Here is a 55,727-nt window from a genome sequence, read left to right as displayed (position 1 = left end):
ACAGCGGCCGCGTGATCCATTTCACCACCTGGAAACAGAGCAGCAGGGCGAGCGTAATCATAATCAGGCTCGGCACGGCCAGGCTGGCGACGGCCTCATGGATCTCTTTTTCCACGTGCTTGTGCTGGTCATGATTATGCAGCGCCGCGTCCACCAGCAGCTGGATCTGCTCTTTGCTTTCGTGCCACAGCCACGCCACGCTAATCACCTGGCAGAACAGCAAAATCAGGCCAACCGCCATCAGCAGGCGAAAGCGCATCGTGTTGCCTTGACGTTGAAAGAAAAATTTACTCATTCGTATCGGCCTTGATCAGGGCATAGCCAAAGCCGCGCACGGTGCGGATCGCCGACCGGCCGATTTTTTCGCGCAGGTTGTGGATATGCACCTCCAGCGTGTTGGTGGACGGCTCGGTTTCCCAGTTGTAGATATCGTTGTAGAGGATTTCGCGATGCACCGGCTGCCCGGCCTTAAGCATCAGCCGCGACAGAATAGCGTACTCTTTCGGCGTCAGCTCCAGCAGCCTGTCGGCAAGATGGATCTGGCGATGCGTCATATCCAGCGCCAGCTGGCCGAAAGTCAGCCTGCTGTCACCCTGGTTAACATGGCGGCGGATCAGCGCCCGGATGCGCGCCAGCAGCTCTTCCAGCGCAAAAGGCTTGATCAGATAATCGTCCGCGCCCGCGTCCAGCCCGGTGATGCGGTCGCCGACCGTATCGCGCGCGGTGAGGATCAGCACAGGATACTTTTTCTTCTGGCGACGCAGACGTAGCAAAAGGCGCAGGCCGTCCTCGTCCGGCAATCCCAAATCGAGGATCAGCAGGCTATAGAGGCCGCTGGCAAGCGCGGCCTGTGCGTCGTGGCTGGTGCTTACGCCGTCGCAAACGTAGCCTTCGCCTTCCAGCGCCATAAGCAAACCCTGTAGCAGCAGGGCATCGTCTTCCACCACCAGAATTTTCACCGATTTGTGCTCCGACAGGCCGTCAGGATATCGTCGCCAGGCACATACTCACGCGTCACCGTGCCGGTCAGCCCCAGCACCGTAGAGAACAGATTATCCTGCGACCACGTATTCTTCGTCAGTTTGTTCATACAGTCCATAGCCACCGCGTGGCGCTGCTGATAGTCGGGCGACAGCCAAATCAGCATCGGCACATGCTTCTGCTCTTCCGGCGCTATCGCGTAGGGCATACCATGCAGATAGACCCCGTTTTCGCCCAACGATTCCCCGTGATCGGAAAGATAGACCAGGCTGGTGGTAAAACGATCCTGATGTGATTTTAATACGTTAATGGCTTTATCGACGATGTAATCCACATAGAGCAGGGTATTGTCGTAGGTGTTGACCAGTTGCTCCCTGGAACAGTCCTGGATCTGGTTGGTGTCGCAGGTCGGCACAAAACGGCGGAACTGCGCCGGATAGCGATGATAATAGGTTGGGCCGTGGCTGCCGATAGTATGCAGCACGATAATGCCGTTGCCCTTCAGCTGGTTGATATAGTCATCCAGGCCGTGAAACAGCACGTCATCGTAGCATTCGCCGTCGATGCACTCGCCAGGCAGATCCAGGCGCGTCATATCCTGATGCGGCACCCTGTCACAGGCGCCTTTACAGCCGCCGTCGTTCTCATTCCACAGCACGCTCAGGCCCGCGCGCTGCACGATATCCAGCAGGCCTTCCCGATGGCTGGCAAGCACATCATCATAGTGCGCGCGCGGCATCCCGGAAAACATGCAGGGCACCGACACTGCCGTAGAGGTGCCGCAGGATAGGGTCTGCGGGAAATAGATAACGTTATCTTTCGCCAGCAGGGGGTTGGTCTGGTGCGGATAGCCGGAAAGCGAAAAATCCGCCGCGCGCGAGGTTTCGCCCAGCACAATAATGGTCAGGCTTTTTTTCGTGCTGTTGAGCATTTGCGGGCTTTGATGCGCATCTTCTCCCAGCCTGACCAGCGGCAGGTGCGTCAGTTGGTTGTGCTTATACCAGGAAAGCGTTGCGGCAATACTGTTGGAAGGGCTAAGCGACTTCACCAGCTCTTTATGATTGCGAAACAGCGAGGCGTAATCTTTATAGAAGAGCAGGGCGATCAGCAGGATTAAAACGGCGGAGGCGGCCAGGCTGAGCACGCGCGGCACCACGCTGGTTAACAGGCCCGACGGCGTTTTGAAGCGTATCCAGAACGCCAGCACGACGGCCAGCACGCCGGAAAGCAGCAGGCTGATAACAAACTGCGGCGTCATCAGGGCAAAGGATTCCGACGCGGTGGTATCCAGCATATTGACGATCATCGAGCGGTCGAGAACGATATTGTAGTTCCAGATAAAATACTGTGCCGCAGCGGAAACCAGGATAAACAGGGCGATAAGCAGCCTGTCCAGCCACAGAAACGAAGCCAGCGTCAGCACGATATTAATGACGCTGAACGCTACCAGCGGCATAGAAAGGAAAACCAGCGTACAGCGCAACGTGGTAAGCGGCATGGCCGCCAGCACCTGATGGTAGAAGGCAAGATTCAGAAACAAAGCAATGTAGGCGGAAAAGAGGATCAGGAAAAGGTGTCGACTTAGCGACACTCTTTTTAGCTGCATCAGTGACATACCAGCAATCCGGAGCAAGAAAAGAGAGGCTCAGCCTGCCAGTGAAAGGTTAGGAAAACCTTAAGGCCCTTAAGAAACCACGATAAGGACTGGCAAAGATGGCAAGCGTCCTCCTGATGGTCTGGAAAAGCCAGGCGCACGGAATATAAGGAGGGGGCAGGAAGCGGGAAGGGCTGAGAATGTGCCTGATGTTTCCGTCAGCGATCAGAATTCGCCGACAGGTAATGTTTACGAAGAGGTATTCCGCCAGAAAAAGGCTTTCGCCTGATAAAAGAAAAGGCCGCATAAGCGGCCTTCAACTCGATCACGATAAGCGATTACTCAGTGACTTTCTTTTTCAGATCGCTGGCGCCTTCTTTGGTCTTATTCCAGCCTTTTTCAGTGCCTTCTTTGGTTGCATCCCAACCTTTTTCGGTACCTTCTTTGGTCTTATGCCAGGTTTTCTGCGTGCCTTCGCTGATTTTGCTGGTGGTGTCGTGGCTTTTGCCTTCCGCCGCGTGTTCAGACTTCAGCTTCAGCTCTTTGCCTTCATTCTGGGTCTGGTGCAGTTTCTCTTTTGCCGTGTTGGCGCCTTCGTTAGCGGCGGCTACGGTATCGTCCGTTGCGTGTGTGGCGGCAAAAACAGGAGAAGCCAGCAGAAGGGCAGAAAGTGCAATAATCGTTTTTTTCATGATTTCCTCACCAAACATTGATCCGTTGTGTAGTTAAGCATGGCACGGCAAATGACGCCCCGCCTTAGGAATAACCTGTATTTGAGCATAGCTGAAGCGGGCGATTTTGCTGCTTTACCGGTGAAATGGCGGTTAAAAAGCGCTTACGCAGGGATAAACAGAAGGATTGCAGCAGCGAGAAAGCGGGGCTGTGCAGCATGCCGAAGAAAATGTTCACGGGAAGAGAGACGTTTTGCGTCGTGTTTTTCGGTTTTCAATCAGGGTCAGTGACGGAGGGTGTAGGGAAAATGCACGAGCGCAGGCGACTATCGCAGCCTGAATAAGAGCGACTTTCCGTCCGGCATGGCCGAACGGAAAAAAACCGGTAATCGTATCGATCAGGCGGCACATACCTGCGGCATGGCGATATCGGCGCTGATGCGGGTTCCCTCGGCATCAAACACCATGCAGTGATGGGGGTAAAACCCAAGCTGTGGATGTTGATAAGGGCGGAAATGCACGTCGCCGATGTGGTCGATCAAAAGCAGCAAAATTTAAAGCAGCTTGCCGAACAGCTGGAGTAGGTAACCGGCGAATGGATCCTGCCAGAATGCGCTGCTGAAAGTAGGCCTGGTGTAATTCGGGCCTTAGCGTAGCTGGCTGATGGATAAGCGCAAAGCCCTTTTCGCGTGCTTTTTTAATGGCGGGGCGAATTAGCGAAACCGCCGGATTTTAATGTCGCTGGATTTAACAGGTCACTCAAGGCTGTCGTCATGGTAGAGAATGCAATCATACCCGGCGCATATCAAAGCAGGGCGTTCATGTCGGGGAAAGGCGCAATATCAGTGAGGCCGGCGGCAAGGCATTGCCGCTTTTCTCCGTCTGGATAGCCTCCTGAGTATTTGCTACTTCCGCTTTGCTGGTGCAAGCCGGGCAGGGTGAATGGTTATATTGCTGTCTCTACGCGAGAGAGGCAGACCTAATCAGATGTAACTTTTATAATGTCGCCATTAAGGTCTAAGCGATAATTATCGCCATCATACACAGTGAACATTAAACCCATATTTCTACTTTTATCTACAGAAAAGATAGCGTCCTTTTCGATGCAGTTTATTTTTGTTTTTATATCATTAAAACAGAGCCTGTCATATTTTCCTTCTTCCTTATACCCTTTCCCAAACAACCAGAAGGTGACATAAAAATAGCCATTTGAATCAGGTTTTGGAATGGCATATTTATCTTTTAACATATTCTGGTTTTTTAACCACCATTTAATTTTCCCTTTATCAGTCGGTGGAAAACTAGTGACCAGCACATCACTGAAACCACTACTTCTGTGATGAATAGCGACAATCTCTACTGGACGCAGAGACAACCAAAACCAGTAGACAAGCAGCACCAAGCCAGCCAGAAAGAGCGAAGCTATAGTTCTCCTATTTTTCACTCTCATTTGTGAGCTCCCTTAATTTCTATTGTGGCTTCCATATTGGTCATAAATGGCTTAAAGCCAAACTGGTTGTATCGCTGGAGCACGAACCAGATACGGAAAAAATGGAACTGGCTGAATTTTTTCTTCAGTATATCGTCGCTGTCGAGGCCAAAATGATCCTGAACTTTGTAATGCACCACTGCGCGAAAGTGATCGTTATAAATATGCAGTGATTTTATGGTGATACGCGTTGCCCAGGTATCATGAACAGTGATACCCATGCCATTAAAATCATCCTGGAAACGGTCAAATTTAGGGAGTTTCCCGCCGAGGATTATTTCTTTTAATTTATCCTTTTCTTTTTCTGGGTAATGTTTTTTATGCCAATCGATATTTTTTTTAATAACTTCATGCAGTCTTAGGCGAGTGCTATTTTTTGATTTGTCATTAAGAATATGCTCCTTTAAAGCTGTGTCCAGTGACATATCATGGAAAGGCGTACCGTTGCCGTTTTGCATATGGGTGATCATCTTTTCGATCAGGTGGCTGTACGGCCCATAAATGGAAAAATTACGGGATAACGAGCGGAACTCATCAAACAGCATCATGGCGCACTGCTGCCGACTAATTTTCTCCCCGGCTCCGCGCCGATTGCAACAGAACATGGATTGAGGCCGATCCATTGAGGAACGCCGGGTCAGCATGTAAGGATCAACACGGTCAGAGATATAGTCCAGCCGTTAATGGGATTTCAGTTTTGCTTCAGTCAGATCGCCACAGCGCATATCCTCAGCGCCATAGTCATCCATCCGGTTTTGAGTTTTGAATATAGTGCAGGGAAACTGTAGAGCCGCCATCATGATACATTCCTTGTGTCATTGTCCGGTGTAGTATTCACAAGGGATAATACGCGGTGACCGGCAGTGATGTAAATGCCGTGCAATCACTCACCGTAATTTTTACAGAAAAGCGTTAACCACGCACGCTGGCCTGGATAAGAGCGGGTAAAGCGTAAATTCCTGCCCGTGCTGCATAAGGCCCGGTATCTGTTAAAAAGGTCGCTATATATCTGGGCAGATCGGGACGCAATATTACAGGTGTAGCAGGTGGCCAGGTGTTGCCGCTTTTCTTTCCGTCGAAATAGCCCTTTGGTCTTTTGCTATACCCACATGGCAAGTGCAATTTAGAAAGAACGGAAATTTTATTGCTGCCTTAACGGCAGATGACTGAATTTATTAGTATTTTCTTTTATCTATCTCACCATTTTCCTTTACGTAATATTTTCCGCTATCCATTCGAAAATACAAGCCTGTATTTTTACTGTATACCACCATCATTAGCGAGTTTTTATCAATGCAGTTTTTTACTGCTTTCATATCGTCAAAGCAGAGTCTGTCATAACCATCAGTTTCTTTATATCCATCACCAAAATCCCAAAAAATGATGGTAAAAAAACCATCCTCGGCAGGCTTGGGGGTGTTGTAAATATCCTTTATTTTTTTCTTGTTTGTCAGCCAATAATTAATTTTCCCTCGTTCGGTTAATGGAAAATTCTTTACCAGGATATCGCTATAGTTATGCCTTTGGTGAATGGCTATGATCTCCACGGGACGTAATGACAACCAAAGTAAGTAACCCAGCAGAGTACAGCCAATCAGTAATGATGCACAAAGCAATTTTTTATTTTTGGATTTCATTGCGTTCGCCTGTAATCTCTACAGTTGCTCCGATATCGGTTATGTATGGCTTGAAGCCAAACTGACAGTATCGCTGCAGCACGAACCAGATACGGAAGAAATGAAACTGGTTGAATCTTGTTTGCAGAATATCATCGCTGTCCAGACCAAAGTGATCCTGGATCTGATAATGCACCACTGCCCGGTAACGGTCATTATCAATTTTTAATGACTTTATTGTAATACATGTTGCCCAAGTATCGTGAACAGTGATACCCATACCATTATAATTATCCTGGAATCTGTCGAATTTAGGAAGCTTTCCGCTAAGTACGGCATCCCTCAGTTTGCCTGATCCTTCTCGTGGGTAACATTTATTTTCCCAATTAATATTTATGCTTAAGGCTTCTTGCAATAATAAGTACGTACTGTTTTTTGTTCTGTCATTGCGAATATGCTCCTTTAAAGCCGTGTCCATTGACATATCATGGAAGGGCGTACCGTTGCCGTTCTGCATATGGGTGATCATCTTTTCGATCAGGTGGCTGTACGGCCCATAAATGGAAAACTTACGGGATAACGAGCGGAACTCATCAAACAGCATCATGGCGCACTGCTGCCGGCTAATTTTCTCTCCGGCTCCGCGCCGATTGCAACAGAACATGGATTGAGGCCGATCCATTGAGGAACGCCGGGTCAGCATGTAAGGATCAACACGGTCAGAGATATAGTCCAGCCGGTAATGGGATTTCAGTTGTGCTTCAGTCAGATCGCCACAGCGCATATCTTCAGCGCTATAGTCATCCATCCGGTTTTGAGTTTTGAATAGAGTACAGGGAAACTGTAGAGCCGCCATCATGATACATTCCTTGTGTCATTGTCCGGTGTAGTGTTCACAAGGGATAATACGCGGTGACCGGCAGTGATGTAAATCTTCAATTATTACTGCCTGTAATCTTTTACAGCTCTTGTGCTGAGAACGAACCGCTCAGGTCTGATTTATCAAAACGCCATTTGGCAATTTTCTAATTTTCGGGATTTTCTGCCCTTTATGTTTTTAAATGGTTTTTGTGAATTTAACTTAGAGTAGTATAGCAATGCCGTTTCATCTACGGATTTTCAACCGGTCGATAGTTAGTATCCAGGCATAGACCATTACACGGGTTGTCTTTCGCTATAGCAGGTTAAAGCTATCAAAGTTAGTGACGCGATGCCGTAATATGAAAGAGTAATTGTTAAACTAATTCCTTGAAGAATTTAAGAAAAAACATTAGGGAAAAGTATTCATCCTGTTCACTTTTTAATTTTTGTGATTTATTATCAGTGAATTAAATGATGATTAATTAGGCGGGGATTCTTAGCCACTCTTCATCCGAAGGTGAACACCATTCGCCGCTAGAGGTAAAATCGGCCTGGCCAGCGGGCAATGCGCACTGTCTTGACCTGCTGCTTCAGCTGGTGCGGGAAGTCGACTGGATGATTTTCCGGAAAGTGCTTTCCTCGCTGAAAATCAGTTGAGTACAGACGCAGAAAATAATTACATCAATGAAATTTATATTGAAATAGTGATTTCCGGCGACAATTTCTATCCGGCCCTGAACAGGAGAAGCACAATGCATAAGGTCTCGAATCTACTGGTTTTTATCGGCCTTGTTAGCTTTGCAATAGCTTTGGCCGTGAATCTCTATGGCAGCTATGCCGTCAGTCATGTCAACAGCGCGCCGCTGTTCTCTACTAATTGGTGGGCGCGCTGGTTCCCGATTTATGCCTCGGGCATTGCGCTACTTTTTATTGGTCTGGTGTTGCGTCTGACCGGTCGCGCGCGTTAAGCAATAATGAGCGCATTATAGCCAGACGTCTTTCTGGATGCCGCCCGCCAGCAGGCGTCTGGCACACGAATTGAGGCGGACTGGCGACAGGCGAGAGGAGGCCAGTTTAGCATGGCGCATCACCAGCGTTGCTGCCTGCTGCCTGCTGCGTGCTGCGTGCATGGCAACGTAGTGCATTTTCCCCTTGTTCTGGCGTAGCCGGGTTTACCTGGCGGTTAATGATATCTGCCAGCCGGATACGGGCGACGTGGCCGGATTGATGAATGTATTATCAGCAGTGATGGACTTTGCGTTTGCCGCAGATTCAGCGGAAGGCGAGGCGGCCTTGCTGAAACTGAACGACGTGCAGATTAGCTGGCTAGCTGTTACCGATAGCTATCGTTTGGTTCATCAGCAGCAAATTACTGATTTTGATCACGCCGGCAAGCTGGTTCAGGCTATCTCCGGGCTATTGTTAAACTGGATGCGCTTTCGTTTTCACTTTTCGTCGCCCGCTACCTGAGGCTGTTGAAAGCGCTTAAGACGTGGACTACGGTAGAAAGAATGGCTGAACGGGTTTAAGTGGGGGATTACAGAGGTTATCGCTGATGTATAGCGGTTAATGCGGAAAGGTTTGGGCACACCGCCGCTGAAGGATACAAAAAAGCCCGCAGGGCTTATGCCATACGGGCTCTCAGATCTTTGCCGGATGATTCTGGGCTGGCGGAATCTGAATTTTCACCTCAACTTACTGTATTAGGATGATTTTTATGAATTCAACTTTGATTCATATACCTAAGCGTATACCAATGCCGTTTTGTCTGTACTTTTCGACAGCTGATAAATTAAGACTGCATAAAACTAAATGCTCAGGTTATCTTTAAAAAAAAAAGATTTTATGAAAAAGTGTTCACCCTGTTCACCTTTGGCTTTTATTGCTAATAATCATAATCTTATGTGGTGATCACTTAGATGGGTACTCTTCACTACTCTTCACTCGAGGTGAACACCATTCATCTTCAGACGTAAAAGTATGATGGCAATGTTTGGATTTTCGTCCGCTGCGGAAGATGGCCGGTTTCACTGCTTGGCTGAAAGGAGCCTATCGCTAGGTTGCAAGTCCGCTTTGAGCGAGGAGCGGACATTTTACTTCTGACGACTCAGTAAAAACATTTAATCATACATTCGTCAACACTCTCACCACCGTAACAACCGCTAAGGATCAGTCTGGAAATACATCAAAAGTGGTATTAAACGAACAGTATTGAGTGCCAATCAGTTTTCAGACGCAGAGCTCATTCTTAACGTACATTTTGAGTGGATTATCGTAGGCTATCAGCCTCTGTATCCTGCAGTTTAAGAGCGTTGGCGGCAAGGCTGGGCTTAGTTAAGAAGAGATTTAATGAGTGCCTCTGTTCATCTAGCGGCGAAGTTTGCATCAAAGCACACGAGCAACAATGCTTGCTGTCAGTACACATTGTTAGCTATCATCTCTGTTAGCTCTTTAGTGTATGGACGGTTTTTGCGTCTAGTCGGGCGTTTAGCCAGACTCTAACTTATTGAGCACTTTTATGATTGCGATAAACACTTCATCGCATCATAAAGTGTTATGATGCGATGAAGTGTTTATCGCGGCTTCTAGTAAAGGGCTTTCAGGGTGACAGGGCATAATAGCGTTCTGCCACCCTGAATTATAAATGATAGATGAAGATAGAGATTCCATATCAGGACATCGGTATTAGCAGAATTAAGCTGGCATTTACTGCGCGGCGAAGTCCGTTAAAATATAAAGTCTATAAAATTCCCAAGCGTAGCTCTGGAGTCAGAGTAATTGCCCAGCCAACCCCGGAAGTCAAAGATCTACAACGCAAACTCGTTGCGTTTCTGCGCACTCGACTCACTGTCCATTCCTGCGCCACCGCTTATGAACCGGGTAAGGGCACCAGAGAAAACGCACAGCAGCATGTAAACAATCCTTATCTGTTGAAGATGGATTTTTCCAATTTCTTCAACAGCATTACGCCAGATACCTTTAAAAATGCACTGTTACATGATTCAGTGGAAATTGACGAGTCCACTTTAATTCTATTGATTAGTATATTTTTTTGGTGCCCGAGTAAGAAGCTTTCTGGGAAGATGGTATTAAGTGTCGGTGCACCATCATCACCGTTTATTTCTAACTATGTGATGAAGAAATTTGACCAGTCGCTGTCGGAAATATGCCATCAGGCAGGTGTAACCTATACCCGTTATGCGGATGATATGACCTTTTCAACTCAGCATGAGAATGTGCTGTTTACTCTGAAAGAGCAAATTTCCACGCTAATTGTGAAGTCCGGTTATGAAAATATCGCTATAAATGAAAGCAAAACTGTATTTTCATCGAAGGCGCATAATCGTCATGTCACTGGCGTGACACTGACGAATGACAATAAACTGTCAGTTGGACGGAAAAATAAACGTTACGCCTCATCACTGATCTTCAGATTTAAAATGGGAGCACTCAGCGCTGATGAAGCCTTGATGTTGAAAGGCTTGCTTGCGCATTATTTCTATATTGAGCCGGAATTTAAGTTGTCAATGCAAAAAAAATACGGCGCAGAGGTTATTAGCGGCATCGTAAAATATCAGGAGTGAATGAATGAATCGGACAATGAAGAAAATAAAAATGGGTGCTGATCATGATAATTCAATCAAAGACCAGTATAAAATGTTTAAGTCTTACAAAGAGGGGATGTTTGTTGAAGTCGACCCAGCTGAATCTGCACGCTATCGCCAGATGTGCCTTAATAACCTGAAAGATGCGCAGTTTTGTTTAAAAAAATTAAAACTGGTAAACTATAAAGGATTTAACGAACTATCTATTAATCTGGATAACGATATTATTCTGATCGCCGCCAATAATGGATATGGTAAAACGGGGATTCTGGAAGCGATTTATCTTTCTCTCTCATGGTTTTATCGATTGGTTTATGGCTCAAATCAGGGGTGGAAGTTCGGTGATAAATACATCAGTCGCCTAGTAAATAATGCCGCGATGCTAGTTAACCTAGATATCTCTGTAGGGAATAACAAAAAATTCTCCGACTATCAGATCGGTATTGCCCGCTCCCTTGATGCTTCTTCGGTTAAAAGTGATTACACAGAATTTAAAGAGTTGGCTGAAATGTATCTGGAGTTTAAGGACAATGGCATTGTAGCTCCGATGTTTGCTTACTACTCGGTAGAGCGGGGTAAGAACTACCCCGACGGTGGATTCACGTCTGCGGTTGAAAGCGGTTCCGGCAAGTTGCTGGATAAACTTTATCCGGACTCTTCACTGGCGCTTTCTTCTAATATCTTTGCCAGCTTTATTAAATGGGCAGCCGAAATAAAAATAAAAAAAAGCGTCTCTAATGAAGATGATCAGAGTGAAAAAATTAAAGGTATCAAGGATTTTATATACCATATCAGTCATTCTGATCTTGCCGATGAAATAAAAAAAACACTGATTGACCAGAAAGAGAAAGAAATTGAAATCATCTTTGGCAGCCAGTCGAAGGTAAAGTCAACCAATCTTGACCGGATGGAAAAGATTGTGGATATGATTTTCGCACTGGGATGCGATTTTATCGATGATATTTCCTCTTTTCAGTTAAAATACGATGAAAAGCTTGAAGCATTGGATCTTGTATGTGTAAAACGAGACTGTGAAATCAGTGCGTCCTATCTCTCCCATGGTGAGAAGAGCACGCTTTCACTGTTATTCGATATTGCCCTGAAACTAATCTATACCTGTGGCACTGAAGACCCATTCAACGGTCAGGGAATCGTCTTTATTGATGAGATTGAGTTACATTTGCACCCCTCATGGCAGCAATCCTTGCTCACTAAATTGAAAAAAACCTTCCCGAATGTGAAAATTATTGCTACCACCCATAGCCCTAATATTCTGAATACCGTTGAAGAGAAAGCAATCAGGAAAATTAGAGTTAAGGATAATCGGTTTTATATTGAGATTCCGGCCTTTTCATATGGTGCTGAGTCTTCTCAGGTTCAAAATGATATCCAGGATGTTGCAGCACGGCCCGATGTCGAGCCAGTACAAAATCTTGCACGTTTCCGCAAGTTGATGAAAAACGATCAGTACGACACGCCAGAAGCACAGGCGCTGCTGAAGAAAATTCTTGATTGGGGCGATGCTCACGACCCGGATGTTACCAAACTAAAAATTGATCTGGAACTCAGAATTAAGCGTAACGCCAAAAAAAATTAGTAAGGAGCAGTAATGAGAGGCTTCAGGAAAGAGCGGCTGAGCAATGACATTATGGACGCTTATCTGGCGGTGCCAGGAAATGCGAATAATGGTTGGAAGGGTGAATTCTATACCACCTTAGCTTCTGCCGACCGGGACAGTTTGAAAAATGACATAATTGCCGATCAGGCTGGTCTCTGTGCCTATTGTGAAAAAGCGCTCAGAGATGAAGGTGACAACAAACCGCTAGGGTTTAAAGTTGAACATTTTATCCCTGAAAACAGCAAAGCCATTAAAAGCATGATAGCGGCAGGGCAGCCTGGACCCACCATTAACTACTCGCTATTGTGGACGAATCTGTTGGGGTGCTGCTTTGGTGGGCAACACGCGCGCTCAGCAAGCTATAATAAGTCCCTGTCAGATGAATCTAATCTGAGCTGCGATGTGCTAAAAGCCAATCATAACTGGTCAGCACTAATCCTCGATCCTTCGCAGGACCTTCCTGAGAATGGAACATGGTTTGAATTCGATGAAGAAGGAGTGATGGATGTCTCCGCTGACTGCCCGACCCAGTATGTGGATAAAGCCCGGAAATCAATAGAACTGTTGAATTTAAACTGTGTCAGATTAACTCGTTTGCGGCTGGCAGCGCTGGAGTTTCTTGGAGCTGTCAGTAATGAAGAGGATATCGCCGCATTACTCAGCAAGGATGCCGCAGGTGTTTACGGTGAATTTATCTCGCTGAGAAAATGGTATCTGGCTTAAGCTATTGCGCTCTCTTAGGGCAACGCCGTCTGCGCCGTTCTGCTGCATTTCTGCCGCTGCTGACGATCAATTACCGATTTGAACTCATCCGTTTGATTAATACATCATGATGATAACAATGTCTGCTACTAGCACAAACCGGCCGCAGCCGGTTTGGTTTTTTCGTATAGCTTATGCATCGCAGCGCGGAAGCCAGTCTGCCTCGCAGTCTTCGCTCAGCTCCAGGCTGGTCTGGATGCCGTTCTTTGTCTTACGCTGCAACAGTTCTATCTCGTACTCCTTCAGCGTCTGCGGCACCGCCTGGCCGAACGCCGTCAGGCTCATGGGATGCTGATGGTCCCTGGCCTCCATAAAGGACAGATAGGCATGGTACAGATAGCGACGCGGATTCATGGGGCGAATATTGGCATTGCCGATAAACAGCCCGGTTGGCGTGCTCAGCGGCGTCAGGTAGCCGCAGAAGTCGACCAGCGGGTCGGCGCTGCGCTTGATTTCAAGCGCTTCCTCAGGCGACTGCTGCGCCTGCAACAGCTCGCGGGCATCATCAGGTCGGGTAAAGCGCTGCATCAGGTGGCGCACGATAACCCCCAGCTCACCGGCAATCTTCTCCAGCAGCTGCGGGTCAAGTTCGTTTGGCGGTATCACGTCCGGGAACGGCAGGATGACCCGGCGGCGCGACACGCCGCCGCTGCGGTCGCTGAAGCGCATCGGATTGTTGTTCACCGCCAGTATCACCGCCGGGATGTGGGTTAAATAAGCGTCGCGGTACTTCGGGTCAATCGCCACAGCATCGCCGCCAGTGATCGCCTTGATACCCGCGCCATCGCCGCTCCATTTTTCCTGATCCGGCAGGATAATCAGAGAGAAGCCCACCATGCTGGCGCGCTCACGGGAGGATTCCAGCGTGTCGATGGTCGCCGCCGTAGTATTGTCCTCTCTGGCCAGCAATTGCGGCCATCTCGTTTGTATTGTTGCGCGACAAATTACAGGCACAAAAAAGCCCGCAAAGCTTTCGCTTTGCGGGCTTTCAGGACTTCATCGAATGGTTCTGGTAGCCATCGACCAAGAATTTGGTGGAGCTGGCGGGAGTTGAACCCGCGTCCGAAATTACTACACCGTCGGCACTACATGCTTAGTCCAGTCTTTACATTCGCCGGTTAGCTGCGAACGGACACGCTACTAACAAACTAGCCTGATTGGATTTAACGCTTCAACCCCAGGCAGGGCATCCACGCGATCTCTTTTGGGTTTGACCTCTCTTGATCCCCGTCCTAAGAGCGGAGGCTAGGGAGAGAGGGCTCTTAGCAGGTTATTAAGCTGCTAGGGCGTAGTTTTCGTCGTTTGCGACTATTTTTTTGCGGCTTTTAACGAGGCAAACCGCCCCTCGGCATGCTCCTAGGGCTTCGCAAATCCCGTCGAATCCAGAATCAGCCCCAAGTACTGTTTAGCAGTATAACAGAAAAACCTCACGCAATGCCAGTACCTTAGCGATTTGCGTGCTTCATTATACGTGCTTTGTCTGTCTTCCACTCACGCTCTTTGATGTCGTCACGCTTGTCGTGCTCTTTCTTACCTCTCGCCACGCCGATTTTCAGCTTGGCCCAGGCGTTTTTCCAGTACAGCGACAGCGGCACGATGGTGTAACCGTCGCGATTAGCTTTGCCAAACAGCGTATCCAGCTCTCGCTCCTTCAACAGAAGTTTACGGGTGCGCGTAGGATCGCAAACCACGTGAGAGGATGCGCCGGTCAGCGCCTGAAAAGTTGCGCCGAACAGGAACGCCTCACCATCGCGCAGCATAATGTAGCTTTCGCTGATGTTGGCCTTACCTGCACGGAGAGATTTGACCTCCCATCCCTGGAGCGACAGACCCGCTTCGAACTCTTCCTCAATGAAGTATTCGTGGCGCGCCCGCTTGTTCATGGCAATGGTGGCAGAACCGGGTTTATGTGCTTTTTTCTTTGTCATAGTGCAACTTAGTGTACATGAAGCGGTGAATGATGGCATCCCCTGTAACAACAAGCGCGGGGAAAAGCGCTATTTTAGCAGAACGCTGGCGGCTGAGAATTTTTGTTTACAGGCCGTCGATGTTATTATTGTAAAGTTTAAGATTAACAGGAAACGTTATGTCCCAGATTAGTCGTTCTGCGCTGGTGCCCTACAGTGCTGAGCAAATGTTCCGGTTGGTAAACGATGTGGATGCCTATCCGGAGTTTCTACCAGGGTGTACCGGCAGTCGCGTGCTGGATTCCAGTGAGCAGCAGATGACGGCGTCGGTAGATGTTTCCAAAGCCGGGATCAGCAAAACCTTCGTCACGCGCAACACGCTGAACAACAACAAGAGCATCCAGATGCAGCTGGTTGACGGGCCTTTCCGCAAATTGACCGGCGGCTGGCAGTTTACCGAACTGAGCGAAGATGCCTGTAAAGTTGAACTGAATCTGGAGTTTGAATTCACCAACATGCTGGTCGAGATGGCGTTTGGCCGCATCTTTAAAGAGCTGGCCAGCAGCATGGTGCAGGCTTTCACCAAGCGCGCAAAAGAGGTTTACAGTGCCTGATATCGCGGTAGAAGTGGTCTATGCGCTTCCTGAAAAACAGTATCTTTATACGGTTAACGTGGAAGAGGGCGCCACTGTCGAACAGGCGATTAAAGCTTCCGGACTGCTGGAGCTGCGCAACGATATCGATCTTGCCAGCAACAAAGTGGGCATTTTCAGCCGTCCGGTTAAGCTGAGCGATGAAGTGCACAGCGGCGACAGGATTGAAATCTATCGTCCGCTGCTGGCCGATCCCAAAGAGCTGCGCCGCCAGCGCGCAGAGCGAGCCGCAAAAAAATAAGGCGCTCTTCAGCGCCTTATCTGTTTTTCTTCCCGTCGCCTTCCCAATCTACACGACCGCAGTCGGGCCGACAGGTTGGTCAGCCTCTGCCTTAGCGCTTATTGGACGACAGCTGAGGCTTGTTATCGATATTGGTCAATACGCCGTTGCTGTCAAAGGTCAGCGTCAGCGTCTGCTGGGTCACAGGTTGATGGCCCGGCTCCTGACGGAAAACGTAATACCAGACGTTGCTGCCGAAAGGATCGTGCATCATCGGCGTGCCCAGGGTGTAAGCCACCTGCTGTTGGGTCATGCCGGTATGGATTTTAGAGACGTCATTCGCAACCAGGTAGTTGCCCTGGTTGATGTCCGGCCGGTAAACCACTCGCTCCAGAGTGGAACATCCGGCGGTCGTCATCAGCAGAACCACCGCCGCAGCAGTCAGCGTTTTACAGCGCATAAGTATCTTTATTCCTTTTCGGGCCAACACCTTGGGCATCAGGCTATTTTATATTCTGTATCGGTTTATCGCTTCGATCACAGCGTCAGAAGCCGATGATAATAAACCTTTCCGCAGTTGGAAACCTCTACGAAGCAAGGTTATGACCGCCGGATGCCAAAAAAGTGCCGTTTCAGGCCGCCAAAAGCTCTTTTGCGTTAGCCAATGTGTTGCGCGTTACCTCGCTGCCGCCCAGCAAACGCGCCAGCTCCTGCAGACGCGCGCGCTTGTCCAGCGGCTGCATATGCGTTTCGGTCATCTCGCCGTCCGTTTCCTTGCTGACAAAGAAATGGTGATTACCACAGCCCGCTACCTGCGGAAGGTGGGTTACGCACATGACCTGGGTGGATTCACCCAGCTGGCGCAGCATTTTACCGACGACCGCAGCGGTTGGGCCGCTGATACCCACATCCACCTCATCGAAAATCAAGGCTGGGGTATCCATCTTACGCGCGGTAATCACCTGAATCGCCAGCGCGATACGCGACAGCTCGCCGCCGGAGGCGACTTTGGACAGCGGCTGCAGCGGCTGCCCTGGGTTCGTGGTCACGCGGAACTCGATACGATCTGCGCCTTCTGCGGTCAGATGATCCGGGTTGAACTGGACTTCAATAGCCAGGCGGCCGTGCGGCATTGACAGCGCGTGCATACTTTCGCCAATCAGCTGGCTCAGCTCCTGCGCATAGTGCACACGGCGCTCATGCAGACGCTCGGCGCATTCCACGGCGGTTTTGTGATGCTTTGCCACGGCCAGCGCCAGCTCTTCCTGATTGCTTTCCTGCTGATCGAGCTGGGCCTGCTCTTCCAGCAGCTGCTGATGATAGCCGGCCAGCTCGTCCGCAGAGATGCGATGCTTGCGCGACAGCGAGATATAGCGCGACAGACGCTGCTCCAGCTCGTAAAGACGGTTAGGGTCGAGATCTAAACGTTCGCAGTAATGACGCAGTTCGTCACTGGCCTCGCTGATCTGAATGGCCGCCTCGTCCAGCATGACGCAAACGCCGTTGAGTTTATCATCCATCGCCACCAGTTCGCTCAACAGCTGCTGCGCGGTATAAAGCTGGTTCTGCAACGTAGTATGTTCACCGTCGGCCAGCAGCATTAACGCCTGCTGGCTGGTGGACAGCAGCTGACCGCTGTTCGCCAGGCGCTTGTACTCTTCGTCGATGGCTTCATATTCGCCTGCAACCGGCGCAAACTCGTTCAGCTCTTTGAGCTGATACTGCAACAGCTCGCGACGGGCTTCACGTTCCTGCGACAGCTGCTGATGCTGCGCCAGCACGCGACAGCTCTGGTTCCACTGGCGATAGCTCTGCGCCACTTCCTGCATCAGGCCGTTCTCGCCCGCGTAGCCATCCAGCAGCGTTTTCTGATGTTCTGGCTTCAGCAGCAGCTGATGGGCGTGTTGACCGTGGATCTGAATCAGCAGCTGGCCCAGATCGCGCAGCTGGGAAAGCGGAACGGAGGTGCCGTTGATAAAGCCGCGAGAGCGGCCGTCGCTGCTGATTACGCGGCGCAGCAGGCATTCGCTGCCTTCGTCCAGCTGGTTCTCCACCAGCCAGGCGAGGGCAGAAGGGGTATCTTTCAGGGAGAAGCGGGCACAGAGGTCGGCGCGATTTGCGCCCTGACGCACCATATCGGCTTCAGCGCGACCGCCCAGGCAGAGGCCGAGCGCATCGATAGCAATAGATTTACCCGCGCCGGTTTCGCCGGTGATTGCGGTCATGCCACGCTGAAAATCGATTTCAAGTTCACGAACAATCGCAAAATTACTGATGGTCAGTTGTGCCAGCATAGAAAGCGTTCCTGTATGAAAACACAGATATGGTTTTTCATACAGTATATACTGGTTCTATAACCAGTAAAGTAGCTGGCAACGGATTTTAAAACAATTTTTTCGACCAGCCAAGTTTTGAGCTTAACGTATTGAAATAGTTGTAATTTTGCGGATGAATAAGATTCAGGTGATCGTCATTACGGCGGATCAGTACGTCTTCGCCTTCCTGGATAGGCAGCGCGATCTGACTGTCGCAGCTGACTTCCAGGTCGCTGCGCATATGGGAAAAGCGCAGCCGAATCGTACTGTTGCTGTTGATTACCAGCGGCCTGGCCGAAAGCGTATGCGGGAACATAGGCACAATAGCAATCGCATCCAGCGAGGGCGTCAGGATAGGGCCGCCAGCGGAAAGCGAATAGGCGGTCGACCCGGTCGGCGTAGAGATAATCAGGCCGTCGGAACGCTGCGAAAAAGCGAAGGTCTCATCGATATACACTTCAAACTCAATCATATGCGCGACCTTGCCGGGGTGCAGCACCACTTCGTTAATTGCCGTACCGACGCGCGGCTCGCGGCCCTGGCGGCAAACCCGCGCCTCCAGCAAAAAGCGGCTTTCCGTAATGTACTTGCCTTCCAGCACGTCGGCCAGCTGCTGCTGCGCGTTATCCGGATCGAGGTCGGTCAGGAAACCCAGGTTGCCGCGATTGATGCCGATGACCTTGATATCGTAGCGAGCCAGCACCCGCGCCGCGCCCAGCATATTGCCATCGCCGCCTACCACCACCGCCAGATCGGCCTTTTGCCCGATTTCTGACAGCGAGCCGGTTTCGACGTCGGCCAGATTCAGCTCGCGGGCTATCTGCTCTTCGATGATCACCTGATAGCCCTTCGCCGTAAGCCAGCGACAGAGCATTTCGTGAGTGGTCAGCGCGGTAGGATGGCGCGGATGGCCCACAATACCGATGCAGTTAAAATGGTTGTTCATGATGCTGGTGTTCCTCATGAGGTAAACTACCTCAGACAATGTAACGGGTTCCCTTGAAACCGCAATTCTGATCCCCATAATAAGCGAACCAGCGAGATGAATGTGCACAAACGCGGAGAAATTCATGAGTAGTAAAGAACAGAACACACCAAACGAGCAAGTCTCAGACGATATCGAGATGGAACAGGCAACCCAGGACGCGGAGACAGCAGAAGGCGTGGATCCGCGTGATGAGCGCATTGCCGAGCTGGAAGCCCAGCTGGCACAGGCGCAGGGTGGCGTTCGTGAAGCGCAGCTGCGTGCTCAGGCCGAAATCGAAAATATTCGTCGCCGCACCGAACTGGATGTGGAAAAAGCGCATAAATTTGCGCTGGAAAAATTCGCCAACGAGCTGCTGCCGGTTATCGACAGCCTGGAGCGCGCGCTGGAACTGGCCGACAAAGAGAACAGCGAGCTGACCGCGATGATCGAGGGTATCGATCTGACGCTGAAATCCCTGCTTGGCGCCGTGCGTAAGTTCGGCGTGGAAGTGGTTGGCGACGTCAACGTGCCGTTTAACCCGGAAATCCATCAGGCGATGTCGATGATTGAATCCGAAGACGTGGCGCCGAATCACGTGCTGATGGTCATGCAGCGCGGCTACACGCTGAACGGTCGCCTGCTGCGCCCGGCAATGGTTGCGGTAGCGAAAGCCAAAGGCTGATAGCTATAACGAAAAAAAGCACCTTCGGGTGCTTTTTTTGTGTCCGCAGCCGCAGCCAGAGAAGCTAGTCTGGCAGAACCGGCGTCCAGTCTATCGGCTGCTCACCGTGCTGTTCCAGCCATTCATTGGTTTTGGAAAAGTGTCCGCAGCCAAAGAAGCCGCGATGGGCCGAAAGCGGAGAAGGGTGGGGCGCCTGTAAAACATGATGGCGCTGGCGATCGATAATGCTGCCTTTTTTCTGCGCGTGCGATCCCCATAGCAAAAACACCACGTTCTCGCGATGCTCGTTAATGACGGCAATCACGCGGTCGGTAAAGGTTTCCCAGCCGAAACGGGCATGTGAATGCGCCTGTCCCGCCTCCACGGTTAAGACCGTATTCAACAGCAGCACGCCCTGACGCGCCCAGCTTTCCAGAAAACCATGATTGGGACGCTGGAAGCCCGGAATATCGGTGACCAGTTCCTTATACATATTCACCAGCGACGGCGGCACGGTCACGCCGGGCAGCACCGAGAAGGCAAGGCCATGCGCCTGATTAGGGCCGTGATACGGATCCTGACCGAGGATCACCACTTTGACATCGCCCAGCTCCGTCAGGCGAAAAGCATTGAACACGTCCTTTTGCGGCGGATAAACGGTTTTTCCGGCCGCACGTTCTTTAGCCACCATCGATAACGTCTCGATGAAGTAAGGTTTCTCTTTTTCCTCTGCCAGCACATCGTGCCAGGTCAGCGTATTGACCATGTCCGCCTCCTTTAGGGTAATCAGGGTGTAGCTTAGCGCGGATCGCTACCGACACAAACTTAAAATAAAGTTTAAAAATACAAAAAAACCAGGAAAGAGCGGTGCGGTAAAGTTGAGATAAATCATAAAGTTGACGATATGTGCACAGTAAAGGACGCTCACTTTTTGATTTCGGTCAAAGCTGCCTGGTTTCCAGGCTGTTATATAGGTCGGATACAGATCAATTTTCTCTGCTGATATTTCATCAGCCACCAACCGCCTGGGAGGCAACAATGATTTCCGGAATCCAAATCACCAAAGCAACTAATCCAGCGCTAGTTAACTCTTTCTGGCTACTCGATAATGAAAAAGAAGAGGCTCGCTGCATCTGCGCCAAGGACAGCTATAAAGAAGATCAAATTGTACCGGTAAGCGATTTCGGCCAGTTTGAATACCGCGACGTACCGCTGGATATCCAGCCGCAGGTACGCGTAGAGGGTGGTCAGCACCTGAACGTTAACGTGCTGCGCCGTGAAACGCTGGAAGATGCCGTCAAACATCCGGAAAAATATCCGCAGCTGACGATCCGCGTGTCAGGCTACGCCGTGCGTTTCAACGCGTTAACGCCTGAACAGCAGCGCGATGTGATTGCTCGTACCTTTACTGCAAGCCTGTAAGAGAAAGACGGCTGCCTGAGGATAATAAGGCGTGCGCTGAAAATAACATCAGGGAAATATTATCTTAGTTTATTGAAATATAAGATGTAATTTAAAAACAAGGAAAGGGCCGCGCAGCTGCATGGCAGAAATCAGTATTTCAGGCAGAAAATCAGGTTAAACAGTAATAAATAAAATAAAAGATGTAAAAAAACCGCCCTGACGAGGGCGGTTTTTTGTTGGGCAGCGTATTTATTCAGCGCTGTCGGTTTTTGGCGCAGAGCTCGGCTTGCGACGCTTGCCAACGTTTTTGGCATCGCGATGGCGTTTCTTCACGCGCGGCTTCTCTTCGCTATCTTTCTTCTCTTTCTGCTCTTTACGCTTCGCCAGCACTTTCTTCGACGGCTTGCCGTTCAGCTTTTCGCTTGGCGCGCGCGTGGTTGGACGCAGCTCATCGATGGTGCGGGCCTTCAGGGGCTCGTTGACGTAGCGGCTGATTTTACCCAGCAGTAAAAAGTCATGCGCTTCCACCAGCGAAATCGCGGTGCCTTTTTTGCCCGCGCGGCCGGTACGACCGATGCGGTGCAGATAGGTATCCGCCGTGCGCGGCAGATCGAAGTTAAAGACGTGGCTGACATCGTCAATATCGATGCCGCGCGCCGCGACGTCGGTAGCCACCAGCACGTTGACACGGCCATCGACGACACGCTTAATCGCTTCGTTACGCTTGAACTGCTCCAGTTCACCTTCCAGATAGCTGGAGTTGATACCGGCGTCGCGCAGCCAGCCGCACAGCTCATGCACACGCTCGCGCTTGCGCACGAAGATCACCGAACGGGTGACTTCCGGCTGTTTCAGCAGGTGAAGCAGCAGGGCGGTTTTATGCTTAACGTCATCGGCGCGGTAATACCATTGCAGGATCTTCTTGCGCTCGCGGCGGGCGGGATCGGCTTCAATCTCGACCGGCTCGTTAAGCAGGCGCTCGGAGAAATCTTTAATCGCTTCGCCTTCCAGCGTGGCGGAGAAAAGCAGCGTCTGTTTACGCCAGCGGGTTTCCGCCGCGATAGTTTCGATATCCTGCGCGAAGCCCATATCCAGCATACGGTCGGCTTCATCCAGGATCAGCGTCTCTACCGCGCGGCAGTCAAAGTTCTCTTCTTTGATGTATTGCAGCAGACGACCGGTGGTAGCGACTACCACATCCTGGTTTTCGCTGAACACTTCCGCATGGTTCATATAAGCCACGCCGCCGGTGATGGTCGCGATATCCAGATGCGTATTTTTCGCCAGCTCGCGAGCCTGATCGGCCACCTGCATCGCCAGTTCGCGAGTCGGTGTCAGGATCAGAATGCGCGGCGGGCCGGATTTTTTGCGCGGGAAGTCCAGCAGATGCTGGAGCGCAGGCAGCAGGTAAGCCGCGGTTTTGCCTGTACCTGTTGGTGCCGAACCCAGAACGTCGCGACCCTCCAGTGCAGGCGGGATCGCAGCGGCCTGGATTGCCGTGGGGCGCGTGAAGCCCTTTTCCTGCAGGGCGTCCAGCAGGCTTTCATCAAGTTCGAGTTCGGAAAAAGTGGTTACAGTCATGGTCTACCTCAGTTTGGGGCGCTGATTATAGACAGATTGCGCGCGATCTTCATCTCTTTGTGTGGAATGAATGACTTTTCCTTGCATCTTAATTGTCCTATGCTAGCGCCGTTTCCCTTTCAGGTCGCTTAAATGTCACAACAAAAAGCGGTATTACGCCCTAACGGCTTTACCTTTAAACAATTTTTTATCGCGCACGATCGCTGCGCCATGAAGGTCGGCACCGACGGCGTGCTGCTGGGTGCCTGGGCGCCGGTGGCGGAAGCTACCGCCGTGCTGGATATTGGCACGGGCAGCGGCCTGATTGCGCTGATGCTGGCGCAGCGTACCGGTGAAAACGTCTGCGTGGAAGCGGTTGAGCTGGATGAGCAGGCCGCGCGACAGGCGCAGGAAAACGCGGCGGCCTCCCCCTGGGCCGGTCGTATCCGCATCCATCAGGACGATATTCGCCACTGGACAAAACGGTGCGAGCGCCGCTACTCGCTGATTGTCAGCAATCCGCCCTATTTTGTACCGGGCAGCGAATGCGCCACGCCGGCACGTGCCTCGGCGCGCTCTACTACCGATCTGACACATGATGTTCTGCTGGCCTGCGCCGAAGAGCTGATCACCGAAGACGGTTTCTTTTGCGTGGTGCTGCCGACAGCGGCAGGCGATCGGCTGGTGGCGCTGGCGCTACAGCGCGGCTGGCATCTGCGTTTTCGTACCGACGTTGCCGACAATGATAACCGGCCGCCTAACCGCGTGCTGTTGGCGCTGTCGCCTGAATCGGGCGAGCTTTTTCAGGACAGAATGACGATACGCGGGCCGGATCAGCGTTATTCAGAAGCGCATTGCAGCCTGACCCGCGACTTTTATCTTTTCCGTTAATCAGGGCGTCAGGATGGTCGGCCTGGCTTCCGCCAGCCGCTGGGGATAATCCAGCGTATAGTGCAGGCCGCGACTCTCTTTTCTTGCCATGGCGCAGCGCACCATCAGTTCCGCCACCTGCACCAGGTTACGCAGCTCCAGCAGATTATTGGAAATACGGAAGTTGGCGTAATACTCATCAATTTCCTGTTGAAGCAGGTTGATCCGGCGCAGCGCTCTTTCCAGCCGTCGGGTGGTGCGCACTATCCCCACGTAGTCCCACATAAAAAGCCGCAGCTCATGCCAGTTATGCTGAAGGATGACCTGCTCGTCCGAGTCGTCCACGCGGCTTTCGTCCCACGCGGGCAAATTATCTACCGGCCCAACGCGCTGAAGCCAGGTGGCGATATTCTCTGCCGCCGACCAGCCGTAAACCAGGCATTCCAGCAACGAGTTAGAAGCAAGACGATTGGCGCCGTGCAGCCCGGTATAGCTGACTTCGCCTATGGCATACAGGCCGTTCAAATCGGTGCGGCCATAGTGATCCACCATCACGCCGCCGCAGGTATAGTGCGCCGCCGGGACAATCGGGATCGGCTCCTTGGTCAGATCGAAACCCAGCGTCTTCAGCTTTTCGGCAATGGTCGGGAAGTGCGCCCTGACAAATTCCGGCGGTTTATGGCTGATATCCAGATACATGCAGTCCGCGCCCAGCCGTTTCATCTCATGATCGATGGCGCGGGCAACGATATCCCTTGGCGCCAGCTCTGCGCGCTCGTCGAAGTCAGGCATAAAGCGCGTGCCGTCGGGTCGTTTCAGCAGCGCGCCTTCGCCCCGTAACGCTTCGGTCAGCAAAAAGTTTCTCGCCTCGGGATGGTACAGGCAGGTCGGGTGAAACTGATTAAACTCCAGGTTAGCCACGCGACAGCCCGCGCGCCAGGCCATGGCGATGCCGTCGCCGGAGGCCACATCGGGATTGGTGGTGTACTGGTAAACTTTGGCGGCGCCGCCGGTCGCCAGCACTACCGCCCGGGCGCGGCAGGTTTCCACCTTTTCGCGTTTGCGGTTCCAGATCCAGGCGCCCACGACGCGGCGCTCGCCCGGCAGGCCGATTTTATCTGAGACGATCAAATCCACCGCGTTGCTGCGCTCAAGGATGGTAATGCCGGGATGGCTGAGTGCCTGGCTGACCAGCGTGGTTTCTACCGCGCGGCCGGTGGCGTCGGCGCTGTGCAGGATACGGCGATGGCTATGGCCGCCTTCACGCGTCAGATGATAGCTGCTGTCCGTGTCCGCTTTATCAAACATCATGCCGTTATCGATTAGCCACTGCACACAGTGGCGGGCATTACTGGCGATAAAGGACACTGCCTCCCGATCGCAGAGGCCGTCGCCCGCAATCAGCGTATCTTCCACATGTGAGGCAACGCTGTCGGTTTCATCGAAAACGGCCGCTATGCCGCCCTGGGCATACAGCGTCGAGCCTTCGTTGATCGGCCCCTTGCTTAATACGGTTACCCGCTGCTGGTCGGCCAGACGCAGCGCCAGCGACAGGCCTGCCGCACCGCTGCCAATAATTAACACGTCACAACTGTAATCGGATGCCAGAGTCATAGTGTTTAATTTACTAAACAGGTTGTTTGCTGAGCATAGCGCCGTTCGCAGAAGCAAAAAAGGTTTTTTTCTGTACAGCGCAAAAAACAGTGCCCCAGACCGTTCGGACTGGCCTGAAAAATGGCGGCCTTCCTGTACATCCCGCCGGGCCGGTTTATTATGATGAACCTGCAAGATTTAAAGATGAAAAAGCGGCTTTCTTAGAGTACTCTGCGGCGATGATGCACATGACACCACAAATATAACGGCGCAACGGAACTTTACTCATGACCATTACTCTAAGCGGATGCTTGCTCGAAAATTATGAGTTACGGGTAGTTCAAATACGCGTGGAAAAAGATTTGGGGAGACATTACCTCGGATGAGCGAGCAGTTAACGGATCAGGCTCTCGTAGAGCGAGTGCAGAAGGGAGATCAGCGGTCATTCAATTTACTGGTAGTGCGCTATCAGCATAAAGTGGCGAGCCTGGTTTCCCGCTACGTGCCCTCTGGAGATGTGCCTGACGTAGTGCAGGAATCATTTATTAAAGCCTATCGCGCGCTGGAGTCGTTTCGCGGGGATAGCGCTTTTTATACCTGGCTCTATCGGATAGCCGTCAATACGGCCAAAAATTACCTGGTTGCTCAGGGACGTCGGCCGCCCGCCAGCGATGTAGACGCTATTGATGCGGAAAACTTTGAAAGCGCTGGCGCGCTGAAAGAAATATCGAACCCTGAGAACTTAATGTTGTCGGAAGAATTAAGGCAGATGGTTTTCCGTACCATTGAGACGCTGCCCGAAGATCTCCGTATGGCGATCACGCTTCGGGAACTGGATGGGCTGAGCTATGAAGAGATAGCCGCCATCATGGCGTGTCCGGTGGGCACGGTTCGTTCCCGTATTTTCCGGGCGCGTGAAGCCATCGACAATAAAATTCAACCACTTATCCAACGCTAGCGATAGCGGACACAGGAAGGGTACTGAGGCATGCAGAAAGAACAACTTTCCGCTTTAATGGATGGTGAAACTTTAGATAATGAAGTTTTGTCCGCATTGTCTGAAGACGCTGTGCTGCAAAAACAGTGGGAAAGCCATCATCTTATCCGCGATACCCTGCGTGGCGACGTTGCGCCGGTAATGCATTTCGATATCGCGGCGAAAGTCGCGGCGGCTATCGAAAAAGAACCGCTGCCGTTGAAGAGAGCGATACCAGAGGCGCAGCCCGAACCGCAGAGCTATGACAAGCTGCCGTTCTGGCACAAAGTGCGTCCATGGGCCGCGCAGCTTACCCAGATCGGCGTGGCGGCGTGCGTGTCGCTGGCGGTGATCGTGGGCGTGCAGCACTATAACCAGCCTGCTGAAGGGCAGTCGCAGTCAGAGTCGCCGGTATTCAATACGCTGCCGATGATGGGCCAGGCGTCGCCGGTCAGTCTGGGCGTGCCGGCGGAAACCAACAGCAGTGCGCCACAGCAGGTGCAGGATCAGCGTCGTCGCGTTAACGCGATGCTGCAGGATTACGAACTGCAGCGCCGTCTGCATTCTGAGAGCCTGCAGTTCGAGCAGACGCCTGCCCAGCAGGCTGCTGTTCAGGTGCCGGGTAACCAGTCGTTAGGAATTCAGCAGCAGTAATGAAGCAGCTTTGGTGCGCCGTCAGCCTTATGGCTGGCAGCCTGTTTTATTCCTCCTTCGCCCCGGCGCAAACCACGTCCGGGGCGCTGTTGCAACAGATGGAGCAGGCCAGCCAGTCCCTCAATTACGAACTCGCCTATATCAACGTCTCGCGGCTGGGCATTGAGTCGCTGCGTTTTCGCCATGCCGTTCTGGACAGCAAGACCTATGCACAGCTGCTGCATATGGATGGGCCGCGCCGCGAGATTGTTCAACGCGGTAACGAGATCAGCTATTTTGAACCGGGTCTGGAGCCTTTTACTCTGCCCGGTAAACATATTGTTGATTCGCTGCCGTCGCTGGTGTTCGCCGATTTCCAAAAGCTTTCCGAATATTACGATTTTGTACCGGTAGGGCGGACGCGTATCGCCGATCAGCTGTGCGAAGTGATCCGCATCGTGGCGCGCGACGGCACCCGCTATAGCTATATTGTCTGGCTGGACAGCGATACCCGGCTGCCGTTAAGGGTCGATCTGCTCGATCGGGACGGCGAAACGCTGGAGCAATATCGCGTGGTCAGCTTTGCGGTGGATGACGGCGTCAGAAAAATGATGCAGGGGCTGGATAAAGCCAGCCTGCCGCCGTCGCTTTCGGTGCCGGCCAGCGATAAAGCCACCTTCGCATGGCGGCCGTCGTGGTTGCCGAACGGCATGAAAGAGGTTACGCAGAGCCGCAGGCAGATCCCTTCGCTGAACAAGCCGGTTGAGTCGCGCCTCTATTCTGACGGGCTGTTCAGCTTCTCGATCAACGTCAGTGCGGCAGACAAAAACAGCGTGTCGCAACAATTGCGCACGGGACGACGTACGGTGCATACGGAAATACGCAATAATAAAGAGATCACGGTGGTTGGCGAGCTTCCTCCTTCAACCGCCAAGCGTATCGCTGACAGCATAGGTAGCGCAAAATGATGAGAGAATGGGCCACGGTGGTCTCCTGGCACAACGGTGTGGCGACGCTGCATTCAGAAATGAAAACCTCCTGCAGCAGCTGCTCCGCCCGTAAAGGCTGCGGTAGCCACATGCTGAACAAGCTTGGGCCAAAGAACGCGCACGTGATGAAAATCGCCAGCGCGGAGCCGCTGGCGCCGGGGCAGCGTATTGAACTGGGCATTGAAGAGAAGAGCCTGCTCAGCTCGGCGCTGCTGGTTTATATGACGCCGCTGCTGGGCCTGTTTATCGTGGCCGGGCTGTTTCAGATGCTGTTTCACAGCGATGTGGCTGCCGCTGCGGGTGCGCTGCTTGGCGGCATCGGCGGGTTTATCATCGCTAAGGGCATTTCCGGCTATTTGGGGAAATCCGCCTCTTTTCATCCGGTGATTCTGAGCGTGGCGCTTCCGCCGGATGCGCTGCGCGTTGAAACCGAATAACGCTTAATCCGGCAGGCCGTCGGCACTTTTACCCCTTATCGCTATCCTGCGTCCCGGCGCGTGTCCCGTCGCGCTGCGGTCACGATTACAGCAGTAGACGCGCGGCCCGCAGGGAAATCATACGCTATGCATGTGAATTCTTTCGTGGCGGGGGCTAACAGTGTAAGATGCGTGCTCATTGATGGCGGGTACATTGCAGTCGGTCTCTACGGCTCTGTCCACCGCAAGAACTAAACCGAACGTTTAAGCGAAAAAATTCATATAAATGAAGCATATAAGAAACTTTTCTGTCATCGCTCATATCGACCACGGCAAATCGACGCTCTCTGACCGTTTGATTCAGATCTGCGGTGGTCTCACCGAACGCGAAATGGCGGCTCAGGTACTGGATTCTATGGATCTGGAGCGCGAGCGCGGCATTACCATCAAGGCACAGAGCGTAACGCTCGACTACCACGCTCCTGACGGTGAAACTTACCAGCTCAATTTTATCGACACGCCGGGTCACGTTGACTTCTCCTATGAGGTTTCCCGCTCGCTGGCGGCCTGTGAAGGCGCACTGCTGGTGGTGGACGCCGGTCAGGGTGTGGAAGCGCAGACGCTGGCCAACTGCTACACCGCGATGGAAATGGATCTGGAAGTGGTACCGGTACTGAACAAGATTGACCTGCCGGCCGCCGATCCCGATCGCGTCTCGCAGGAAATCGAGGATATCGTCGGTATCGATGCTACCGACGCCGTGCGCTGTTCGGCCAAGACCGGCGTTGGCGTGCCTGACGTGCTGGAACGTCTGGTGCGCGATATCCCGCCGCCGGAAGGCGATCCGGAAGGCCCGTTGCAGGCGCTGATTATCGACTCCTGGTTCGATAACTATCTGGGCGTTGTCTCGCTGGTGCGTATCAAAAACGGCACGCTGCGCAAGGGCGAAAAAATCAAGGTAATGAGTACCGGTCAGACGTATAACGCTGACCGTCTGGGTATCTTTACCCCGAAGCGCGTCGATCGCGATGCGCTGAATTGCGGCGAAGTAGGCTGGCTGGTTTGCGCCATCAAGGACATCCTGGGCGCGCCGGTAGGCGATACGCTGACGCTGGCGCGCAACCCGGCGGAAAAAGCGCTGCCTGGCTTTAAGAAAGTGAAGCCGCAGGTCTATGCGGGCCTGTTCCCAATCAGCTCTGACGACTATGAAGCTTTCCGCGACGCGCTGGGCAAGCTGAGCCTTAACGACGCCTCGCTGTTCTACGAGCCGGAAAGCTCTACCGCGCTGGGCTTCGGCTTCCGCTGCGGCTTCCTGGGTCTGCTGCATATGGAGATCATTCAGGAGCGTCTGGAGCGTGAATACGATCTCGAACTGATCACCACGGCGCCGACGGTAGTGTATGAAGTTCTGACCACCTCAGGCGACACCGTCTACGTTGACAGCCCAGGCAAACTGCCGCCGCTGAACAATATCGAAGAGCTGCGCGAGCCGATCGCCGAGTGTCATATGCTGCTGCCGCAGGAATACCTGGGCAACGTCATCACGCTGTGTATCGAGAAGCGCGGCGTTCAGACCAACATGGTTTACCACGGTAACCAGGTGGCGCTGACCTATGACATCCCGATGGCGGAAGTGGTGCTGGACTTCTTCGACCGTCTGAAATCCACCTCCCGTGGCTACGCGTCGCTGGATTACAACTTCAAACGCTTCCAGGCTTCCAACATGGTACGCGTTGATGTGTTGATTAACTCCGAGCGCGTTGACGCGCTGGCGCTGATCACCCACAACGATAATGCGCCATACCGTGGCCGCGAGCTGGTGGAGAAGATGAAAGATCTGATCCCGCGTCAGCAGTTTGACATCGCGATCCAGGCGGCCATCGGCAACCACATTATTGCCCGTTCTACCGTTAAACAGCTGCGTAAAAACGTGCTGGCGAAGTGCTACGGCGGCGACGTCAGCCGTAAGAAGAAGCTGCTGCAGAAGCAGAAAGACGGTAAGAAGCGCATGAAGCAGGTCGGCAACGTCGAACTGCCTCAGGAAGCCTTCCTGGCCATTCTGCATGTGGGTAAAGAGAGTAAGTAAAGCCTAAGACGACGAGGGAACTGGAATGGCTAATATGTTCGCCCTGATACTGGCGATAGCAACGCTCGTAACCGGTATTATCTGGTGCGTGGACAGATACAAGTGGGCGCCGGCCCGCAGGGCCAGCCAGGCGCTTGCGGAGGCTTCAGCAGACAATGTGGGCGAGAAAAAAACCGGGCAGCCGGGCTGGATAGAGACGGCCGCGTCCGTTTTCCCGGTACTGCTGCTGGTGTTTGTGGTGCGCTCTTTTATCTATGAGCCTTTCCAGATCCCGTCAGGGTCGATGATGCCGACGCTGCTGATTGGCGACTTTATCCTGGTAGAGAAATTTGCCTATGGGATTAAAGATCCGATCACGCAGACCACGCTGATCCCAACCGGGCACCCTAAGCGCGGCGATATCGCGGTGTTTAAGTACCCGAAAGATCCAAGCATGGATTATATTAAACGCGTGGTAGGGCTGCCTGGCGACCGCGTCAGCTACGATCCGCAGAGCAAAACCGTGACGGTGAATCCGGCCTGCGCGCCAGAAAAAACCTGCGATACGGCGCTGCCGATCACCTATTCCGACGTTGAGCCAAGCGATTTTATCCAGACCTTCAGCGGCTTTGACGGCAACGAAACCGGCAACGGTTTCTGGCAGAAGCCGCAGGGTGAAACCATCCGCGGCGGTCTGCGTCTCGCTACGCGTAACGAAAAGCTGGGCGACGTCACGCACCGCATTCTGCTGGTGACCCAGGCGCAAAGCCAGGCAAGCTCTTACTATCAGCAGCCGGGCCAGCCGCAGTCCACGTGGGTCGTGCCCGCCGGCATGTATTTCATGATGGGCGATAACCGTGACAACAGCGCCGACAGCCGCTACTGGGGCTTTGTGCCGGAAAGAAATCTGGTCGGCAAAGCCACCGCTATCTGGATGAGTTTTGAAAAGCAGGAAGGGCAATGGCCAACCGGCGTTCGCCTGAGCCGTATTGGCGGTATTCACTGACGGCGCGCAGGCGCCGCTGCAAAAGGGTGGCTTCCCTTGGGGAGCCACTGCACACGAAACAGTCTCGTGTTGGCGTGTCCAGCCCTGTTCCCTGTGCAGGAAAATTTTCGCATTAAGATATTGGTAACGCATGAATCCCATCGTAATTAACAGGCTCCAGCGGAAGTTGGGCTACACTTTTACCCATCAGGAACTGTTGCAGCAGGCGTTGACCCATCGCAGCGCCAGCAGTAAACACAATGAAAGACTGGAGTTTCTGGGCGACTCCATCCTCAGTTACGTGATTGCCAACGCGCTCTATCACCGTTTTCCACGCGTGGACGAAGGCGATATGAGCCGGATGCGCGCCACGCTGGTGCGGGGCAATACGCTGGCGGAAATGGCCCGGGAATTCGATTTAGGCGAATGCCTGCGTCTGGGGCCAGGCGAACTGAAAAGCGGCGGCTATCGTCGCGAGTCGATCCTGGCCGATACCGTAGAAGCGCTGATTGGCGGCGTGTTCCTGGACAGTAATATCCAGACGGTAGAACAGCTGATCCTCGACTGGTACGCCAGCCGTCTCGATCAGATTAGCCCGGGCGACAAACAGAAAGATCCAAAAACGCGTCTGCAGGAGTATCTGCAGGGTCGTCATCTGCCGCTGCCCTCCTATCTGGTGGTGCAGGTGCGTGGCGAAGCGCATGACCAGGAATTTACTATCCACTGCCAGGTAAGCGGCATGACGGATCCGGTTGTGGGAACCGGCTCCAGTCGTCGCAAAGCTGAGCAGGCAGCGGCCGAACAGGCGCTGATTAAGCTGGGACTTGAATGAGCGAACAAACCACCCATTGCGGCTTTATTGCTATCGTAGGCCGCCCGAACGTTGGAAAATCCACGCTGCTGAACCAGTTACTGGGGCAGAAGGTTTCCATTACCTCGCGTAAACCGCAAACCACGCGCCATCGCATTATGGGCATCCATACGGAAGACGGCTATCAGGCGATCTACGTCGATACGCCGGGCCTGCATATGGAAGAGAAGCGGGCGATCAACCGCCTGATGAACCGTGCGGCCAGCAGCTCAATCGGCGACGTCGAGCTGGTGATCTTCGTTGTGGAAGGCACGCGCTGGACGGCCGATGACGAAATGGTGCTGAACAAGCTGAAAGAGAACAAGGTGCCGGTGCTGCTGGCGATCAACAAGGTCGACAACGTTACCGATAAAACCATTCTGCTGCCGCATATGCAGTTCCTGAGCCAGCAGATGAATTTTATGGACGTGGTGCCGATCTCTGCCGAAACCGGTAAAAACGTTGATACCATCGCCAGCATCGTGCGCAAGCGCCTGCCGGAAGCGGAACATCACTTCCCGGAAGAGTACATCACCGATCGCTCGCAGCGCTTTATGGCCTCCGAGATGATCCGTGAAAAGCTGATGCGCTTCCTGGGCGCCGAGCTGCCTTATTCGGTGACGGTGGAAATCGAGCAGTTTGTGACCAACGATCGCGGCGGCTATGATATCCACGGCCTGATCCTGGTCGAGCGTGAAGGCCAGAAGAAAATGGTTATCGGCAACAAAGGCGCGAAGATCAAAACCATCGGTATTGAAGCGCGCAAAGACATGGAAGAAATGTTTGAAGCCAAAGTCCACCTGGAGCTATGGGTGAAGGTTAAATCCGGTTGGGCAGACGACGAACGTGCGCTGCGTAGCCTGGGTTACGTAGACGATCTGTAATTGATGGAAGGCTGGCAACGCGCATTTGTCCTGCACGGACGTCCCTACAGCGAAACCAGCCTGATGCTCGATCTCTTTTCGGAAAACTACGGCCGCGTGCGCGTCCTGGCCAAAGGCGCGCGCGGCAAGCGTTCCAGCCTGAAAGGCGCATTACAGCCTTTTACGCCGCTGCTGGTGCGCTGGGGCGGGCGCGGCGAGGTGAAAACCCTGCGCGGCGCCGAACCCATCTCTCTTGCCCTTCCTCTGACCGGTATTTCCCTCTACTGCGGCCTGTACGTTAATGAGCTGATAGCTCGCGTGCTGGAGCAGGAAACCGCCTTTACCGAGCTTTTTTTCGACTATCTGCACTGTGTTCAGGCGCTGGCTGCGGGCGTCGGCTCGCCGGAACCGGCGCTGCGCCGCTTCGAGCTGGCGATGCTGGGCCATCTTGGCTACGGCGTCGATTTCCTGCACTGCGCGGGCAGCGGCGAAGAGGTTACGGATGATATGACCTATATCTATCGCGAGGAAAAAGGCTTTATCGCCAGCCTGGTGAAAAGCCATAAAAGCTTTACCGGACGCGAGCTGCGGGCGCTTTATGAACGCAGCTTTCCGGATAGCGAGACGCTCAGGGCCGCCAAGCGTTTCACCCGCATGGCGCTCAAGCCCTATCTGGGCGGAAAACCCCTGAAGAGCCAGGAGCTTTTTCGACAGTTCGTGCCGAAAAAACGCGCGGACGCGCCCGAGTAAAGTCGCCTGGCTGTACCGGGGAACGGCGCGGACGTACACTGTAGCCCTCGTACATTATTCTGAGGTTTGTTATGGCTGAACTCCTGTTAGGCGTCAATATCGACCACATCGCCACCGTGCGCAACGCTCGCGGCACGCATTATCCCGATCCGGTACAGGCTGCTTTTGTTTCCGAGCAGGCCGGCGCGGACGGCATCACCGTCCATCTGCGCGAAGATCGTCGCCACATCACCGATCGTGACGTCAGAATTCTTCGTCAGACCATTCAGACGCGCATGAACCTCGAAATGGCCGTGACCGATGAAATGGTCGACATCGCCTGCGAGATCAAACCCCATTTCTGCTGTCTGGTGCCGGAAAAGCGCGAAGAAGTCACCACCGAAGGCGGCCTGGACGTGGCGGGCCAGCAGGAAAAAATCACCTTTGCCGTTTCGCGCCTGAAAGAGGCGGGCATTCAGGTTTCGCTGTTTATCGATCCCGACCATCGGCAGATTGATGCCGCCATGGCCTCCGGCGCGCCCTATATCGAAATTCATACCGGCGCCTATGCGGAAGCGGAAGAGGGCGCGGTACGCGACGCGGAGTTCCGTCGTATTAAAGATGCGGCGGCCTATGCGCACGACAAAGGCCTGAAGGTGAATGCGGGCCACGGGCTGACCTATCATAACGTGCAGCCGATCGCCGCGCTGCCGCAGATGCATGAGCTGAATATCGGACACGCTATTATCGGCCGCGCGGTGATGAGCGGGCTTGCCGATGCGGTAAGCGAGATGAAGGCGCTGATGCGGGAAGCGCGTCGCTAATGGCTATTCTGGGGCTGGGCACGGATATCGTGGAAATCGACCGTATCGAAGGCGTGATTTCCCGCTCCGGCGACAGGCTGGCGAAACGCGTGCTGAGCGAAAACGAATGGGCGCAGTATCAGGCGCATCAGCAGCCGGTGCGCTTTCTTGCCAAACGGTTCGCGGTAAAAGAGGCTGCGGCTAAGGCGTTTGGTACCGGCATACGCGGCGGCCTGGCTTTTAACCAGTTTGAGGTTTACAACGACGAGCTGGGCAAGCCGGGGCTGCGTTTCTTTCAGCAGGCGGCGGAAGTGGCGCAAAAGCTGGGCGTCGCGCACGTTCATGTCACGCTGGCGGACGAGCGTCACTACGCCTGCGCTACGGTGATTATCGAAAGCTAATTCGGTCGGGCTGGTTGCATCGCCAGTCCGACCGCTGTGCGCCTCAGAGGTCGCCCGTTCAGGAGGCGACGTGATGCAGGAGCACAAACTTTTCCCACAGCCTGTCGCTGCTTTCCACACATTCCGGATCGCTGATAATCGTACTATCAATAGGGCAAACCTGCTGACAGGTTGGCGTGTCGTAATGACCCACGCACTCTGTACAGCGGTTCACATCGATCTCGTAAATGCTTTCGCCCATGGAAATCGCCTGGTTCGGGCACTCCGGCTCGCACATATCGCAATTGATGCAGCGTTTAGTGATCAGTAAAGCCATGTTCAGCGAATACCCTTAACGGAAGAAGGGGCGTAATTTACCACACTGAACGACCGTTTCCCACGGCCTGTCTTCGGGTCGTTAGCCAGCCGTTGTTGCTCAGGGATGCCAGAGCGAAGATTTCGCAATGCCGGCGACATACTGCATCTGCGTAACCTCTTCAACCGGCAGGCGGATCGGTGCGTGATCCTCATTAACCGGCAGCAGATGGTAAAAGCCGTCGCGTTTAAACAGGAAGGTTTTCACCATCACCTCGCCGCTGCTGGTGACCACCAGCACCTCATCGCCCGGATGAAAATTCTGATTCGGCTCCACGATCACAAACTCACCCTCTTTGATCCTTGGCATCATCGAATCCCCCACGCATTTCAGCGCGTAGACGTCGCGATCGCAGGAAGGCCAGCGTAGAAACCCGTCACCATTGCCAACAGGATATTGCATATCGCTCCAGTAGCCGCTGTGGCCAAGTTGAGTATTGCCCAGCACCGGCACCTTATGCAGCACCAGCGAGTGAAGCTCGCCTGTCACGCCCGGCGCATGTTGTGCAGCCGATGCCTGTAAGTCGCGCTCGATCAGATCGATGGGCGAAACGTGAAAATAATCCGCCAGAGACTTCAGCGTGGTGTACTTTGGGTCTTTCACTTCTCCCGTCAGCAGCCGGTGCAGGGTGGACTGCTGTAGCCTGACCTTTTTAGAAAGCTCCGTCACGCTGCCGATGCCCTCTCTTTCCATCAAGTGCTTGATGTTACTGTTGAATACATCCAAATCAAAGATCATTTTATCTTCCTGTTATTGCGCGCTAACGTTGCAATTATGCGTTTTTGCATTAGAATAGGTGTTGTTAAGGCGATTATGCTTCATCAGATAATGCAGTTTAGTATAATTCATCGCCACAGTCATCCTGCCCGATCGGGCAGGCCACAAAAGAGTCAGGTAAGAAAAGGAGGTCGGTTGATGCGTAATATACAAAAAGTACTGGAACGTTGGGGCGGTTGGGCTGTGGCAGAGGGCACGCAGCTTGACTGGTCGCCGGTTGCGGCGGGCTTTAAAGGGCTGCTGCCGGATGAGCGGAGAAGCCGACTCTCCTGTAGCGACAGCGACGGGCTGATTGTCGATGCGGCTATCGCCAAATTGCACAAGGTCGGGCGTACGGACGAGGTCGAGCTGATTATCCTGCACTACCTCTATAATATTTCCAAATCCGCCATTGCCCGGAAAAAGAAATGCTCGGAAGGCAAAGTAAGGAACCAGCTGATGATAGCTGAAACCTTTATTGATGCCTGTATAATTATGAGCGATGCGGAGCTGGAAATGGATGCCTGGATATAAAATTTCTTCGTTACGAATATAAAAATATAAAAGCAAAGAATAATTTAATTATGACCAGATATCGTAAGGCAAGTCTACGTTGTTACGCAATTTGCATGCATAGCAAAAATAATATTGATCAGGGCTTTTCGTAACGATTTTATACGCGTAAAGTAGCAACATGGTTCTTTAACGATTGCGAACCACAAAGAGAATGTCTTCTATATGCACTCCGTTGTCTGCCTTATTGGCAGGCAGGAGTGCATTTTTTATGCCTCAAACTTTCCTGAGTTCTTAAATAAAAAAATTAGCACTAAGGGGTTTTCGTTACGAAATAAAACCCTTAATGTAGCAGCATGGATTAGTGACAGGCAGGGAGAAATAAAACAGGAAAGGTTTTCGTAACGAATTTCCCGCGGTAATATAGCATCATGAATATAAACAACCGGCTGCAAAAGATATTAAAGAAAATGGTTTTCGTTACGAAATAAACCCCTTAATGTAGCAGCATGGATTAGTGACAGGCAGGGAGAAATGAAAAAGGAAAGGTTTTCGTAACGAATTTCCCGCGGTAATATAGCATCATGGATATAAACAACCGGCTGCAAAAGATATTAAAGAAAATGGTTTTCGTTACGAAATAAACCCCTTAATGTAGCAGCATGGATTAGTGACAGGCAGGCAGAAATAAAAAAGCAAAAGGTTTTCGTAACGAATAGCCCGCAATAATCTGGCAGCATGTAAATAATCAAACGATCAAAAAAACTTTAAAATACATCTCAAAAAACGATGTAGGGAGCAAGCTTTCCCTGCGCCGTAATGATACAGGAGGCCAGATATAAAGCATGTTTCCTCAGGAGCCAGGCTTTTGGGCCAGTGTCGGACTCTGGCTTTACAGCCATAAAACAGAATGGGGCTATGCCGGCATCGCCGCCATGTTTTCCCTGCTGCGCAGCGCTTGTGCCCGAACCCCCTGGAGCAAGCGTGTGCTTGACGCGGTGTCGTGTAGCGCCCTGGCTTTCTTTGCGGCGCCGACGCTGCAGGTAATTGGCGCGCTGCTGAACTGGAATATGCCCGAGGCCGCCGCCCAGGTTTTTGCCGTTTATATTGGCTACGTGGGTAATGACTATATCAGCGAAAAGTTAAAGCGCTGGATCAACAAAAGAACGGGAGAGCCAGATGGAAATCAGCCCTGACGGTATCAGCTTTATCAAGCAGGAAGAAGGTGAAAAACTTACGGCCTATCGGGATAGCCGCGGCATATTAACTATCGGCGTCGGGCATACGGGCCTGGTTGCCAGTAAAACGATAGCGGACGGCATGGTCATTACGCCTGAGCAAAGTAATAAGCTGCTGCTTGCGGATATTTCGCATGTTGAGCATTTTATTAATGAAAAAGTCAGCGTCAGTCTGACGCAAAATCAGTACGATGCTTTATGTAGTCTGGTATTCAATATTGGCGTCAGCGCTTTTAATAGTTCGACGCTGTTAAAGAAATTAAATCAAGGCGATTATGAGGGCGCCGCAGAAGCCATGCTGTTATGGAAAAGGGCCGGTCAGTTAGCTGACGTGCTGCTGCCACGCAGAAAAAGAGAAGCCGCTCTTTTTCTGAAAAAATAAAAACGTCCTTTTTTATTTGCTTCGCTAAAAACCGTGGCGTTTCGCTATGCCATAACCATAAAAATAACTAACCAACAACCCAAGGAAATCAAGATGATTGAAGTTAATTCATTTGCAGAGTTGCGCACCACCAAACCTTCCGCCTCTGGCGATATCGCCATGCTGAAACGTTATTACGATAAAGATTCCACCTTTCAGGGCGGCGGGCGTTTCGTCGGCTTTATTGATGCCTCGATAGCAGCATCAAAGGATGATGGCGGCTCCGTGGCGGTAGCGACGGGCGGCGGCTATTACTGGAAGCGTATTATTGATAACGTCGAAGATATTAATATCTATCATTTCGGCGGCAAGCGTCTGCGCGGCGACAGTAATTTCGATGCGGACAATGGTAAAGTCAACCATGACGCCTGCATCAATATGTATAAATGGGGACAGGCTTTTTCATCGCCGATTAGCGATACCAGCAAAAATCCGATCCACGGCGTGGGTATTCGCTTCCCGGCCGGGAAATTTCTGGTAAACCCGGTCGATCTTACCGGCGAAGGCGAAATCAACTATTTCAGCCTGTACGGTGACGACTGCGAATATGGCGTGTCACCGCGCACCATTATTGTTTCCGACCAGTCCGCCGCGACGGTATTTAAAGTGAAGGCGCGCCGCACCGCTATCCGCGGCATATTCTGGGACGGTCAGGCCACGGCGGACACCGAAACCAATACGGGCGTGATTACGCCGGAAATGGTCAGCAACACGCAGCCCTTTTTTGAAAATACCGTGATTGAAGGCGAGTTCGTCAATATTACCTGCTGCCGCATTGAGAATATCGGCGGCGCCGCTTTCAAACTGCTCGATACGCTGGATACGCGTCTGGATCAGATTTACAGCAACACCACCTATGCGCGAGTGTTTGATATCCAGTGGTCGGATTCTGTTATTGGCGTCTGGGATCACTCGACGGCGGTCGAGCTGTCGAACTGTAATTTCCAGAAAGGATACAGCGACGCCACGCTTTATATGCCGCGCGTCACCCAGGGACTGATCCGCAACGTCTGGATTGAACACACGCGTTTCCCCGGCGATTTGAGCAACGGCCAGTGGATTATCGACGCGCTGAGCATCGAGTCTTCTGAAAATCCGCTGAAGCTGAACTACACCAGGGCCACGATGCGCGCCCTCAGCCTTCAGTCCGGCGCCAAAGTCGATCTGAGCAGATCCGGTACGCCGTGGCTGTCAGGCTTTGAATACGGCTGGCGTCGCGATGAAAACTACGGCTCGGAGATGACCGGTTCCCTGAAGGCCGGCTGGTATTCCGGCTACCGCGTCAGCAACACGACGGATGAGGATAAATGGTTCCGCGTCGGCAAATTCTTTTTCCCTCATGCCAACCAGCACTGGCATCTGGAAATGCACGGCAAAACGCTAAGGGATACCGTTACGCAGCCTGCCGATGCGCCGCTGCTGACCAACGTCTGCGGTAAGGCCTACCTGAACCTTTATCGCGGCGCCAGCTCCGTTGGCGGCAACCTGCATTATGAAGGGGATTCGGGCGTGGTTGACTGCATTGTCAGAACCAGCGACAGCAAAGGCCTGTACGGCGAAGTCTGGATCAAGCTCAAGGCGCAGTGCGGCGACGTGATGGTCAATCTGAAAACCACCGGCCCATCGCGCTTTGAAGCGGGAGAGTGCTCGCTGTTCAGCGCCGACTTCTCAGAAGTCACCGATCTGGATACCACTAAACGCGTCACGCTCTCTACGGTGATGAATTTTCATAACGGCACTGCCGGTTATGGCTTTGACGGCAGCCTGGCGACGCTGACGACGGCAGTAGCGGAAGCGCCGGCGGCGACCGCAACGCCTGCAGGCTATATCACCATTAAAATTAACGGCGTAAACCGCAAGCTGGCCTATTTCTGATAAATAAAAGGAAAGGACGGATGAAATGAATGAACGCTAAATGGCTAATCTTTATTTTTCTGTCGGTTGTTATGTTGGCCGCAGTAAAAACCGCGCTTTTTTATCATTCCCACTATGTGGATACCCGTAATCAGCTTCGGCAGCAGCAGGAGCAGGTTAATACGCTACAGCAACGGCTTAACGCCGCGGCCGCTATGGATAAAAAATATGTTTCGCAACTGCAACAGGCCAGGGAAAATGCTGGCCAGCTTGAGCATGATGTTGCTGCTGGCCAGCGCAGGCTGCAGCTCGCCGCCAGCTGCCACAGCGCCTCCACGGCCCGCGCCGTCGGCGTGGCTGATGCAGCCGGCCCCCGACTTACTGACGCCGCTCAACGGTATTATTTCACTCTCAGAGAAAGAATAGCGACGGCCCGCATTCAGATAGCGGGATTACAGGATTATATTCGCCAGCAGTGTCAGCCTTAATAAGCGTTATATCCCGACGGATGAAATCTTTTCATCCGCTTTTCTGCTGCCTGCAATTTGCTTTTCATTGCAATAACTAACAGGAGGTGTGCTGGTGACGAATACCAGTAAAACAGCCGGCTGGCTGACGCCGCTTAATGACGAACCAGCCAGGGACGCCGCGCTGGAAGAACAACTCAGCACGTGGATCCAGGGGCTTACCGGCCTGGCTGCCGATCGGGTGGCGGTTGACGACGGCGCATCGCCGCCTGCATGGCTGCCGACCGGCGAAAGCGGCTGCGCTTTTATGGTGATGAAAATCGCCGCCGAAGGCACGCCCGTGTTGACTAACCAACAGGAGGACAATGTCCAGCTGTGGCGGGATGAACGGATGGAATGCCGACTGCATTTCTATGGCTCTTCCGCCCAGCTTTATGCCGCTCGTTTTCGCGACGGAAATACGCTGGCGCAAAACCTTGCCGCTTTAAAACAGCTTTCGCTTGGCGTCAGCGATTGCAGCGATATTACCACCGTATTGGAAACGGTTAATAACGCTCAGACCCGCCGTTATGAATTAACGGTCAATGTTATTCGTAAAATATTCCGTCTCTACGGAATTTACTCACTGGTGGAAACACCCGTTCAATTTTTTGGAGAATAAAATATGCCTCAAGGATTGCCTTTATCCGGCATCGTGAATGTTGACGTCCTGATGTCACCCGTTGCCGCTTCCGGTCGTAACTTTGGCTCAATGCTGATTATGGGAAGCGCCACGGTGATCCCCCTGACGGAACGCCTGCGTCTTTATACCGCCGCCGCCGATATTGGGGCCGACTTTGGCCTGGATTCCGCCGAATACCAGGCGGCAGCCGTCTGGTTTGCGCAGTCGCCGCAGCCGCAGCAGCTTTATATCGGCCGCTGGGCTAAAACGCTCGCCGCGGACGAAGAGGGTAAGACAGAAACGCTGGTCGAAGCCGTCAACGCCGCGCTGGAATATGCTAACTGGTACGGCCTGGCCGTGGCCACCGCCGCAGACGACGTTATCAGCGACGAAGATGTACTCGGCGTGGCGGCGGCTATCGAATCGGCCGGTCAAAGCCGTGTCTTTGCCGTTACCACCGGCAGCGCAGCAGTGCTGGATGCGACTTCCACCACGGACGTCGCCGCCCGGCTGAAAGCGGCAGGCTATGCGCGCACCTTTGTGCAGTATTCCACCCGCAGCCGCTTTGCCGCGATTTCCGCGTTCGCCCGTGCCTTTACCGTTAATTTCAACGGCAGCAACACCACGCTGACGCTGAAATTTAAGCAGGAGCCGGGCATCGCTTATGAAACCCTGAACGCCAGGCAGGCCGCCGCACTGGAAAGCAAAAGGGCCAACGTCTATGTCCTTTTCGCCAACGACAGCGCCATTCTGCAACAGGGCGTCATGGCTAACGGCGACTTCTTTGACGAGCGCCACGGGCTGGACTGGCTGCAAAACTTCGTGCAGACCAACCTGTATAACCTGCTCTACACCTCTGCCAGCAAAATTCCACAGACCGAAGCGGGCATTACCCGGCTGATGGGCAATGTGGAAGCATCTATGGATCAGGCCGTGACCAACGGGCTGATCGCGCCGGGCGTCTGGAACGGCGGCGAGATTGGCCAGCTGGCTGCCGGCGACATGCTCACCAAAGGCTATTACGTCTATGCCCAGCCGCTGGCGCTGCAGTCGCAGGCCGATCGCGAAGCGCGTAAAGCGCCACTGATGCAGGTTGCCTGCAAACTGGCCGGTGCCGTGCACTACGCCGATGTCCAAATTAACGTTGTTCGCTAAGGAAAAAAATATGTCTGCCTATTCATTTATGGATGTTACCGCCTCTTTTATTGGCCCGGGCGCGGTATTTGATTTGGGAAGCGGTTCCGGTAGCTCGGAAGAGGGCATTACCGTTTCCATGAAGGAAAATAAAAACAGCATGAAGCTGGGGATTGACGGCGAAGGGATGAATACCCTGCTGCCGGGCACCTCCGGCCAGATTACGGTTAACCTGCTGGAAACCTCGCCGGTGAATAAAAAGCTCTCGCTGGCCTATAACGCGCAGAGCGCAAGCTCTGCCAGCTGGGGGAAAAATATTATCGTGATCCGCAACAGCGCCTCGGGTGAAGTCATCACCGCGCGCGGCGTGGCATTCCAGAAGCTGCCAGATCGTAAATTCGCCAAAGAGGGCGGCACCACCGCCTGGATCTTCGACTGCATCAAAATCGATGTGGTGATGGGGGAATATTAATCGATGGAATTCACACTCAACGAAACCACGTTCCGTATCGCTAAGCTGGACGTTTTTCAACAGCTTAAAGTCTCGCGAAAGCTGCTGCCGCTGCTGGCCGGGCTGCTCTCCGACATTAACACGGTGAAATCGGCGGCGGCGCAGGGCGACTATTTCCAGGTGCTGGAAAAAGCTCTGCCCGCTATTGCGCACTCGCTGGCCGACATGAGCGAGGAAGACACCAATGCGATTTTGCATCCCTGCCTGGCGGTAGTCTCGCGCCAGCAGGCAAAAAGCTGGGTGCCGATCTTCTCTCAGGGTGTGCTGATGTTCGATGACCTCGATCTGATCACCATGCTGAAGCTGGTGCTGCGGGTAGTGGAGGATTCGCTGGGCAGTTTTTTGCCCGAACTCCCCGTCAGCAGGAGCGAGGTCCCGGCAGTGGGCTGACACTGGAAACGCTTCCTGACGGGGAAGATTTTCTGATGCGCCCGGTGGATGCCGGGCTTATCAGCTACACCGCGCTCAAGGATGGCTCAGTGGATCTGGCGGATATTGCCCGCCTGAACGACTGGCTGGATCTGAAAGCGGATAATCAACACCGCATTGAGCAATGGAAACAAGCCAATGAACGCTGAAAATACAAAAAATTTTCTGATGGTGCTGGATACACAGCTGGCGGCGGAGGCCGCCAGCTGGCAAAAAGTCAGGCAGTTTGTTGAGGCGCCGGGCTGGCAAAACAACGAACAGGCGGCAAAGGCGCTCGATCTGCAAAAGATCAAACAGACGGTAGAGCAGGCGGGTAAAGCGCTGGTGGAGTATATCAACCGCTTCGCCAGCCGTCTGGAGCAGCTTGGCGTCCGTGCGCAGAATGCCGGTACGCCAGCGGGCGATCTCAACGCGCTGGAATACGGCGCGGCCCAGACCGGCCTCAGCAACGATGCCATAGCGAAAGCTTTCCAGACCCTCATTAATAAGCCGGGCGCGGAAGCGCGCCTGAATAAGCTGGGCGTGGCAACGCGCGACGCCAGCGGCCAGAAAAAAACGGACAGCGAACTCTTCAGCGAGGCCAGCAGCAGGCTTGGCGCTATGCCGGAAGAGCAGGCGCTGGCGACCGCCAATAGTCTGGGACTTGCGCCCGATATCCTGGCCGCTATGCAAAGAGGGCTGGGGAAATTTATCGGCGACTATAACCAGCTTTCCGACTCTCTCGGCGTCAATATGACGCAGGCCGTCTCCGGCGCCGACCACTTTATGACGGCCAGGCGCAAGTTTGATGAGGTTGTCGAACTGCTGCAAACTAACAGCAGCAGCCGGCTGAACAACGGACTTGGGGAGATCTTCGATAACTTTACGAAGAAGCTGACCGACAACGCGCCTGACGTCGAGCGCGTGCTTGATGGCGCGGTAAGCCTGCTGCTGCTGCTTGCTGAAGTGGGGGAAAGGGTCATGCTGCGTCTGATCCAGGCGGTGGCCGATTTAAGCGGCTGGTGGGACTCGCTGGATAGCAGTTCGCAGGAGCTGATCGTCACGCTTGGCGTAATGACGGCGGCCTGGCTGGCGCTGAACAGCGCTTTTTTACTCTCGCCCATAGGAATAGTCGTGGCGCTGGTAGCGCTGCTTTTCACGCTTTACGACAGCTATAAAACCTGGCAGGAGGGCGGAAAAACCCTGATTGACTGGGACCAGTGGGCGCCAGGCATCAACGCGGCCAAAAAGGCGCTGGACTGGCTGCTGGAGAAATTCGGCCAGCTTACGGCAGGCACGCTTGACTGGAAGGGCGGGCTACAGGCTATTACCGATTTTGTGACGGGTAACTGGTCGGCGGGCATGACCGCCGCCGTGGATAAGGTGAAGAACTATTTCGATAACTTCTTTACCGATATCACTAATAAGCTGGCCAACAGTCCAATCTGGCGCTTTGTGAAAAAAATGGCCGGAGAGACACAGGCCGCCGTGTCGGACATCTCATTGCCAGGTTTGGCGGATCCAAACAGCCCGTTGAACCCGCAGCAGGCCCGGATGCTGGCGAACGTGATGACGTGGTCTGCCAATGACAATCTGACAGGCGCGCTGCCTTTCAGCATGGGCGGCCGTTTACCCTGGCAAAGTGAAATAGCGCAGAGCCGAACGGACAGCACCGTGGGCATCCAGCAGGAAACCAATATTTATGTGCAGGGTGGCGAGCCACACCTGACGGCCCAGAGAGTGGCGGAAAGCCAGTTCGATGTGAACTCGCAATTCGTCCAGACCGTAAGGAATATGCCGGTATGATAAAAGGTTTCCCCACGCTATTAATGCAAAGCAAACGTAAAATCGGTTTGCTTATTCCCAATGTGGTAATGAAAGAGAGCCACACCGACAAACTGAACGTCACCACGCATCCTGTCGAAGCGGGCGCCACCATCGCCGATCATGCTTATCTCTCGCCTGCGGAGCTGACTATGGAGGTAGGCTTTTCCGGCGGCGGTTCGCTGGTGGACTTTATGGATACAACACAATTCGGTATCCAGGCATCGTTAAGCCCGGCAGAAAGCTACCAGAATTTGCGGGAGCTGATGACCAACAGGCAGCCGCTGACCGTGGTGACCGGCAAGCGGCTGTACAACAATATGCTGATTACCTCAATTTCCGTGACAACGGATGCCTCTACGGAACACGTGCTGTTCGCCTCGTTAGGCCTGACCGAGCTGATGATTACGCAGACGCGAACGCTCAGCAGCGCGGAAAAGGAGAATATGGCGCAGGGCGCAAAAACCTCTGCCGTGCAGAATAACGGTAAGAAAGTCGCCAGGCCCGGCCCGGCGAATGTGGTTCTCACGAGGGGGAGCAGCTGATGACTATTACCGAAATTCCGCTGACGCCCGATAATCAGCTGTTCGATATTTCTATCAATAATAGCGATTATAAAATGCGCATTATCTGGCGGGAGAGCGGCTGGTTTCTCGATCTGCAAAACAGCGACGGCGGGGATATTATCGCGGGCATTCCACTGGTGACCGGTGCCGACCTGGTGGCGCAGTATGCTTATCTGCAGCTGGGCTTTGGCCTGTGGCTGTTTTCCGACAGCAGCGGCAATACCGCGCCGGATCAGTACGATCTCGGTTACACCGCGCATCTTTGCATTATCACGGAGGCGGCATGAGCGTTAACTGGATGCGCTACTGTGAACTGCTGCTGGAAGATGCCAGTAAAGCGTCGATTATTCTGGGCGATCTTAGCGTCGAATTTGTGATTAATACGCATGTGCAAAGCAGCGGCAGTACGGCGACTATCAGCATTTATAACCTGAGTGCGGAAACCCGCAACGCGATCGTGAGCGGTAAATATAAAAAGCTGCGCCTTATCGCGGGCTATACGGGAGTCCTGCCGGATAAGAACGAAGAGGAGCCGGTTATACCTGACTATATGGTGGGAAAAGCGATCGAAAACCCGCCGGTTAAATCAGGAGGCCCAAATTACGGCGAAATCTTTAGCGGCGAAATCCGCTATGCGTTTATTGTCGGAACAGGCTCCTCGTCAGATAAGCAGAAACAATCTGAGACGGTATTGAAAATTCAGGCTATCGATGGTCACCAGGCCGCAATGGAGGCAACGGTCAACACTACCGTCGCCGCAGGTTACGATACCAGCGCCATCCACAGGTTAACCCTGCGCAGCTTTAATCCTTACGGCGTGACCGCTGGCGCCACCGGCACCATGCCGCCCACGCGTTTTCCCAGGGGCCGGGTGCTTTATCAAACGGCCAGCCAGGTGATGGATAACGTTGCCGCGCAGTGCCGCGCGACCTGGCAGTTTGTCGATGGCAAACTGCAAATGGTGCCGGAGGAAAGCTATCTCGAACGCATTGTGGTGCTGAACAGCCAGACCGGCATGATCGGCTCGCCCGAACTGACCACGGAAGGGGTCAACATCAAATGCCTGATCGACCCAACGCTTCGTCTGCATGGTCTGGTGCATATCAATCAGGCTGCGCTTAACAGCATGCGTAATGCCATGGAATCGGTCAACCGCGCGGCCGCCGAAGAAAGAGAGGCGGCGGCAAAAGGGAACAAAGCGCAGCCGCAGGCGGCACCCCAGGATAAGCAAAAGACAGCGCAGCCGCCTGCCGATATCGCGGCCGATGGCGTCTATATCGTTAAAGGCATCACTTACGAAGGCCATACCCGAGATAGTAAATGGTATATGACCCTGACCTGCGTGGTGCGGGACAAACAGACCGCCCTTAAGGCGCCCGCCGCGCCGCACTAATCTAACCATCCGCCTGAGGCGGTTTTTTTTGGAGTTTTTATGCCCGTTTCTATCCAGTCAGTGATTGGCGGGGAAGCTCAGGCGTATCGGGCTTTAGCGGACATGGTGTCCACAACGCTACGCGTAGCCTTACCCGGCATTATTCAATCCTTCGATCCCGACACTGTAACCTGCGTGGTGCAGCCGGCCATTAAGGGCAGCGTGCGCAATGCCAGCGGCCAGCCGGTTTCTCAGGCGCTGCCTTTGCTGGTCGACGTTCCCGTGGTTTTTCCTCGCGGCGGCGGCTGTACCATCACCTTTCCCGTTAAAAAGGGCGATGAGTGCCTGGTGATCTTCAGCGATCGCTGCATCGACTTCTGGTGGCAAAACGGCGACGTGCAGGAGCCGGTCGATCCGCGTCAGCACGATCTGTCCGACGCTTTCGCGCTGGTCGGGCCGCAGTCCCAGAAGGAAAAAATCAGCGCTATCAGCACGGAGGCTTTGCAAATCCGCACGGATGAAGGCCAGGCCTTTATCGAGCTGAAACAGAGCGGCGAGGTCAATATCACCACTACGCGGCTAACGCTTAACGGCAATCTGCACGTCAATGGCGATATTACCTCGACCGGCGATCAGACGGCCGCAGGCATCAGCCAGATCGATCACGTTCATGGCGGCATCCAGAGCGGCAGCAGCTACACAAGGGGGCCGCAATGAGATATCGCAGAGAAGAGCAGGACGGCGATTACGCCTTTGGCAAAGGGGACAGCGCTTTCCTGGTTAACTCGCCGGCGTGCGTGGCGCAGGCGATTAAAACGCGGCTGCAATTATGGTATGGGCAATGGTTCCTGGATACCACGGAAGGCACGCCCTGGCTGCAATCGCTTACCGGCAAGCAAAACAGCGCGACGGCGGAAATGGTTCTGCGCCAGCGCATCCTTGCCACCCAGGGCGTTAAGTCCATTCTCTCTTTTAATACCACGTTCGACTCTTCATCCCGCCGGGCAATTTTCACGGTAACCGTGGAAACGCTGTACGGCACGACGACAGTAACAAGCGAGGCATAATGGCTCTTAAGACAGACAGGCTGGGGTTATCGGCAACGATAACGGCCCAGGGGATCGGCGCGCCTGATTACCAGACAATCCTCAGCGCGCTGACCGACTATTTCCGACAAATTTATGGCACCGACGCCTATCTGGAACCGGACAGCAAAGACGGCCAGATGATAGCGATTATGGCGCTGGCTATCCACGATGCCAATAATATGGCGATAACCTGCTACAACTCGTTTTCGCCGTCCACCGCGGTGGGCGACGCGCTGACGCGCAATGTAAAAATCAACGGTATCGTGCGTAAACCCGCGACCAACTCAACGGTGGATTTACAGCTGAGCGGCACGCCGGGCACCACCATTGTTAACGGCTCGGTCAGGGACAGTAATAACGTTATCTGGAACCTGCCCGCAAGCGTAACGATTGCCACCACGGGATTGGTCACCGTGACGGCCACCTGCGCGGAAACCGGGCCGATAGCGGCGGTAAGTGGTTCCGTTAACCAAATCAACACGCCGACGCGCGGCTGGCAGACGGTGACCAACCTGAACGCGGCGGCCACGGGAAGCGTTGCCGAAACGGACGCGGAACTGCGGCTGCGCCAGGCGCAAAGCGTTTCATTGACGGCGCTGACCACTTTTGACGCGCTGGACGGCGCAATTTCAAATATCGCAGGCGTCGTCGGGCATAAGCTTTACCAGAACGACAGCGATGATAAGGATGCGAATGGGCTGCCCGGCCATACTATTTCGGCAGTGGTGCAGGGCGGTGACGCAAATACGATCGCCGACGTTATTCGCAAAAAGAAATCGCTGGGCGTAGGCACGTTTGGCAATACCACCATAACGCTTGCCGACAGCTATGGCACGCCGCAGGCGATCCGCTTTTCGCGGCCGGTGCCGGTGCCGGTTTATCTGTCGCTGGAGCTGAAAGCGCTGACGGGCTACACCAGCCCCATCGCGGAGAAAATTAAAAAGGCGCTGGCGGCCTATATCAATAGTCTGGGGATCGGCAATAGCGTTCTGCTCAGCCGTCTTTATTCGCCCGCTAACCTGACGACAGGGCAGGACAGTACGGACAGCCAGTACTACGACATCCTGAGCCTGCTGGCAGGAAAAAGCGAAGCCGCGCTTTCCTCAGGCAATATCGCTATCGGTTACAACGAATTTGCCAGCTGCGAGGCGGATAATATTACGATATCGGTGACCGCATGAACTATACCGATCTGATCACCAACTACCATCGCGGAAAAGCGAAATACGTCGAGCATATTGATTTAACCACGCGGCCGCAAAAAGAAATTATCGATCTCTTTAGCGAAATCGTAACGGCGTTAGATTTAGACAACGCTACCGGCGCGCAGCTTGATATTTTAGGCGAGTGGATCGGGCGAGCCAGAAGTATTAACGCACCGATTGAAGATTACTTTTTTACCTTTGATAAGGCCTCGCTGGGCTTCGACCTTGGCAGCTGGAAAGACAGGTATGAACCCGATTCGGGCATTATCAAAGTGGATGATGAGGATTATCGCACGATGCTGCGCGCTAAAATCGGCGCCAATAAGTGGGACGGCACGGCCGACACGTTGCCCGCAATTCTGCAAGAAATCTATACGAAGCAGGATATCAATATCACCTTTACCGATAATCAGGATATGACCGTAACGGTATATGTGACGGCAAAAAACCTGTCCACCATTACCAAAGAAATTATTAAGCAGGGCTATCTGGCGATCAAACCCGCTGGCGTCACGGTAAATTATGAAATTAATGGAGAATAACGATGGCAAAAAATGACTTTAAACCTTTTGCTACGGGCGAAAGCGCAAACGTGCTGTCACAGGCGGATTACGAAGCGCTGGATGCTACGGCAAACGGCTTTCAAACCGGCATCGCCAGAAGCGAACAGCTGAATAAGGTCTGGCGACAGGCCTCAACTATGTCTCATGTAATTGGGCAATTTATCGCTGATAATAGCGGGGAAGACGTCAAAGATGATGGTAATACTGAGGAAATTCTGGGTAATTTTCAAAAGGCTTTGCAAAGTAAATTAATTATCGAAGCAATTTACCCCATTGGGATTGTTGTCTGGTTTGCGCAAAACAAAAACCCTAACGTAATCTTTCCTGGCACAACGTGGAAATATATAGGTGAAAATAAAACTATCCGCTTAGGCAGCGCCAGCGGCGGCGATGTAATGACTACTGGCGGGGCCGATCAGATTAGTTTAGCTATTGGCAATTTACCTGCGCATAATCATACCTATTCCGCCAGTACCAGCACTTTTGACTACGGAACTGTAGGTACCTCTGGTGTCGGCGATCACGGGCATAGTGCCTGGACGGACGCCCAGGGTAATCACCAGCATGGCTCAGGTATGCGCTTACCTTCTAACCAGGACGGACTCGCTTTTTATGGTACATGGGAGGCGCCAGGAGGAAGTGCCGCAGTATCGCGTGGAGGCAGCGGTGCGGCAATACAGGCGCCGACATCTGCAAATGGTCAACATTCGCATAATGTAGGTATCGGCGGTTCTGGCGCACACTCCCATAGCGTCGGCATTGGTGCTCACTCACATACTTTATCGGGTACAACATCTAATACGGGCTCCGGTGCTGCCATTTCGATAGTTAACACCTTTATAAAGCTGATGGGCTGGTATCGTACTGCCTGAATGGATTACGAACAATCCTTAAAAATAAAGCGCATATATGTTTATATATGCGCTCAGTTTTTATTCTTTTAGATCTCAGCTTCTTCAGATCCGTGGCGGTAAGCCGTCACCATCATTGCCAGACAGATACAGATTAACAGCACAGTGTTTCCCTGAATCAATACCGTATCGGCCAGACCAAAAAGGAAGGCGGGCAGGACGATAAACATCACGCCATTGTTTCTTCGCATTTTTTTAGAAAGAGCGAAAATCATGCCTGTTATATAAAATGACAGTAACGCTACGATACCCAGTACACCGTGTAGGGAGAGCACTTCCAGTAAATCGTTATGTAAATGATAGGCGACGTTTTTCCAGGCTTCCGGATTGTTTCTTTCATATTTTACAATGTAGTTACGTGCTTTTTCAGTACGGTCATCAGAGTTCTGTCCGACCACCCCGAAATTAACGCTATGCCAGCCTGACTTCCAGATTGAAAAGCGTGCGCCGATAGAAGTATCATTATTTTGATGGTAATTATCAATATCGCTTTTAATCTGGCTCATACGATCCCAGATAGCATAGGGCGTCCCGATAATAACAACAAGAAAAGCGGCCAGGCAGCTGTAAAGAACAGCCTTATGGATTTTCCTGTAGTTCATTATAAAGAATAATACGTACATCACGGGCGCATAAAGCACAGCCGATCGCGTCTCGGTAAGGATCACCAGCGTAACGTTAACGCCCAAAATAGTGAAAAAGAGCAATATAGAAAAAGCACTGCTTTTAAACCGCTGAAACGCCAGATACAAACACGTCAGGGAAACGAAAACGGTAAGGTAAGAGGCTGTAGTGGCCGCATCCGCAGTCAGCTTAATACGAGGGTCATTATTAGCATGTGCCTGAAAAGCAAACCATAAAGTATAAATAAGTCCTGCAAGGATCAAGGCGATAGCGACGGTCAGGGAAGTTTTATTTAGTTGATCACGGGCTTTATAAAACCAAAATAAGATAAAAGCCGCCAGCAAAAAACGTTTACCGCCTACGACATAGTTGTCGTGAATATCTTTCCAGTCTGTATGTTTAAAACAGGCTCCCCAGATAATACGGGCGGCCGCCATCAAAACAAGCGCGATCATAAAGGCTAATAAAGCATGGTTTTCGACTGGCAGCCTGCGGTTAAGCCATGCGTGATGTACGGTAAAAATAATTCCGACATAGCTGACAAGATAAAACAGCTTCTCCGGTAAACCCTGAAGAAAAAGATCGGAAGTAAGCGCTACGGCTAAGGCCAAAAAGCAGGTGTTATAAATCAACTTATGCTGGCTTCTTATCAAATTCATGTCAGATGCTCATTTTAAATAACGAAACAGATAATAGGTAATGTACCATTTTAATCCCTTCAGAAACTTTTTCTCTCTGAACATTAATTTATACATTTTTTTGGCTTGCCGATCGTTCTTCGGCAAATCGTAGGCGCGATCGGCCCAGACTGAACGTCTGTAAATAGCAGAGTAATAGCTGCAAACTGCCTGTTTATTCCATTGCTGCCAGGGTTTATCGGCACCGGCATAATGCAGAAAAACAGTTTCTGGAGGCGGCAGCGCTGTATAATCTTCGGAGCCATGGCCAGGCTTGAAAATGGTATTATACTTGCTGTCCACCGTAGCAAACCGATTCTCCAGTACAATATTCAACGCATCCTGATCCAGATATTGTAACGTTGCACCTTTTTCACTCAGTACAGCGAATGTCTGGAGTGAAATTCGCTCTTCTCGCCAGCGCGGCACATTAATTAACATCACGCCCGCATTAAAGTAGCGATCGCTTGTCAGCGTCACGTTTTTTGCCAGTTCTGCGCGCAAACTTTCGTCTTCCAACACCACAAACGCGGGCTGCTGCTTGTCCTGAGCAAAATGCCATAACGTTTCAAAAGCGTTAAGGCAAACAATATCGGCATCAAGATATAGGAGCAGATCCACGTCTTTTAAAAAGTGAGGGGCCAGAAGTCGATAATAGGTGGCTTTAGTAAAAAGCTGAGTGGTTGGAAAGTCTGCAAAGAGGGTAGAAGCTATCTTATGCACCGTCAGCGTATGAAAAGTAGCGGCCAGCAGCGTATTAAATTTCTCCGTAAGATGGCTGACATTTTCATCAGTGATCAAATGAAAGCTAAAGACTTCATTGCGCGATGCTTCAATAATTGACTGCATAGTAATGAAAGCATGACGTAAAAAACTGCCGTCAACGCCCAAAACAATATGCCTTACAGGCCTGGCGTCGCCGCCATTTCCTGCAACAACAACGTCTGAACTGACGTTTTTCTCCAAAAACGCCTCATCGATAATCCTTTCGAAACTTCCTGCTTTCATAATCTTACATCCGGAACAGATGAGGCTCAGAAACGGTAAAGTATACTAAATCGCTTTATGACGAAACAGCCCGTTAGATGATTTCATCAATCAAAACTAAACCAGCTTCTTCACCAGCGCCTCGCTGTGGCGGATATGGCTGGAAGCGCGTTCGGGATCGTGCTGCACCAGCGCCATAAACAGCAGGTCGGTCAGCGTCAGCTGGGCGGAGGTCGAAGAGATTGCCGCGCTGCTGGTGGTTTGCTCTTCGGCCACCGTATAAAGGCAATGCGTGGCGCACTGTTGCAGCGTGTTCGGCGTAAAGCCGGTGAAGGCCAGCACGCTGGCCCCGGCACGCCGCGCTTCCTGAGCGGCAAGGTTGATTTCGCGGCGTTCGCCGGTATAGGAAATTGCCAGCAGCACATCGCCCGGATTTAACGCCTGCACGCTGGCCAATAGCGCATGCATATCCTGCTCGGCCACGGCGTGAATACCAATCTTCATCAGCTTCCACGAAAAATCTTTCGCCACCAGCCCCGATGCGCCGATACCTACCAGCACAATGCGATTCGCTTCCTTTAACAGCTGCAACGTTTCCGTTAGCTTTTCCTCGCTGTTGATATCCAGCGTGGCGCGGATAGCGGACTGTTTTTCCGCCAGCAGCTTCTCGCCCACGACTTTTAACGGATCGTCGCTTAAGATCAGGTTATGCACGGTAATAGCGTCTTTTTTCGCCAGCGATTCGCTCAGCGCCAGCTTCAGTGCCGGAAATCCCTTGTAGCCCAGCTTCTGCGCAAACTTCACCACGCTGGACTGGCTGACGCCCGCTTCTTCCGCCAGCCTTTGCGAACTGAGATGCCGCGCCTTATCCGGCTGCGACAGTAAAAAGTCAGCGAGGCGTCGCTCGTTCAGCGCCAGCGTGGGATAGAGTTGGCGAATACGTAATAGTGAGCTCATCGGCTCCTCCTTAAAACGGTCTGAACACGCTTCAGCACGTCAGCTACCCTTATAAAAGGCGGCCAGCTTAGTAAAAAAGACCCTTCGGAAAACGGTTATGAATATAATATTCAGTAATTAAGCCGAATACAGAATTAAAAATTCATTTGTGAGGATAGCATGGATCTTGGCGCACTGATTTCAGAAACACGTAATGCAGACACAATGGACCTCGACAGTCTCTCCACGCTGGAGATGGTAACGAAATTTAACGATCAGGACGCTACCGTTGCAGCAGCGGTGCGCAGGACGCTGCCGCAGGTGGCGCAGGCGGTAGACGCGGCGGCCGCTTCGTTACAGGAAGGCGGCAGGCTTATCTATATGGGCGCGGGTACCAGCGGGCGGCTCGGCGTGCTGGACGCTTCCGAATGTCCACCGACCTTCGGCGTGCCGCATGGGCTGGTGGTAGGGGTAATCGCGGGCGGGCCGGGCGCGCTGCTGAAAGCGGTCGAAGGCGCCGAGGATGATGAACAGCTGGGCGTCAGCGATTTGCAGGCGCTGAAGCTGACGCCGCAGGATATGGTGGTCGGCCTGGCTGCTTCCGGACGCACGCCTTATGTCATTGGTGCATTGCGTTTCGCCCGCCAGTCCGGCTGCCGCACCGCAGCAATCTCCTGTAACCCGGACTCGCCCATCGCGCATGAAGCGGCCATCGCCATTTCGCCGGTCGTGGGGCCAGAGGCGCTCACCGGATCGACGCGGCTAAAATCGGGAACGGCGCAGAAGCTGGTGCTGAATATGATCTCCACCGGCGCGATGGTGAAAATCGGCAAGGTCTATCAGAACCTGATGGTGGATATGCAGGCGACCAACGTCAAACTGGTCGATCGCGCCTGCCGGATGGTTTGCCAGGCGACGGGCTGCGAGCGGGAAGAGGCGGAACGGGCGCTTCGGCAAACGGCATATGAAGTAAAAACCGCTATCCTGATGGTGTTGAGCGGCGTTGACGCAACAAAAGCCGCTACGCTGCTTGCCGAACACGGCGGCTTCTTACGCGCGGCATTACAGGCGAGTATGCGCTGAAGCGGATTTACCCGCACCGCGCGCAGTTTTGACATTGCTGTCTCAGCGTCCACTATTATTAACAGCGTTATGACGGCGCGAAACGCGCCTGGTTTGTGGGTTTTCCCCGAGGAGAAAGGTTTGATAACTGGTCAGGAACGACGTGTGGTATTTTTCGATCTCGACGGCACGCTGCATCAGCAGGATATGTTCGGCACTTTTATGCGCTATTTGCTATGGCGTCAGCCGCTCAACCTGTTGCTGGTGGCGCCTTTGCTGCCCGTGATCGGCGCCGGCCTGCTTCTCAAGGGGCGCGCTTCGCGCTGGCCGATGAGTCTGCTGTTGTGGGCGATTACGTTCGGCCACAGCGAAAAGAAGCTGCTGGTGCGCGAAAAAGCCTTTGCGCAGTGGTTTCGGCAACGGGTCACCGCTTTCCCGGTGGTGCAGCAGCGGCTGACCGACTACCTGAACAGCGCTGACGCTGACGTCTGGCTGATTACCGGCTCGCCGCAGTCGCTGGTGGATCTGGTCTATTTT

Annotated in this window: 63 protein-coding genes, 1 other RNA gene and 2 pseudogenes (2 of these 66 only partly in view); 42 read left to right on the top strand and 24 right to left on the bottom strand. The window is 52.8% G+C overall.

Annotated features, from left to right (window positions below; genetic code table 11):
* From pmrB to QZH36_RS18610, 9 genes and pseudogenes are all read right to left on the bottom strand, one after another.
* Positions 1–295, bottom strand: partial view of a two-component system sensor histidine kinase PmrB gene (gene pmrB, locus QZH36_RS18650; protein WP_301730860.1) — the 5' portion only. Its footprint begins 776 nt before the window's first position; only the first 295 of its 1,071 coding nucleotides appear in the window; its start codon is at positions 293–295; the stop codon falls past the left edge of the window.
* Positions 288–959, bottom strand: coding sequence for a two-component system response regulator PmrA (pmrA, locus tag QZH36_RS18645; RefSeq protein WP_301252682.1), 672 nt, complete (start codon positions 957–959; stop codon positions 288–290). Before pmrA ends, pmrB begins: the two co-directional genes overlap by 8 nt.
* Positions 956–2,596, bottom strand: coding sequence for a phosphoethanolamine transferase EptA (gene eptA / locus QZH36_RS18640; RefSeq protein ID WP_301730859.1), 1,641 nt, complete (start codon positions 2,594–2,596; stop codon positions 956–958). The genes pmrA and eptA overlap by 4 nt, the downstream gene beginning before the upstream one ends.
* Before the next feature lie 317 nt (positions 2,597–2,913).
* Positions 2,914–3,267, bottom strand: a complete 354-nt coding sequence (locus tag QZH36_RS18635) for a KPN_00521 family repetitive protein (RefSeq protein WP_253459116.1) — start codon at positions 3,265–3,267, stop codon at positions 2,914–2,916.
* A 377-nt stretch (positions 3,268–3,644) separates the two neighbouring features.
* Positions 3,645–3,797 carry a hypothetical protein gene (locus QZH36_RS18630; RefSeq protein ID WP_301730858.1) on the bottom strand — a complete coding sequence of 51 codons (153 nt, stop codon included), beginning with the start codon at positions 3,795–3,797 and terminating at the stop codon, positions 3,645–3,647.
* Between the two features lie 428 nt (positions 3,798–4,225).
* Complete coding sequence (locus QZH36_RS18625) at positions 4,226–4,696, bottom strand: DUF943 family protein (RefSeq protein WP_301730857.1); 471 nt, start codon at positions 4,694–4,696, stop codon at positions 4,226–4,228.
* Positions 4,680–5,532 (bottom strand): annotated as a pseudogene (locus QZH36_RS18620) (YPO3983 family protein). The gene QZH36_RS18625 and the pseudogene QZH36_RS18620 overlap by 17 nt, the downstream one beginning before the upstream one ends.
* A 378-nt stretch (positions 5,533–5,910) precedes the next feature.
* On the bottom strand, positions 5,911–6,372 hold the full coding sequence (locus QZH36_RS18615) for a DUF943 family protein (protein ID WP_301730856.1): 462 nt from the start codon (positions 6,370–6,372) through the stop codon (positions 5,911–5,913).
* Positions 6,356–7,207 carry a YPO3983 family protein gene (locus tag QZH36_RS18610; RefSeq protein WP_301730877.1) on the bottom strand — a complete coding sequence of 284 codons (852 nt, stop codon included), beginning with the start codon at positions 7,205–7,207 and terminating at the stop codon, positions 6,356–6,358. Before QZH36_RS18610 ends, QZH36_RS18615 begins: the two co-directional genes overlap by 17 nt.
* Positions 7,208–7,865: 658 nt before the next feature.
* On the opposite strand from QZH36_RS18610, the gene QZH36_RS18605 reads away from it, so the two are divergent.
* Positions 7,866–8,180, top strand: coding sequence for a hypothetical protein (locus tag QZH36_RS18605; RefSeq protein ID WP_301730855.1), 315 nt, complete (start codon positions 7,866–7,868; stop codon positions 8,178–8,180).
* Positions 8,181–8,195: 15 nt separating this feature from the next.
* Here the strand turns inward: QZH36_RS18605 and QZH36_RS18600 are convergent, their stop codons facing one another.
* On the bottom strand, positions 8,196–8,357 hold the full coding sequence (locus QZH36_RS18600; protein WP_301730854.1) for a hypothetical protein: 162 nt from the start codon (positions 8,355–8,357) through the stop codon (positions 8,196–8,198).
* An 82-nt stretch (positions 8,358–8,439) separates the two neighbouring features.
* On the opposite strand from QZH36_RS18600, the gene QZH36_RS18595 reads away from it, so the two are divergent.
* From QZH36_RS18595 to QZH36_RS18580, 4 genes are all read left to right on the top strand, one after another.
* Positions 8,440–8,682 (top strand): hypothetical protein, encoded by a 243-nt coding sequence (locus tag QZH36_RS18595; protein ID WP_301730853.1) that lies wholly within the window; start codon positions 8,440–8,442, stop codon positions 8,680–8,682.
* Between the two features lie 1,181 nt (positions 8,683–9,863).
* Entirely contained in the window at positions 9,864–10,796 is a 933-nt protein-coding gene (locus QZH36_RS18590) for a retron St85 family RNA-directed DNA polymerase (protein ID WP_301730850.1), read from the top strand.
* 4 nt (positions 10,797–10,800) lie between these two features.
* Positions 10,801–12,414 carry an AAA family ATPase gene (locus QZH36_RS18585; protein ID WP_301730849.1) on the top strand — a complete coding sequence of 538 codons (1,614 nt, stop codon included), beginning with the start codon at positions 10,801–10,803 and terminating at the stop codon, positions 12,412–12,414.
* A 12-nt stretch (positions 12,415–12,426) separates the two neighbouring features.
* Positions 12,427–13,158: a retron system putative HNH endonuclease gene (locus tag QZH36_RS18580; RefSeq protein WP_301730848.1), complete on the top strand. Its 732-nt coding sequence runs from the start codon at positions 12,427–12,429 to the stop codon at positions 13,156–13,158.
* A 171-nt stretch (positions 13,159–13,329) separates the two neighbouring features.
* Here QZH36_RS18580 and QZH36_RS18575 read toward each other — a convergent pair.
* From QZH36_RS18575 to smpB, 3 genes and pseudogenes are all read right to left on the bottom strand, one after another.
* Positions 13,330–14,106: pseudogene (locus tag QZH36_RS18575) on the bottom strand (primase-like DNA-binding domain-containing protein); the annotation flags it as partial.
* Between the two features lie 123 nt (positions 14,107–14,229).
* Positions 14,230–14,593: a transfer-messenger RNA gene (gene ssrA, locus QZH36_RS18570) on the bottom strand.
* 49 nt (positions 14,594–14,642) lie between these two features.
* Positions 14,643–15,125, bottom strand: coding sequence for an SsrA-binding protein SmpB (gene smpB, locus QZH36_RS18565; protein ID WP_125289457.1), 483 nt, complete (start codon positions 15,123–15,125; stop codon positions 14,643–14,645).
* A 158-nt stretch (positions 15,126–15,283) separates the two neighbouring features.
* Between smpB and QZH36_RS18560 the strand changes: the two genes are divergently transcribed.
* Positions 15,284–15,718, top strand: coding sequence for a type II toxin-antitoxin system RatA family toxin (locus QZH36_RS18560; RefSeq protein ID WP_125289458.1), 435 nt, complete (start codon positions 15,284–15,286; stop codon positions 15,716–15,718).
* Complete coding sequence (locus QZH36_RS18555; RefSeq protein WP_125289459.1) at positions 15,711–15,998, top strand: RnfH family protein; 288 nt, start codon at positions 15,711–15,713, stop codon at positions 15,996–15,998. The genes QZH36_RS18560 and QZH36_RS18555 overlap by 8 nt, the downstream gene beginning before the upstream one ends.
* Before the next feature lie 91 nt (positions 15,999–16,089).
* On the opposite strand, the gene bamE is transcribed toward QZH36_RS18555, so the two are convergent.
* The 3 genes from bamE to nadK all read right to left on the bottom strand — a co-directional run bounded on the left by bamE (position 16,090) and on the right by nadK (position 19,238).
* Complete coding sequence (gene bamE, locus QZH36_RS18550) at positions 16,090–16,437, bottom strand: outer membrane protein assembly factor BamE (protein WP_253459150.1); 348 nt, start codon at positions 16,435–16,437, stop codon at positions 16,090–16,092.
* Between the two features lie 172 nt (positions 16,438–16,609).
* Complete coding sequence (recN, locus tag QZH36_RS18545; RefSeq protein WP_301730847.1) at positions 16,610–18,271, bottom strand: DNA repair protein RecN; 1,662 nt, start codon at positions 18,269–18,271, stop codon at positions 16,610–16,612.
* Positions 18,272–18,359: 88 nt separating this feature from the next.
* The gene (gene nadK, locus QZH36_RS18540; RefSeq protein ID WP_125289462.1) at positions 18,360–19,238 is read right to left on the bottom strand and encodes an NAD(+) kinase; all 879 of its coding nucleotides are present in this window, start codon (positions 19,236–19,238) and stop codon (positions 18,360–18,362) included.
* Positions 19,239–19,362: 124 nt separating this feature from the next.
* On the opposite strand from nadK, the gene grpE reads away from it, so the two are divergent.
* A complete protein-coding gene (grpE, locus tag QZH36_RS18535) occupies positions 19,363–19,941 on the top strand; it encodes a nucleotide exchange factor GrpE (RefSeq protein ID WP_125289463.1) in 579 nt (192 codons plus the stop codon).
* A 64-nt stretch (positions 19,942–20,005) separates the two neighbouring features.
* Here the strand turns inward: grpE and ung are convergent, their stop codons facing one another.
* Entirely contained in the window at positions 20,006–20,686 is a 681-nt protein-coding gene (ung, locus tag QZH36_RS18530) for a uracil-DNA glycosylase (RefSeq protein WP_301730846.1), read from the bottom strand.
* 272 nt (positions 20,687–20,958) lie between these two features.
* On the opposite strand from ung, the gene grcA reads away from it, so the two are divergent.
* Positions 20,959–21,342 carry an autonomous glycyl radical cofactor GrcA gene (grcA, locus tag QZH36_RS18525; protein ID WP_253459159.1) on the top strand — a complete coding sequence of 128 codons (384 nt, stop codon included), beginning with the start codon at positions 20,959–20,961 and terminating at the stop codon, positions 21,340–21,342.
* Between the two features lie 231 nt (positions 21,343–21,573).
* Here grcA and srmB read toward each other — a convergent pair whose 3' ends face one another.
* Positions 21,574–22,905, bottom strand: a complete 1,332-nt coding sequence (gene srmB / locus QZH36_RS18520) for an ATP-dependent RNA helicase SrmB (protein WP_253459161.1) — start codon at positions 22,903–22,905, stop codon at positions 21,574–21,576.
* 132 nt (positions 22,906–23,037) lie between these two features.
* Here srmB and trmN point away from each other — a divergent pair, with 132 nt between their 5' ends.
* Positions 23,038–23,775 carry a tRNA(1)(Val) (adenine(37)-N(6))-methyltransferase TrmN gene (gene trmN / locus QZH36_RS18515; RefSeq protein WP_253459164.1) on the top strand — a complete coding sequence of 246 codons (738 nt, stop codon included), beginning with the start codon at positions 23,038–23,040 and terminating at the stop codon, positions 23,773–23,775.
* Here the strand turns inward: trmN and nadB are convergent, their stop codons facing one another.
* Positions 23,776–25,368: an L-aspartate oxidase gene (gene nadB / locus QZH36_RS18510; protein WP_301730845.1), complete on the bottom strand. Its 1,593-nt coding sequence runs from the start codon at positions 25,366–25,368 to the stop codon at positions 23,776–23,778.
* A gap of 361 nt (positions 25,369–25,729) precedes the next feature.
* Between nadB and rpoE the strand changes: the two genes are divergently transcribed.
* The 11 genes from rpoE (at position 25,730) to acpS (ending at position 35,057) form a co-directional block, all read left to right on the top strand.
* Entirely contained in the window at positions 25,730–26,305 is a 576-nt protein-coding gene (rpoE, locus tag QZH36_RS18505; protein WP_125289469.1) for an RNA polymerase sigma factor RpoE, read from the top strand.
* A 30-nt stretch (positions 26,306–26,335) separates the two neighbouring features.
* Positions 26,336–26,977 carry an anti-sigma-E factor RseA gene (rseA, locus tag QZH36_RS18500; protein WP_253459170.1) on the top strand — a complete coding sequence of 214 codons (642 nt, stop codon included), beginning with the start codon at positions 26,336–26,338 and terminating at the stop codon, positions 26,975–26,977.
* Entirely contained in the window at positions 26,977–27,924 is a 948-nt protein-coding gene (gene rseB, locus QZH36_RS18495) for a sigma-E factor regulatory protein RseB (RefSeq protein ID WP_253459174.1), read from the top strand. The genes rseA and rseB overlap by 1 nt, the downstream gene beginning before the upstream one ends.
* A complete protein-coding gene (gene rseC / locus QZH36_RS18490) occupies positions 27,921–28,382 on the top strand; it encodes a SoxR-reducing system protein RseC (protein WP_301730842.1) in 462 nt (153 codons plus the stop codon). The genes rseB and rseC overlap by 4 nt, the downstream gene beginning before the upstream one ends.
* A 265-nt stretch (positions 28,383–28,647) precedes the next feature.
* Positions 28,648–30,447, top strand: a complete 1,800-nt coding sequence (lepA, locus tag QZH36_RS18485; RefSeq protein ID WP_253459182.1) for a translation elongation factor 4 — start codon at positions 28,648–28,650, stop codon at positions 30,445–30,447.
* Between the two features lie 25 nt (positions 30,448–30,472).
* Complete coding sequence (gene lepB / locus QZH36_RS18480; RefSeq protein WP_253459185.1) at positions 30,473–31,432, top strand: signal peptidase I; 960 nt, start codon at positions 30,473–30,475, stop codon at positions 31,430–31,432.
* Positions 31,433–31,562: 130 nt separating this feature from the next.
* The gene (gene rnc / locus QZH36_RS18475; RefSeq protein ID WP_125289475.1) at positions 31,563–32,243 is read left to right on the top strand and encodes a ribonuclease III; all 681 of its coding nucleotides are present in this window, start codon (positions 31,563–31,565) and stop codon (positions 32,241–32,243) included.
* Positions 32,240–33,145 (top strand): GTPase Era, encoded by a 906-nt coding sequence (gene era, locus QZH36_RS18470; protein ID WP_253459188.1) that lies wholly within the window; start codon positions 32,240–32,242, stop codon positions 33,143–33,145. Before rnc ends, era begins: the two co-directional genes overlap by 4 nt.
* A 3-nt stretch (positions 33,146–33,148) precedes the next feature.
* Positions 33,149–33,874 (top strand): DNA repair protein RecO, encoded by a 726-nt coding sequence (gene recO, locus QZH36_RS18465; protein ID WP_253459192.1) that lies wholly within the window; start codon positions 33,149–33,151, stop codon positions 33,872–33,874.
* 71 nt (positions 33,875–33,945) lie between these two features.
* Positions 33,946–34,677: a pyridoxine 5'-phosphate synthase gene (gene pdxJ / locus QZH36_RS18460; RefSeq protein ID WP_301730840.1), complete on the top strand. Its 732-nt coding sequence runs from the start codon at positions 33,946–33,948 to the stop codon at positions 34,675–34,677.
* A complete protein-coding gene (acpS, locus tag QZH36_RS18455; RefSeq protein ID WP_125289479.1) occupies positions 34,677–35,057 on the top strand; it encodes a holo-ACP synthase in 381 nt (126 codons plus the stop codon). The genes pdxJ and acpS overlap by 1 nt, the downstream gene beginning before the upstream one ends.
* Positions 35,058–35,115: 58 nt before the next feature.
* Here the strand turns inward: acpS and QZH36_RS18450 are convergent, their stop codons facing one another.
* Together QZH36_RS18450 and QZH36_RS18445 are read right to left on the bottom strand one after the other, a co-directional pair.
* Positions 35,116–35,373, bottom strand: coding sequence for a YfhL family 4Fe-4S dicluster ferredoxin (locus QZH36_RS18450; RefSeq protein ID WP_301252654.1), 258 nt, complete (start codon positions 35,371–35,373; stop codon positions 35,116–35,118).
* A 99-nt stretch (positions 35,374–35,472) separates the two neighbouring features.
* Positions 35,473–36,150, bottom strand: a complete 678-nt coding sequence (locus QZH36_RS18445; RefSeq protein WP_253459205.1) for a S24 family peptidase — start codon at positions 36,148–36,150, stop codon at positions 35,473–35,475.
* A 177-nt stretch (positions 36,151–36,327) separates the two neighbouring features.
* Between QZH36_RS18445 and QZH36_RS18440 the strand changes: the two genes are divergently transcribed.
* From QZH36_RS18440 to QZH36_RS18350, 19 genes are all read left to right on the top strand, one after another.
* Entirely contained in the window at positions 36,328–36,702 is a 375-nt protein-coding gene (locus QZH36_RS18440; protein ID WP_253459207.1) for an antiterminator Q family protein, read from the top strand.
* Positions 36,703–37,526: 824 nt separating this feature from the next.
* Positions 37,527–37,877: a phage holin, lambda family gene (locus tag QZH36_RS18435; protein ID WP_125289483.1), complete on the top strand. Its 351-nt coding sequence runs from the start codon at positions 37,527–37,529 to the stop codon at positions 37,875–37,877.
* The gene (locus tag QZH36_RS18430) at positions 37,861–38,301 is read left to right on the top strand and encodes a lysozyme (RefSeq protein ID WP_301252078.1); all 441 of its coding nucleotides are present in this window, start codon (positions 37,861–37,863) and stop codon (positions 38,299–38,301) included. Before QZH36_RS18435 ends, QZH36_RS18430 begins: the two co-directional genes overlap by 17 nt.
* 93 nt (positions 38,302–38,394) lie before the next feature.
* Complete coding sequence (locus tag QZH36_RS18425; protein WP_301730839.1) at positions 38,395–40,215, top strand: putative phage tail protein; 1,821 nt, start codon at positions 38,395–38,397, stop codon at positions 40,213–40,215.
* A gap of 29 nt (positions 40,216–40,244) precedes the next feature.
* Positions 40,245–40,682, top strand: a complete 438-nt coding sequence (locus QZH36_RS21490; RefSeq protein WP_436830343.1) for a lysis protein — start codon at positions 40,245–40,247, stop codon at positions 40,680–40,682.
* Between the two features lie 94 nt (positions 40,683–40,776).
* Positions 40,777–41,322, top strand: a complete 546-nt coding sequence (locus QZH36_RS18415) for a phage neck terminator protein (RefSeq protein WP_301730837.1) — start codon at positions 40,777–40,779, stop codon at positions 41,320–41,322.
* 3 nt (positions 41,323–41,325) lie between these two features.
* Entirely contained in the window at positions 41,326–42,477 is a 1,152-nt protein-coding gene (locus QZH36_RS18410; RefSeq protein WP_301730836.1) for a DUF3383 family protein, read from the top strand.
* 10 nt (positions 42,478–42,487) lie between these two features.
* Complete coding sequence (locus QZH36_RS18405) at positions 42,488–42,928, top strand: phage structural protein (RefSeq protein ID WP_125289487.1); 441 nt, start codon at positions 42,488–42,490, stop codon at positions 42,926–42,928.
* A 3-nt stretch (positions 42,929–42,931) separates the two neighbouring features.
* Positions 42,932–43,357 (top strand): phage tail assembly chaperone, encoded by a 426-nt coding sequence (locus QZH36_RS18400; RefSeq protein ID WP_301730834.1) that lies wholly within the window; start codon positions 42,932–42,934, stop codon positions 43,355–43,357.
* 35 nt (positions 43,358–43,392) lie between these two features.
* Positions 43,393–43,545: a DUF6889 family protein gene (locus QZH36_RS18395; protein WP_125289489.1), complete on the top strand. Its 153-nt coding sequence runs from the start codon at positions 43,393–43,395 to the stop codon at positions 43,543–43,545.
* Positions 43,535–45,181 carry a phage tail tape measure protein gene (locus tag QZH36_RS18390; protein WP_301730833.1) on the top strand — a complete coding sequence of 549 codons (1,647 nt, stop codon included), beginning with the start codon at positions 43,535–43,537 and terminating at the stop codon, positions 45,179–45,181. Before QZH36_RS18395 ends, QZH36_RS18390 begins: the two co-directional genes overlap by 11 nt.
* Positions 45,178–45,744, top strand: coding sequence for a phage baseplate protein (locus QZH36_RS18385; RefSeq protein WP_253459225.1), 567 nt, complete (start codon positions 45,178–45,180; stop codon positions 45,742–45,744). Before QZH36_RS18390 ends, QZH36_RS18385 begins: the two co-directional genes overlap by 4 nt.
* Positions 45,744–46,052, top strand: a complete 309-nt coding sequence (locus QZH36_RS18380) for a phage baseplate plug family protein (protein ID WP_301730832.1) — start codon at positions 45,744–45,746, stop codon at positions 46,050–46,052. The genes QZH36_RS18385 and QZH36_RS18380 overlap by 1 nt, the downstream gene beginning before the upstream one ends.
* A complete protein-coding gene (locus tag QZH36_RS18375) occupies positions 46,049–47,158 on the top strand; it encodes a hypothetical protein (protein ID WP_301730831.1) in 1,110 nt (369 codons plus the stop codon). Before QZH36_RS18380 ends, QZH36_RS18375 begins: the two co-directional genes overlap by 4 nt.
* A 39-nt stretch (positions 47,159–47,197) precedes the next feature.
* Positions 47,198–47,854, top strand: a complete 657-nt coding sequence (locus QZH36_RS18370; RefSeq protein WP_253459234.1) for a Gp138 family membrane-puncturing spike protein — start codon at positions 47,198–47,200, stop codon at positions 47,852–47,854.
* Complete coding sequence (locus QZH36_RS18365) at positions 47,851–48,204, top strand: contractile injection system sheath initiator (RefSeq protein ID WP_253459236.1); 354 nt, start codon at positions 47,851–47,853, stop codon at positions 48,202–48,204. The genes QZH36_RS18370 and QZH36_RS18365 overlap by 4 nt, the downstream gene beginning before the upstream one ends.
* A complete protein-coding gene (locus QZH36_RS18360; protein WP_253459239.1) occupies positions 48,204–49,406 on the top strand; it encodes a baseplate J/gp47 family protein in 1,203 nt (400 codons plus the stop codon). Before QZH36_RS18365 ends, QZH36_RS18360 begins: the two co-directional genes overlap by 1 nt.
* A complete protein-coding gene (locus QZH36_RS18355) occupies positions 49,403–49,972 on the top strand; it encodes a baseplate wedge 1 family protein (protein WP_301730827.1) in 570 nt (189 codons plus the stop codon). Before QZH36_RS18360 ends, QZH36_RS18355 begins: the two co-directional genes overlap by 4 nt.
* A 2-nt stretch (positions 49,973–49,974) precedes the next feature.
* The gene (locus QZH36_RS18350) at positions 49,975–50,865 is read left to right on the top strand and encodes a phage baseplate protein (protein WP_301730826.1); all 891 of its coding nucleotides are present in this window, start codon (positions 49,975–49,977) and stop codon (positions 50,863–50,865) included.
* A 68-nt stretch (positions 50,866–50,933) separates the two neighbouring features.
* Here the strand turns inward: QZH36_RS18350 and QZH36_RS18345 are convergent, their stop codons facing one another.
* The 3 genes from QZH36_RS18345 to QZH36_RS18335 form a co-directional block, all read right to left on the bottom strand.
* The gene (locus tag QZH36_RS18345; protein ID WP_301730825.1) at positions 50,934–52,187 is read right to left on the bottom strand and encodes an O-antigen ligase family protein; all 1,254 of its coding nucleotides are present in this window, start codon (positions 52,185–52,187) and stop codon (positions 50,934–50,936) included.
* Between the two features lie 9 nt (positions 52,188–52,196).
* Positions 52,197–53,213, bottom strand: a complete 1,017-nt coding sequence (locus QZH36_RS18340) for a glycosyltransferase family 8 protein (RefSeq protein WP_301730824.1) — start codon at positions 53,211–53,213, stop codon at positions 52,197–52,199.
* Positions 53,214–53,309: 96 nt separating this feature from the next.
* Positions 53,310–54,149: a MurR/RpiR family transcriptional regulator gene (locus tag QZH36_RS18335; RefSeq protein ID WP_301730823.1), complete on the bottom strand. Its 840-nt coding sequence runs from the start codon at positions 54,147–54,149 to the stop codon at positions 53,310–53,312.
* Between the two features lie 159 nt (positions 54,150–54,308).
* Between QZH36_RS18335 and murQ the strand changes: the two genes are divergently transcribed.
* Positions 54,309–55,211, top strand: a complete 903-nt coding sequence (gene murQ / locus QZH36_RS18330) for an N-acetylmuramic acid 6-phosphate etherase (protein ID WP_301730821.1) — start codon at positions 54,309–54,311, stop codon at positions 55,209–55,211.
* A 120-nt stretch (positions 55,212–55,331) separates the two neighbouring features.
* Positions 55,332–55,727: the 5' portion of a phosphatidylglycerophosphatase C gene (gene yfhb, locus QZH36_RS18325; RefSeq protein WP_253459257.1), read on the top strand. The gene runs 243 nt beyond the window's last position; 396 of the gene's 639 nt are visible here — the first part of the coding sequence; the start codon lies at positions 55,332–55,334; its stop codon lies beyond the right edge, outside the window.

This window comes from Erwinia wuhanensis (assembly GCF_030484085.1).
Taxonomy (GTDB): Bacteria; Pseudomonadota; Gammaproteobacteria; order Enterobacterales; family Enterobacteriaceae; genus Erwinia; species Erwinia aeris.
Note: the sequence above shows the minus strand (reverse complement) of the source record. Positions and strands in the feature narration are given on the sequence as shown.

Coding starts and splice junctions, on each gene's coding strand:
- QZH36_RS18410 (WP_301730836.1), top strand. CDS start 41,326: ATGCCTCAAGGATTGCCTTTATCCGGCATCGTGAATGTTGACGTCCTG.
- QZH36_RS18405 (WP_125289487.1), top strand. CDS start 42,488: ATGTCTGCCTATTCATTTATGGATGTTACCGCCTCTTTTATTGGCCCG.
- QZH36_RS18625 (WP_301730857.1), bottom strand. CDS start 4,696: ATGAGAGTGAAAAATAGGAGAACTATAGCTTCGCTCTTTCTGGCTGGC.
- bamE (WP_253459150.1), bottom strand. CDS start 16,437: ATGCGCTGTAAAACGCTGACTGCTGCGGCGGTGGTTCTGCTGATGACG.
- QZH36_RS18390 (WP_301730833.1), top strand. CDS start 43,535: ATGAACGCTGAAAATACAAAAAATTTTCTGATGGTGCTGGATACACAG.
- nadB (WP_301730845.1), bottom strand. CDS start 25,368: ATGACTCTGGCATCCGATTACAGTTGTGACGTGTTAATTATTGGCAGC.
- QZH36_RS18595 (WP_301730853.1), top strand. CDS start 8,440: ATGAATGTATTATCAGCAGTGATGGACTTTGCGTTTGCCGCAGATTCA.
- rseA (WP_253459170.1), top strand. CDS start 26,336: ATGCAGAAAGAACAACTTTCCGCTTTAATGGATGGTGAAACTTTAGAT.
- rnc (WP_125289475.1), top strand. CDS start 31,563: ATGAATCCCATCGTAATTAACAGGCTCCAGCGGAAGTTGGGCTACACT.
- QZH36_RS18335 (WP_301730823.1), bottom strand. CDS start 54,149: ATGAGCTCACTATTACGTATTCGCCAACTCTATCCCACGCTGGCGCTG.
- QZH36_RS21490 (WP_436830343.1), top strand. CDS start 40,245: ATGAACGCTAAATGGCTAATCTTTATTTTTCTGTCGGTTGTTATGTTG.
- lepB (WP_253459185.1), top strand. CDS start 30,473: ATGGCTAATATGTTCGCCCTGATACTGGCGATAGCAACGCTCGTAACC.
- trmN (WP_253459164.1), top strand. CDS start 23,038: ATGTCACAACAAAAAGCGGTATTACGCCCTAACGGCTTTACCTTTAAA.
- recN (WP_301730847.1), bottom strand. CDS start 18,271: ATGCTGGCACAACTGACCATCAGTAATTTTGCGATTGTTCGTGAACTT.
- QZH36_RS18380 (WP_301730832.1), top strand. CDS start 45,744: ATGACTATTACCGAAATTCCGCTGACGCCCGATAATCAGCTGTTCGAT.
- QZH36_RS18560 (WP_125289458.1), top strand. CDS start 15,284: ATGTCCCAGATTAGTCGTTCTGCGCTGGTGCCCTACAGTGCTGAGCAA.
- QZH36_RS18340 (WP_301730824.1), bottom strand. CDS start 53,213: ATGAAAGCAGGAAGTTTCGAAAGGATTATCGATGAGGCGTTTTTGGAG.
- rpoE (WP_125289469.1), top strand. CDS start 25,730: ATGAGCGAGCAGTTAACGGATCAGGCTCTCGTAGAGCGAGTGCAGAAG.
- srmB (WP_253459161.1), bottom strand. CDS start 22,905: ATGACTGTAACCACTTTTTCCGAACTCGAACTTGATGAAAGCCTGCTG.
- grpE (WP_125289463.1), top strand. CDS start 19,363: ATGAGTAGTAAAGAACAGAACACACCAAACGAGCAAGTCTCAGACGAT.
- QZH36_RS18395 (WP_125289489.1), top strand. CDS start 43,393: ATGCGCCCGGTGGATGCCGGGCTTATCAGCTACACCGCGCTCAAGGAT.
- QZH36_RS18615 (WP_301730856.1), bottom strand. CDS start 6,372: ATGAAATCCAAAAATAAAAAATTGCTTTGTGCATCATTACTGATTGGC.
- QZH36_RS18345 (WP_301730825.1), bottom strand. CDS start 52,187: ATGAATTTGATAAGAAGCCAGCATAAGTTGATTTATAACACCTGCTTT.
- QZH36_RS18635 (WP_253459116.1), bottom strand. CDS start 3,267: ATGAAAAAAACGATTATTGCACTTTCTGCCCTTCTGCTGGCTTCTCCT.
- QZH36_RS18445 (WP_253459205.1), bottom strand. CDS start 36,150: ATGATCTTTGATTTGGATGTATTCAACAGTAACATCAAGCACTTGATG.
- QZH36_RS18370 (WP_253459234.1), top strand. CDS start 47,198: ATGCCCGTTTCTATCCAGTCAGTGATTGGCGGGGAAGCTCAGGCGTAT.
- grcA (WP_253459159.1), top strand. CDS start 20,959: ATGATTTCCGGAATCCAAATCACCAAAGCAACTAATCCAGCGCTAGTT.
- QZH36_RS18350 (WP_301730826.1), top strand. CDS start 49,975: ATGGCAAAAAATGACTTTAAACCTTTTGCTACGGGCGAAAGCGCAAAC.
- eptA (WP_301730859.1), bottom strand. CDS start 2,596: ATGTCACTGATGCAGCTAAAAAGAGTGTCGCTAAGTCGACACCTTTTC.
- QZH36_RS18355 (WP_301730827.1), top strand. CDS start 49,403: ATGAACTATACCGATCTGATCACCAACTACCATCGCGGAAAAGCGAAA.
- rseC (WP_301730842.1), top strand. CDS start 27,921: ATGATGAGAGAATGGGCCACGGTGGTCTCCTGGCACAACGGTGTGGCG.
- QZH36_RS18590 (WP_301730850.1), top strand. CDS start 9,864: ATGAAGATAGAGATTCCATATCAGGACATCGGTATTAGCAGAATTAAG.
- QZH36_RS18435 (WP_125289483.1), top strand. CDS start 37,527: ATGTTTCCTCAGGAGCCAGGCTTTTGGGCCAGTGTCGGACTCTGGCTT.
- QZH36_RS18375 (WP_301730831.1), top strand. CDS start 46,049: ATGAGCGTTAACTGGATGCGCTACTGTGAACTGCTGCTGGAAGATGCC.
- pdxJ (WP_301730840.1), top strand. CDS start 33,946: ATGGCTGAACTCCTGTTAGGCGTCAATATCGACCACATCGCCACCGTG.
- era (WP_253459188.1), top strand. CDS start 32,240: ATGAGCGAACAAACCACCCATTGCGGCTTTATTGCTATCGTAGGCCGC.
- ung (WP_301730846.1), bottom strand. CDS start 20,686: ATGGTCAATACGCTGACCTGGCACGATGTGCTGGCAGAGGAAAAAGAG.
- QZH36_RS18450 (WP_301252654.1), bottom strand. CDS start 35,373: ATGGCTTTACTGATCACTAAACGCTGCATCAATTGCGATATGTGCGAG.
- QZH36_RS18430 (WP_301252078.1), top strand. CDS start 37,861: ATGGAAATCAGCCCTGACGGTATCAGCTTTATCAAGCAGGAAGAAGGT.
- QZH36_RS18610 (WP_301730877.1), bottom strand. CDS start 7,207: ATGGCGGCTCTACAGTTTCCCTGTACTCTATTCAAAACTCAAAACCGG.
- smpB (WP_125289457.1), bottom strand. CDS start 15,125: ATGACAAAGAAAAAAGCACATAAACCCGGTTCTGCCACCATTGCCATG.
- QZH36_RS18440 (WP_253459207.1), top strand. CDS start 36,328: ATGCGTAATATACAAAAAGTACTGGAACGTTGGGGCGGTTGGGCTGTG.
- QZH36_RS18360 (WP_253459239.1), top strand. CDS start 48,204: ATGGCTCTTAAGACAGACAGGCTGGGGTTATCGGCAACGATAACGGCC.
- rseB (WP_253459174.1), top strand. CDS start 26,977: ATGAAGCAGCTTTGGTGCGCCGTCAGCCTTATGGCTGGCAGCCTGTTT.
- QZH36_RS18585 (WP_301730849.1), top strand. CDS start 10,801: ATGAATCGGACAATGAAGAAAATAAAAATGGGTGCTGATCATGATAAT.
- QZH36_RS18425 (WP_301730839.1), top strand. CDS start 38,395: ATGATTGAAGTTAATTCATTTGCAGAGTTGCGCACCACCAAACCTTCC.
- nadK (WP_125289462.1), bottom strand. CDS start 19,238: ATGAACAACCATTTTAACTGCATCGGTATTGTGGGCCATCCGCGCCAT.
- acpS (WP_125289479.1), top strand. CDS start 34,677: ATGGCTATTCTGGGGCTGGGCACGGATATCGTGGAAATCGACCGTATC.
- murQ (WP_301730821.1), top strand. CDS start 54,309: ATGGATCTTGGCGCACTGATTTCAGAAACACGTAATGCAGACACAATG.
- QZH36_RS18400 (WP_301730834.1), top strand. CDS start 42,932: ATGGAATTCACACTCAACGAAACCACGTTCCGTATCGCTAAGCTGGAC.
- QZH36_RS18365 (WP_253459236.1), top strand. CDS start 47,851: ATGAGATATCGCAGAGAAGAGCAGGACGGCGATTACGCCTTTGGCAAA.
- recO (WP_253459192.1), top strand. CDS start 33,149: ATGGAAGGCTGGCAACGCGCATTTGTCCTGCACGGACGTCCCTACAGC.
- lepA (WP_253459182.1), top strand. CDS start 28,648: ATGAAGCATATAAGAAACTTTTCTGTCATCGCTCATATCGACCACGGC.
- QZH36_RS18385 (WP_253459225.1), top strand. CDS start 45,178: ATGATAAAAGGTTTCCCCACGCTATTAATGCAAAGCAAACGTAAAATC.
- QZH36_RS18580 (WP_301730848.1), top strand. CDS start 12,427: ATGAGAGGCTTCAGGAAAGAGCGGCTGAGCAATGACATTATGGACGCT.
- QZH36_RS18600 (WP_301730854.1), bottom strand. CDS start 8,357: ATGCACTACGTTGCCATGCACGCAGCACGCAGCAGGCAGCAGGCAGCA.